Origin of the sequence: Bradyrhizobium sp. 139 (assembly GCF_023074175.1) — a bacterium.
Lineage (GTDB): Bacteria > Pseudomonadota > Alphaproteobacteria > Rhizobiales > Xanthobacteraceae > Bradyrhizobium.
Genome location: NZ_JADPKS010000176.1, coordinates 1 through 57671, shown reverse-complemented (window position 1 = coordinate 57671; position 57671 = coordinate 1). Strand labels below are relative to the sequence as shown.

Sequence of the window (57671 nt, the reverse complement as noted above, 5' to 3'; positions counted from 1 at the left end):
TGGTCGCGCTATGACAATGAGTGGGAAGGGCTTGCGACCCGCGAATTGCTGGCGGCCTGCCGGCCGCGCGAGGAGGTGCGCTTTGTGGTGCTGCATTCCTTTGACGGCTACACCACCAACCTAACGCTGGAAGACTTTGCCGCCGAAGACGCGCTGCTCGCCCATAGCTGGTCGGGCCAGCCGCTGACCGAAGAGCACGGCGGCCCGGTACGGCTCGTCGTGCCGCATCTGTATTTCTGGAAGAGCGCCAAATGGCTCCAGGCGATCGAATTCCTGACCGACGACGCTGCGGGATTCTGGGAAGTCCGCGGCTATCATAACCGCGGCGATCCCTGGGCCGAGCAGCGTTGTTCAGGCGATTAGGTCAATCAAGGACGGGGGACCCTCATGCCGACGGAACGCTTTCAATTCACGGGCGAAGGCGGTCATCAGCTAGCGGCCGCGCTGGAGCTGCCGGATGGCGAGCCCACGGCCTACGCGCTGTTCGCGCACTGCTTCACCTGCGGTAAGGACACCCTAGCCGCAAAGCGCATCTCGGTCGCGCTCGCAGCCAAAGGCGTCGCGGTGCTGCGCTTCGACTTCACCGGGCTCGGCTCCAGCGAAGGCGACTTTGCGAATTCGACTTTCTCCTCCAACGTCGCCGACCTCGTACGCGCAGCCGATCATCTGCGCGCGACCCGCAAGGCTCCGTCGATCCTGATCGGTCACAGCCTCGGCGGCGCAGCGATCCTCGCGGCAGCAGGGGAAATCCCGGAGGCCAAAGCGGTCGCGACTGTTGCAGCACCATCCGATCCCGCGCACGTCACCGGTCTGTTCAAGGAGCATGTCGACAACATCCGCGCACGGGGCGAGGTCGAAGTCTCGCTCGCGGGACGCCCGTTCCGGATCAAGCGCGAATTCCTTGACGACGTCGCCGAGCACGAGCTGATGCAGGACGTCACCGGCCTGCACAAGGCGCTACTGGTGATGCACTCGCCAGTCGACGATACCGTCGGCATCGACAACGCGACGAAGATCTTCGTTGCGGCGAAGCATTCCAAGAGCTTCGTCTCGCTCGACCACACCGATCATCTCCTGACCAAGCCGGCCGATGCGCTCTATGCGGCAGACGTGATCGCCGCCTGGGCGAGCCGATACGTCGATTCCGCAAAACCTGCGAAAGCGATGGATCTCGCCGAGCTGCCGCGCAAGGTCGTGGTGCAAGAAACTCGCAAGAGCAAGTTCGACCAGATCGTCACCGCCGGGCCGCATCATCTGGTAGCTGACGAGCCGGTCGCCGCCGGCGGCGAGGATGCCGGCCCCGGCCCTTACGATTTCCTGCTCGCCGGCCTCGGCGCCTGCACCTCCATGACCATGCGCCTTTATGCCGATCGCAAGTCGCTGCCGCTCGATCGCGTCACGGTCACGCTGAAGCATTCCAAGATCTACGCCAGGGATTGCGAGGAGTGCGAGACGCGCGAGGGGATGCTCGACCAGATCGAGCGCGACATCGCGATGGATGGCGCGCTCGATGCCGAGCAACGCAAGAAATTGATGGAGATCGCCGACAAATGCCCGGTGCACCGGACGCTGACCTCGGAGATCCGCATCGTGACCAAGGCCGTGGGCTAGCGCGCCTGGGTTAGAAGCACGACGCCATCGTCCGCAACGCCGCGCTGATCTCATTCTCGCGCCAGGCCGCGAAGCCGAGCAGCAGGCCGTGATCGGGTGGACGGCCGAGCGCCAGGCTGGACAAGGCCCGGGTTTCAACACCAGCCTCGACCAGCCGTTTCACTGCCGCTCGATCGGCGCGTCCGCGCTTGAGGCGGGCGACGAGCTGAATCCCGCCCGAGGGCACTTCGGTAGAGAGCACATCGCCCAGATGGCGCTCCAGTCCCTCTGCGAGGTGATCGCGCCGCGCGTGGTAGAGCCGGCGCATCCGGCGCAGATGTGCGAGAAAATGCCCGTCGCCGATGAACTCGGCCAGCGCTTCCTGGACGTGGCTGGAGGCGATCAGCCCGATGTGCCGCTGTGCGATCTCGAGGGTGCTGACCAGTACTGATGGCGCGACGAGATAGCCGAGCCGGATATCCGACGTCATCGCCTTCGAAAACGTTCCGACATAAAACACACGGCCATGGGCATCGAGCCCCTGCAAGGCCGGCACCGGCCGGCTGTCATAATGGAATTCTCCGTCGTAATCGTCTTCTACGATCCAGCTCCCGCCTGGCCTGCTCAGGCCGAGAAACTCGGTGCGCCGCGCGAGCGACATCAGCCGCCCGGTCGGGTGCTGGTGCGATGGCGTCATGAAGATGAGCTTAGGCGCGGCAAGTCCCGGCATCCGCTGCATGCCCTGCTCGTCCAGCTTCATACCTGTCACGCGCGCGCCGGACGCGCGGAAAGCGGCCGCAGCGCCGGGATAGCCGGGGTCCTCGACCCAGACCTCATCGCCGGGTGAGATGAGCACAGACGCAATCAAGGTCAGCGCGGCCTGCGCGCTCGGCAGGATCATGATCTGGTCTGCGGTGGCGCGGACGCCCCTGCTGGTCGCCAGATAATGCGCCAGCGCCTCACGCAGGCGCGTCCGGTTGACCGGGCCGGGCTCGCGCTTGGCCGCGCGCACCGCGCTGCGGCGCAGGCAGCGCGCCCAGATCTCGTTCGGAAACTCCCTGAAATCGCCATGCCCCGGACGCAACGGTCTTAGCGGCGCCTGATAGGACATCGGCCAGTCCGTCTGCCTGAGCTTCGAAGCCCAAGGCGAGAGCCGCGGCTTGCCGGAGCGGACGCTCGGTGCGACGGCGCCCGCCGCTTCGATGCGTTCGCCGCCATCGATTGCGACGACCGGACGGCGACCATTCGACGTCTCGAGATATCCCTCGGCGGCAAGTTGCTCGAACGCATAGGTGACGGTGTTGCGCGAGACGCCGAGATCGCCCGCAAGCCGGCGGCTCGACGGCAGCGCGCTGCCTTTACCGAGGCGACCGGTCGCGATCAGGTTTCTGAGTTGGCTCGTCAGTTGAACCGCCAGCCCCTCGTCATCGGCCCGCTTCAGGTCGATCAGGGCAAAGATCATGCCTTCCGAAACTGGCACCTTATTCCTTTCCGATCTGGCACTTTTTCAGGTGCCAACCGAATGCTATCCGCCGGCCTGGACTGCTTCAAGGACTTCCGAGATGAACGCCCTGTCACCCCGCGCCGCCGTCGGCCTGTTCCTCATCGTCGTGCTGGCCTGGGGTGTGAACTGGTCGGTGACGAAGCAGCTCGTGCAGTTCCTCCCGCCGCTATGGACTGCGGCGATCCGGAGCTGGATCGCGCTGGTCGGCCTGTTCCTGGTCCTCGGGCTGAGCAACAATCTGGTGATCCCGGAACGGCGCGACATCCCGGTGGTCCTCAGCGTCGCGCTGCTGCATATGACGCTGTTCTCGACGCTTGTCGCGGCCGGTCTGCGCTTCCTGCCCGCGAGCAAGGGCGTCGTGCTCGGCTATACCACGCCACTCTGGGTCGCGATCGCCGCACCCCTCCTGGCGAAGGACACACTGACCGCGCCAAAATTCGCCGGCGCGCTGCTCGGACTGATCGGCCTTGCCGTGATCCTGAACCCGGCATCGATCGACTGGACCAATGTCAACGTCGTGCTTGGCGCCGGCATGGTCATCCTTGCCGCGATCTCCTGGGCTGCGAACATCATCTATATCCGCGCGCACCGCTGGATTGCGTCGCCGCTTCAGCTCCTGATCTGGCAGGTCCTTGTAGCAACGATCGTGCTGACTGTCAGCGCGACAATCACGGATGGCCTGCCGCACGTGGAATGGTCGTGGCGGCTCTTGCTGCTGTTCCTGTATTCTGGCCTGATCGGGACGGCACTGGCCTATTGGGCGATGTCGATGGTGAACAAGAGCATCTCGGCGCTGACGACGTCGCTCGGCACCACGGCAACGCCGCTCGTCGGCATCGCCAGTGCTGCGATCCTGCTGGGTGAACCTATCGACGTAAGTCTTGCCGTCGCGGCCGCTCTGATCGTCACCGGCATTGGGTTTGCAACGCTGGGCGACCGGCTGCTGCGCCGTCAGGCTACCGCGAGCGGCTGAACGCGCAGTACACCGCGCAAGCCCGCTGCTGTGCCGAGCAGGATGCCGGCGAGTGCAACGAACGAGCCCAGCGCGAGCGTCGACACGCCGGTGAGCCCCTGTCCGATGGAGCATCCGAACGCCATCACGCCGCCGATCCCCATCAGCGCAGCGCCGCCGGCTGAACGCAGCATGTGACGCGGCGAGGAATAACCTTCGAAATGGAAGCGGCCCGTCGCGAGCGCGGTGACAAGGCTGCCGGCGAAAACCCCGGCAACGGTGGCGATGCCGAAGTTGAGCGTCAGCCCGGTCGAGAGCATGGCGTATTGCAGCGCATCCGCGATCGGCGCGATGAAGGTGAGCGACGTCACCGGGATAGGATTGAAATCGTCGGCGCCGAGATAGCCGGTGACGAGCCAGCCAGCGGCGACGAGAAGACCGACGATGACGCCCGTCGCAATCTGGCCCAGCGAGCGGCGAAACTCCGGATGCGCGAAAGCAAAGTGGGTCAGCGCAACGACAATTATGGCAGCGGCCAGCGCGCGCGAGACCGCTTCTCCGGAACCGAGCGTCGCCAGCATTGACGGTAGCGAATTCGGGCTCACAGTGGTTTGCGAAGCCTGGACCAATGCAATCCGCGCCGGCGCGATCAGGCCCTTGAGCGTCATCTGCGCCGCGATGGCGAGCACGATCACGACGACGAAGGAGCGTAGATTGCCGCGGCCGAGCAGCACCAGGGCGCGTGAACCGCAGCCGTTCGACAGCACCATGCCGTAGCCGAACAGCAGCCCACCGAGGAACAGCACCGGTGCCGAGAAAGATTGTTGCAGGTAGATCGACTTGCCGAGATCGACCATGCCGTTGCCGGCAAGAAACTGACTGGCGGCGATCGCGACCGCAATCGCCAGCGCGTAAGTCCGCACCAGCCGTCCGTCCCCCTCGGCCAGCCAGCCGCGCATGCTGCTCATCAGGCAAAAACCGCTGAGCAGGCCGATAGCGCCGTAAACCAGGCCAATGACGAGGCCGGCGAGGATGACGAGTTGGGTGGTGTCCATCAATGGCTCTCAGGTCTCCCGCCACTCTCCGTCAAGTTCACGGCCGCAGGATCACGCGGTCACGAGACGAACCGGCGACGGCGACATAGGCTTCTTTGGCGCGCTCCAGCGGATAGACGGCATTCGCATTGATCGGGAATGGCTTCAGGTGCCCGCTCGCAAAGCCCGGGCCGAGATCTCGCAGCACCGCGCCTGTTGCGGCCGAGGAGAGCCCTAGGGTGTCGATGCCGACATAGGTGTGCTGCCCGCGGTAGAATTCGAGGATGTTGAACTGCACGATGCGATCGATCGCGGCGATCAGGATCTGGCGGCCGCGCAATGCGAGCGACTTGTGCGCGGCCTGGAAATAGGGATCGCCGACGGTATTGAAGACGATGTCGGCGCCCTTGCCGCCGGTCGCCTCGCGCACGCGCGTGGCGACATCGGCTGAGGAGGCGTCGATCACCTCGATGGGTGCGTTGGCGTGACCTTCGTAGGCTTCCGGCTTGCGCACCACGCCGATGACGCGCGCGCCCTGCCACGTCGCAATCTGCACGGCGGCCTGCCCGACCTTGCCGTTGACGCCGAACACCAGCACCGTTTCGACAAGCTTTGGAATGCCGGCGCGGCGAAAGCCTTCCATCGCGGTCACGAAGGGGACGCCGATGCCGGCTGCCTCCTCCCAGGACACCGTCTCCGGCTTCTCCACCACGGCATCGGCCTCAACGACGAGATGCGTTGCGTGCGTGCCGTCGCGGCGGATGCCGAGATCGCCGGATGAGCCGAACACCTTGCGGCCGATCGTATCGGCAGGCCCGTCAATTACCACGCCGGCGTAATCGCGACCGGGCGTGCGCGGGAAGACGGAATAGGGCATCAGCCCGATCGCAGCCTTGACGTCGGACGGGTTGACGGCCGCAGCCTTCATCTCGATCAGGAGATCATTCGGACCGCGCGTGAGCAGATGACGCTCGACCAGCGGCGCAACCGCCGCAGCATTATCGGCCTTGGCATTGAGGCGGACGCAGCGCGCTTCGACCGTTTTGCTATCGGCTAATGACATCGAAGGACCCACGATTTCTCGCGGGCCTTGTCGCCTTTGGGGGCCGCCAAGTCAATCCTTCGGCCGCTTGTCGTAGAGGCGCTTGGCCTTGCCGAGCGATCGCTCCAGCGTAGCCGGCGCGACCACCCGCACCTGGGAACTGATGCCGATGGTGTTCTTGATGTGGGTCGAGATGCGGTCAGCATGATCGACGAGCCCCCGACCGTCCCAGCTTTCGGGCCGCGCCTCGGCAATGATGGTCAGCTCGTCCATGCGGCCTTCGCGCGTAAGCTCAAGGATGAAATGCCCGCCGCACCAGTCGGTCGCGAGCAGCACCTCCTCGATCTGAGTCGGGAAGAGATTGACGCCGCGCAGGATGATCATGTCGTCCGAACGGCCCGTCACCTTCTCCATGCGTCGCATGCCCGGCCGCGCCGTGCCCGGCAGCAGCCGCGTCAGGTCGCGGGTGCGATAGCGGATGACAGGGAAGGCTTCCTTGGTAAGCGAGGTAAAGACCAGTTCGCCCTTTTCTCCGTCAGGCAGCACCGCACCGGTCTCAGGATCAATCACTTCAGGATAGAAATGGTCCTCCCAGATGTGCAGACCGTCCTTGGTCTCGATGCATTCCTGCGCGACGCCGGGCCCAATCACTTCAGACAGTCCATAGATGTCGGTGGCATCCATGTCGAACGCATCCTCGATCTCCCGGCGCATCGCATTGGTCCAGGGCTCGGCCCCGAAGATGCCGACCTTGAGTGAGCACTGGCGCGGGTCGAGTTTTTGGCGCTTGAACTCGTCGAGGATCGCCAACATGTAGCTCGGCGTCACCGTGATGATGTCGGGCCGGAAATCGTTGATGAGCTGCGCCTGCCGCTCGGTCATACCGCCGGAGATCGGCACCACCGTGCAGCCGAGCTTTTCGGCGCCATAGTGCACGCCCAATCCGCCGGTAAACAGGCCGTAGCCATACGCATTGTGGATGATCATGCCGGTGCGGCCGCCGGCGGCGCGGATCGAGCGCGCCATCACCTCCGACCAGGTGTCGATGTCGCGTTGCGTATAGCCCACCACAATCGGCTTTCCCGTCGTGCCGGAGGAGGCATGCACGCGCACCAGCTTTTCACGCGGCACCGCGAACATGTTGAAGGGATAATTGTCGCGCAGATCCGCCTTCACCGTGAACGGAAATTTCGCGAGGTCGGACAGCTCGTGGAAATCGGACGGATGCACGCCGGCCTCGTCGAAAGCCTTGCGATAATGCGCGACGTTGTCGTAGGCGTGCTTCAGCGACAAGGCCAGCCGCTGCGTCTGCAGTGCCATGATCTCGTCGCGCGATGCGCGCTCGTGCGCATCCAGCTCGGGCCTATAGGTATGGCCGCCTTCCTTCAGCTTCGTCGAAGCCATTCTCGTTTCCCCACACTGATTTGTTCTTCTCTTATTGATCTTGCACCGGCAGCCACGTGCCGGGAATGACACGCGAATGCCCGCGGAATTCTGCGATGACGGTGTCGCCTGCTGTCACGCGCACGTCGTAGATGCCGGAGCGTCCGCCACGGCTGATCTCGCGCGCTTTTGCAAGGAGGCGGTCGCCAAGTTTGCCCGTTTTGATGAAGGTGATCTGGCCCTGTGCCGCCACGACACGTTCATTGTGCGAGTTGCAGGCAAAGGCAAACGCGGAATCGGCGAGCGTGAAGATGAAACCGCCATGGGCGATGCGCTGGCCGTTGACCATGTCCGGCCGCACATTCATCGCCAGCGTCGCAAAGCCCGGGCCGATCTCGACGATCTCCATGCCGAGACCCTTGGAGGCATCGTCCTCCGCCCACATCGCGTCGGCACAAGCGCGGGCAATATCCTCGGGCGACAGGGCCGCTTTGACGTTCACGCGCTTCTCCCAGACAAATGTCTATCCATAATGCTCTGCTGCTTGGCCATAACTGTCAAACGTGATCGTAATCGACCACGACCCGCTCCGACGATGGCTTTGCCTGGCAGGTCAGGACGAAGCCGGCCTTCAACTCCCAGGGCTCCAGCGAATAGTTGATGTCCATCGGCGCCTCACCCTCGACCAGCTTGGCGCGGCAGGTCGAGCACATGCCGCCCTTGCAGGCGAAAGGCAGGTCGACGCCGGCGCGCAACGCGGCATCGAGGATCGCCTCGTCCTCGGCGACCGGAACGTCGCGGCGCTTGCCGTCGATGATCAGCGAGGCGATTGCCTTTGGCGGCGCGTCGGGAGCAACAACCTTCTTCGGTCGCGGCTTGCCGCCGAATTCGGAGACGAACCGCTCCACGTGGATACGATCATCCGCGATGCCGAGCCCTCGGCAGGTCGCCTCGATCTCCTCGCTCATGCCAAGGGGCCCACAGATGAAGACATGATCGACACTTGCGGCCGGCACCAGCGAGCGAAGCAGCACCCTCACCTTGTCGCCGTCGAGCCGGCCATGCAGGATCGGGATGTCCTGCTCCTCGCCGGAGATGACGTGGAAGATCGAGAGGCGGTCGATGAAGCGATCCTTGAGCTCTTCGAGCGCCTCGACAAACATGATGTTGTCGGTTGCACGATTGCCGTAGAACAGGAAGAAGCGGCTGTCCGGCTCGCGCGCGAGCGTGCCCTTGACGATCGACAGGATCGGCGTGATGCCGGAGCCTGCGGCAAATCCGACATGGATGCGCCCGGCCTCGGCCGGCGGGACCATGCCAAAGCGTCCGGTCGGCGTCATCACGTCGAGCTCATCGCCGGCTTTCAGTTCGTCCGCCGCCCAGCTCGAGAATGCGCCGCCGTCGACCTTCTTCACGGCGATACGGATCTCCCCATCGTCAGGACCCGAGCAGATCGAATAGGAGCGGCGCACCTCCTCGCCATCCAGCATGGTGCGGAGCGTGAGGTATTGGCCGGGTGTGAAAGCGTAGTCGGTCGCAAGCTCCGTTGGGATGGCAAATGTCAGCGATACTGCGTCGGACGCCTCGCGGCGAAGATCGTTGACGGCCAGGCGATGGAAGCGCGGTGCGGCTGCTGACATGGTCAATGACACTTGAAATAGTCAAAGGGTTCGCGGCAGGCCTTGCAGCGCCACAGCGCCTTGCAGGAGGTCGAGCCGAATTCGGACAGCAGCTCGGTATTCGCCGAGCTGCATTGCGGGCACGCAACGGCCTGCTCGCCGAATAGCGCGCGGCGCGAATTCGAGGCTTGCGGCGGCGCGATGCCGTAGGCGTGAAGCTTCCGGCGGCCCTCCTCGCTCATCCAGTCGGTGGTCCAGGCCGGCGACAGCACCGTGCGTACCGTCGGGCGATGAAAGCCAGCGCGGGCCAACGCGACCTCGATTTCAAGCGCGATCATGTTCATCGCCGGACAACCCGAATAGGTCGGCGTGATCGCGACCTCGACGTGATCGCCGTCGAGAACGACGTCGCGGAGCACGCCGAGATCGGCGATGGTCAGCACGGGAATTTCCGGATCGACAACGCTGGCCGCGGCATCCCAGGCGCGCTGGCGCGGCTCGGTGTCGCGGTCGAGCACGGTCACCATGTCTGCCCCGGGAAGGTGCGCTGCATCGATTGCAGCTCGCTGAGGAGGTGGCCGAGATGCTCGCTGTGGCTACCTGCGCGGCCGCCCTGCTGCATCCAGTTGTTCTGCGGCAGCTCGAGCGTTGCTTCACTGAGGACATCGGAGAGCGTCGTCAGCCAACGACCACGCAGGCTCGCCGGGTCGACGAGGATATCGGCATGGATCAGGGCGCGTTCGCCCTCGTCGACGGCAAACATCTCACCGGTGAAGGCCCAGAGGTGATCGATCGCGGCCTGCGCGCGAGAGTGGCTCTCGTTCGTGCCGTCACCCAGCCGTATGATCCACTCCGACGCGTGGCGCAGATGATAGGCGCTCTCCTTCTCGGATTTGGCGGCAATCGCGGCGAGCGTCGTGTCGCGCGAGGTCATCATCGCACGCCAATAGAGGTCGGCGAAGGCGGAATAGAAGAACTGCCGCACCAGCGTCTGGGCAAAATCGCCATTCGGCTGCTCGACCAGCAGCAGGTTGCGGTACTGCCTGATGTCGCGCAGGTACGCGAGCTTGTCCTCGTCATTGTCCTTGCCTTCGGCCTTGGCGGCGTAGCTGTAGAGCTCGCGCGCCTGGCCGATGAGGTCGAGCGCGATGTTGGAGAGCGCCATGTCCTCTTCCAGCATCGGCGCATGCCCGCACCATTCCGACAGCCGATGCCCGAGAATCAGCGCATCGTCGGCGCGGCGAAGCGCGTAGAGCACCAGCGGCGTTTCGGCGACCTGGATGTTGGCGACGGACATCACATGTGCCCCACTTCCTCGGGCACCTCATAGAACGTCGGGTGCCGGTAGATCTTCGATTCCGCCGGCTCGAACATCATGCCCTTTTCGGCGGGATCGCTCGCGGTGATCGCGGTCGACGGCACGACCCAGATCGACAGGCCCTCGCCTCGGCGGGTATAGATGTCGCGCGCGGCTTGCAGTGCCATGGTGGCGTCGTTCGCATGCAGCGAGCCGACATGCTTGTGAGCGAGTCCGTTGCGGCTGCGAATGAAGACTTCCCACAGCGGCGTGTTCGGCGTGGCCATCGTGATCTCCTTATTCCGCGGCTCGCGCGGTCCGGCGATGCGCGCGCTTTGCGGCATAGGCGGCGGCCGCCTCACGCACCCAAGCGCCCTCGTCATGCGCCTTGCGGCGCGCGGCGATACGGTCGCGGTTGCACGGGCCGTTGCCGGCGAGCACCTGCTTGAATTCGGTCCAGTCGATCTCGCTGTAGCGCCAGTGCCCGTCGTCATCCTGAATCATGCCGGGATCGGGAATGGTGAGGCCGAGATATTGCGCCTGCGGCACGGTGGCATCGACGAATTTCTGACGCAGCTCGTCATTGGAGAAGCGCTTGATCTTCCACTTCGTCGAGGTGTCGCTGTGCTGGCTGGTCGCATCCGGCGGGCCGAACATCATCAGCACCGGCCACCACCAGCGGTTCAGCGCATCCTGCCCCATCGCCTTCTGCTCGTCCGAGCCGCGGCACAGCGTCAACATGATCTCGTAGCCCTGGCGCTGATGGAAGGACTCCTCCTTGCAGACGCGGATCATCGCGCGCGCATAAGGTCCATAGGAGCAGCGGCACAGCGGGATCTGGTTCATGATCGCAGCACCGTCGACCAGCCAGCCGATGGTGCCGATGTCGGCCCAGGTGAGCGTCGGATAGTTGAAGATCGAGGAGTACTTTGCCTTGCCGGCAAGCATGGCGTCGATCAGCTCTTCGCGCGACGTGCCGAGCGTCTCGGCGGCGGCATAGAGATAGAGCCCATGGCCGCATTCGTCCTGCACCTTGGCGAGCAGCGCGGCCTTGCGGCGCAGCGTCGGCGCGCGCGTGATCCAGTTGCCTTCCGGCAGCATGCCGACGATTTCGGAATGGGCGTGCTGGGAAATCTGGCGGGTGAGCGTCTTGCGGTAGGCCGCCGGCATCCAGTCGTTCGGCTCGATGCGTTCCTCAGCATCAATGCGGGCCTCAAACTGCGCAGCCCTGGCCGCGTCCTCGAGGCTGCGGTCATCCGCTTCGGCCGTGTTCAGCGCCTGGGTATACATGCGCGTCCTCCCGCTTTATTGGAAGGAAATATATATCAGAAATCACATCACGCAAGACATTTCTGTAACATATAGATCAGGCGTCGAACCTCCGCTCGAGGAGTTTCCGTGCCGGCGGCAATGGCCCCTTCTCACTGGTTCCATTGGCGTCAAGCCATTGTTCCGACGGCGCAAGCAGCGCGCGATAGATCTCGCCGCAGAGCTCGCGTGCTGCCCTGCCCGGCCAGTCCGCGGGCAGCAGGCTTTCGGGCAACAAGGGATCGCGCAACACGACGCGTCGGTAATAATGGATCAGCAGGATGCGCGCGGTGAAGGCGTCGGCCTCGGATAAACCCGAGCCGCGCGCGAGCGCGGTGCGGAGGGGCTCGAACGTCTTCATGAACTTCACATAAGCGTCCGCTGTGCGGTTCAGCGGCCAGCTCGCACTGAGCAGACGGCGGCCGCTGTCGTTCTCGGCCGAGACCTCAAGGCGAATGGCGCCAGCGGCCTCGTCCGGGACCGGGACGCCGGATGGCGCAACCCACACACCCGGCAGCGGACTGCCGAAGCCGGCGTTGCGGAGCGCCTCGCGCGAGACGTCGCGATCCTCGCCATTGCCGATCAGGAGCAGTTCGAAACGCCCGGTCCAATCTGACGGCGGCGGATCGTAGATATGGCGCGTGGCGGCTTCAAACGTTTGCCGGCCCTTTTCGGCGAGCCGATAGAAGCTGTTGCGGCCGACCTTTTCGCGGGTCAGCCAGCCGTCGGCGGCAAGCCGCGACATCGCGGTACGCACCACGCCGCTATCGATGTCCAGGCTCTCGAAGAATTCCAGCAGCGTGCCGAGCCACACCGAGCCGCCACGCGGCACGATGGCGTCGCCGAACACGGTGATGACGATGGAGCCGGTGCGCGATGGCTCGCGTTTGAGCTGATCGATGATGCGGGAAAGCGGATGCGCCATGCGCGAGGCATAGCGCGTTTGGTGCGGGCGCGACAATGGACAGGCACGACGTTGTTGCTTCTTCCTCTCCCCGTTCTTTGCAAGCGGGGAGAGAGGAAGTACTACCGATGCGGATCGGGATAGACCAGGCTGCGCCAGCCGCTGCGGTCGAACGGCCGCCACTGGCCTTCCTTCTGCGCGAGGCGATCGGCGACGGCATAGACCGCGGCGGGGTGATGGCCCATGCCGCAATGGCTGCTCTCGATCTCGATGCTCTCGGTCTGCGCGCCCGTCTTCTCCATGCAGCCCTGCCAGGCGCAGACGCCGTCGGTGCGGCTGAAGATCGCCGTGGTCGGCACCGGCGGCGAGACGGCAAGCTCGCCGCCAAACTGCGGATCGACCTCGTCGGACTTCCGCCCGCTCGCCCACTCGTACACGCGCCAGGCATTGGTCGAACGGGGGTCGCCCGCGAAGGGGCTGCCGAGCGTGATCACCTGGCGCACGCGCTCGGGCATCATCTTGGCGAGCTGGCGCGCATAGAGGCCGCCGAGGCTCCAGCCGACCAGGCTGATCTTGCGACCATGGGTGTCGCTGAGCTCCTGCACGAGATCGACCATCGCATGCTGCACGCCTTCGCGCAGGCCGTAGTTGCGGCCTTGGCGCCAGCCGCTTACCGCGTAGCCCTTGCTGGTCAGAAACGTGCGCAGCGCGCGCGTGGACGCGTCGGAGGCCACGAGGCCCGGCAACACCAGCACCGGATGCCCATCGCCACGCGGCGTGAGGCTCAGCAGCGGTAGCGCGCCGAGAAATGCGCCGAACTCGTGGATCGCGCGCCCTTCCAGGAACATCAAGGTGCGGGACGGCGGACGCAGCGTCTGGGCGGTAGCGGTCATCAATGGTCCCCTGGGAAGAATTGCTGAAAAGGCCGCGGTTTGCGACGCCGGCAAATGGGTATCAATTCCAACACGCCGGCTTCTCGAACGTTCCGCAGCGCAACATGAATCAGCTAGGCGGCCGACTCCAGACATTCAAGCGGGCGAAATCCAAAGCGACAATAGACCCGCGCTTGAATGCCAGCGTCCGTGACGCAAAAGTCACAACAATCGAAGCAGGAATTCTACGGAGTAGAGGGCAAGGCCAGCGAGCCCGCCGATCAACGAACCGTTGAAGCGGATGTATTGCAGGTCGCGGCCGATGTTGATTTCGATCAGCGAAATCAGCTGCGCCATATTCCACGCCTTGACCTGATCGGAGATGAAGGTCGAGACGCCGCTCTTCTGGTCGGCGACGAAGCTGTGCAGCACCGCGACCAGACCCTTGTTGATCTCGCCGCGCAGCTCGGAATCGCCGGCGAGCGCTTCGCCTGCGGCTACGCACATGCCGGCGAGATGATGTTGCAGCACCTGCGTCTCGCCGCTCGCGCTGCGTTCGATGAAGGAACGCGTGTTGGCCCAGACGGTGCGGGCGAGATCGGCAAGCTCGGGCCGGGCGAGCAGATCGCGCTTCAATCCCTCGATTCGGTCGATATAGGCCTGGTCGGTGCCGAGCCGGTCGACGAAGCTCAGCACCATGCGATCGAACTCGCCGCGGAACGGATGTTTGGGATCGCCGCGCACCTCCTCGAAGAAGGCGGTCGCAGACGCCACGATCTTATTCACCAGAAACTTGTCGGCGCGATAGAGCCTGAGCAGGGTCGGCAATTCCGCGCGCACCTTCTCGCGGATCATCGCCATCGTCTCCTTCTGGTTCAACGTCTCATGCATCACGCGCAGGAGATCGTCGAACAGTATCTGGTGCCGCCCCTCCGCCACGAAGCCGCCCAGCGTGCCGGCGGCGAGCGGGGCAAGGTCGATCGCCTGGAACTGCGAGGACATGCGGCGAATGATGAAGGTCATCAGGCCGGACGTCTCGGTTGCGGAGACAGCCTCCGGCAGCAGGCGCAGCGCGAAGCGCGCGAGGTCATCGCTGCGCTTGCGGTCGCGCAGCCAGTCGGCGACGAAGGAGCCGAAATCGATCTCCCTCAGCTTGGCCTCCACCGGGCCGGCCTCGAGGAAGTGCACCTGGATGAACTCGCCGAGCTTGTCGGCGATGCGGGCCTGATTGCTCTGGATGATCGCGGTGTGCGGGATTGGCAGGCCGAGCGGCCGCTTGAACAGCGCGACCACCGCGTACCAGTCGGCGAGCCCTCCGATGGTCGCGGCTTCCGCGAAGGCGGCGATGAAGCCGAACAGTGGATGCACGGGCAGCAGCCATTTCGCGACGACAAACAGCGCCAACGTCGAGACCAGCACCAGCGTCGCCGATGCTTTCACGCGGCGCAGCTCTGCCGCGCGTTCGGCGTCGCCGGGGGTGTCGAAGGAGAAGGTAGCCGGTGGAGTCATCACTGCATCACAGTACCCGTCATTGCGAGCGAAACGAAGCCACCCAGAATCTTTCTGCGGAAAGACTCTGGATTGCTTCCTCGCTTCGCTCCTCGCAATGACGATAGCGGCAAAAAATAAAGGCCCGCCGAAGCGGGCCTCAAATTCAGTTTCTCGTCTCTGGCGCCAGATCAGGCGGTCTTGTTGTAGACCTTGGCAAAGTTGTCCTGAGCGGACTTCGCACCGTTGGCGGCGAGCTTGCCGAGATAGTCGGTGGTCGCCTTGGCGCGCGCGACGAACACTTCGCCACGCGAGCGGAGCAGGCCCGACTGGATCTCGACGGCTTCGCTGATCGACTTGGCGGACGCGAGCTTGTCGATGCTCGAGAAGAACGCCTCGGCGTCCTCGTAGATCGCCTGCTGGATGTTGCGGCTGATCTTGCCGGCCTCGGTGACGGACTCGGTCACCGCGTTCTCGACGGCGGCGGTCACGCGCTCGGAGCCAGCGAACACCTCGGCAGCACGATCCTTCGCGGTGTTGGCAGACTTCTTGACGAACTCGCGGGCGGCCTCGGGAACTTCCAGGTTCTGGATGTTCTTGAAAGCGTCCTTGAAGCCCTCGAAAGCGGTGTTGGTCTCAGTGGTCATGGTTCTCTCCATCCTCATTGGTTGAGCTATGGGCTCACCCCGTCCGCATTGGCCCGGGGCACGGCTTATATGTCATAGTTAATTGTGCATCGCAATATCTTTGCTGCACTGCGATATCACAAATTCGTGAACAGCCTCAATGGACGCATTATGATGTCTCTGTAGCCATTAGAGGGCCCGGCGGTCCTCTCGCTCGCCCCTAATGCTGGACGGCGCTTGGCAGGCCATAGACCTCCATCTGGGCCTGGACCTGCGCGATGTTGTGCCCGAGCACGACGATGTCGTGGGTCTTGCCGTCGAGGTCCCGGACATGGTCCCGCAGCAGTGCCTCGGCCTTGAAGCCCAGACTTTCGAACAGCGCGATCGCCGCCTGCTGGTCGACCGTCATCTGGACCGAGAGCTTTTCGAGGCCCGCACCCAGCGCGAGCGCAAAGGTCTCCTGTGACAGCACCCGCCCCACGCCCTTCCCGCGCACGTCGAGCGAGACCACCATCCGGATCTCGCCGACATGGGGCGACCAGGAGTGAGGATCGCGCACCAGCGTGCCGCAGCCGACAACCTTGCCGTCCTTTACCGCAAGAAGGCTCGTGATCGCGCCACGCTCGATCTCCTTGACCCAGGCCGACAACACCTTCGGCTCACTGATGTTGCGCGGCAGGAACAACAGGTCGTGGGTCGGCAAGCCCTTGCCGAAGGCCAGCACCGCAGCCTCGTCCGCGGGCGACATCAGGCGGACCTCGATGTCACCGGCATCGGTCTTGACGTGACGCGGATAGGAACGCTGCTCACTCATGTTGATCTCTTTCCCAGCCAGGAGTCCAGTTTCGGCCACAGACGCTTCAGCGCGTTGGCGCCGGCGACGAGCGAGACGTGACCGCCCTTTAGCATCACCTCTTCCTTGTCCTCGGATCCGATCTTGGCGATCAGGTGCTTTGCGGCGTCGTAGGGCACGATGTGATCGTGCTCGGCCACTGCGTGCAGGAACGGCACCTTGATGTTCTCGAGCTTCGCGGCACGGCCGCCGACCGACATGGTGTCGTTGAAAAGCTTGTTGTCCCACATCAGGTCTTTGGTGATGGAACGGAAATACTCGCCCGCAAGCGGCAGCGTGTCGGTCGCCCAGCGGTCAAACATCCGGTACGACTTCACGAACTCGTCATTCCAGATGTTTTCCCAGAGCTGGATCTGGCTCACCGTACGCGAGGCCGGCCGCAACATCTCGAAAGACGACAAGATCATCTCCGGCGGCACGTTGCCGACGCTGTCGACGAGGCGATCGACGTCGAAATAGCGACGGTCGGAGAAATTCGAAAACAGCTTCATCTCGCGGAAGTCGATCGGCGTGGTGAAGCAGATCAAATTCTTCATTGGCCCGTCCTTGAAGATCGAGCCGTAGAGCAACGACAGCACGCCGCCGAAGCAATAGCCGATGATGGAGACGTCCTGCTCGCCGGAATCCTGCTGCACACGGCGGACGCAGTCCGGAATGAAGTCGAGGACGTAATCTTCCATCCGCAGGCTCTTTTCCTCCGGCCGCGGCGCGCTCCAGTCGAGCATGTAGACGTCATAGCCGCGCCTCAGCAGGAACTCGATGAAGCTCTGTCCGGGCACGAGATCGAGGATGTAGCCGCGGTTGGTGGTCGCCATCACGATCAAGATCGGCACGCGATAGATCTCGTCCGACGTCGGCCGGTAGTGATAGAGGCTCATGGTGCCGCGCGAATGCAGCACGTCCTTTGGCGTCGAGCCGAGCGAAGGGCCCGAGGTCGAGAAATATTCGACGCCCTTGATGCTGCGCTGGATGGCGCGCTGCACCTCGGACTGAATGCGCTCTGGGATAGATGCGAAATCGAGTCCCGTTGGCGCGTTCATTTTTGCTCTCCGCCCTCAGACGGCGGGCGCTTGGTGCGCGGCGGTCGCAATGCCGTATCGGAACCCTGAGACAGGCCGGAACTTGCCGCCATCCGGCTCAGCATCGACTTGATCTCACCGATCTGGCCTTCGATGGCTTGCAGCCTTTCGGCAAGGCCAGTGACCTGCTCCCGGCTCGGCAAGTTCACGCTGACGAGGTATTTCTCCATGAGCTCGCCGAGCTGCTTCTGAGCACCTGCAGCAACTTCGCCAGCCCGGTTCATGGCTTGCGAAAATTCCGGCGACGACATGGCCTGATTGGCGAAGGAGTTGAATCCCTTCTCCATCTCACCAACCATCTTCTGCCACATGGCGACCGGGTCGTTGATCTCGTTGGTCATTGCGTCCTCCACGTCGCGAGGGCTTTTTGGCGCCCTTCTTTTTTTCGCCATACCACACTGTTGCGCGGGGCCGGTCAACCGCCAAGCAGCGGGCGCGGTGTCGCGCACGCAGCTTCTTTGCAGCGGCAAACCGTGCCATACACAATCGATCAAAAGCCAAGAGAACGCGCCCGTGAACGCCCATCAGCCGCCCCAGACCATCCGCACCAATGGCATCGATATCTGCTACGAGATCTTCGGCAACGACAATGCCGAGCCGCTGCTGCTGATCATGGGGCTCGGGGCGCAGATGATCCACTGGGATGATGCGTTCTGCGAGCAGCTCGCCGTTCACGGCTTTCGCGTGATCCGCTTCGACAATCGCGACATCGGCAAGTCGAGCCACCTGACGGGCGGCAAACGCCTGACCCCGCTCGAACTGCTGAAGCTGCGCTTCCTTAGGATTCCGGTGGCCGCTACCTACAAGCTGATCGATATGGCGAAGGACACGGTCGGCCTCATGGATGCCCTCGGCATCAAGTCGGCGCATCTGGTTGGTGCCTCCATGGGCGGCATGATCGCGCAGGAGGTGACGCTGTCGTTTCCCGAGCGCGTGCGTTCGCTGACCTCGATCATGTCGACGACCGGCAATCCGCGCGTCCCGCCGCCGACGCGCGAGGCCGCCGCGATGCTGATGGCGCCGCCGCCGCGCAGCAAGGAGGAGTTCATCGTCCGCTTCGGCGAGACCTGGAAGGTGCTGCGCGCCGGGTCCTTTCCGGAAGAGGAAGCGCTCGATCCTGATCGTGCCGAGCGCGTCTTTGCGCGCGGGCTCAATCCGGCCGGCGTCGGCCGGCAGCTCCGCGCCGTGCTCGCCTCCGGCAGCCGCAAAGAGCGCCTTCATGGCGTGAAGACGCCGACGCTGGTGATACACGGCACCGTCGATCCCCTGGTCCACCCCGAAGGCGGCAAGGACACGGTAGAGTCAATTCCCGGCGCAAGGCTGTTGATGATCGAAGGCATGGGCCACGCCCTGCCGATGCGGTTCTGGCCTGAGATCATTGGTGCCATCGACAAGCACGCGCGTGGCGCGGCGGCGCAGGCGGCCTAGCTCTTCTTGGCGATCCAGATCACGTGGCGCGCGCCGCCGCCTCTGCCGGTGGCGCGGATGCTGACGTCGTTGACGTCGAACCCGGTGCGGGCAAGGCGCCTGGTGAATGCGGGGTCGGGCCCCGACGACCAGATAGTGAGCACGCCGTCCGGTCGCAACGCCGTCTTCGCCGCTTTCAATCCGCTCGCATTGTAGAGTGCGTCATTGCCCTCCCGGGTCAGCCCCTCCGGCCCGTTGTCGACGTCGAGGAGAATGGCGTCGAAGGCCGACCGCTTCGCCCGGATGATTTCGCCAACGTCCGTCTCCCTGATATGCACCCGAGGATCATCAAGACTGTCGCCGAATACCTCAGCCATCGGACCTCGAGCCCAGGTGACCACCGCCGGCACGAGCTCGGAGACCACGATCTTCGCCTTGCTCCCGAGCACGGCGAGCGCCGCACGCAGGGTAAAGCCCATGCCGAGGCCGCCGATGAGAACGACGGGTTTTGCGACCTTCTCGATCTGCTTCGCCGCAAGCGTTGCAAGCGCGGCTTCGGAACCTGACAGGCGGCTGTTCATCAGCTCGTTGGTGCCGAGCTTGATCGAAAACTCCTTGCCTCGCCGCATCAGGCGGAGCTCTTCGTCGGAGCCGGGGATCTTGGCGGTGTCGATTTTTTCCCAGGGAATCATGCGAGAGCTTTAGCACGATCGGACGAACAATCACCCACCCGCCCAGACATCGAGCACATAGCGGTTCTTTGCGCCCATCTCCTCGATCCAGCGCGCGCTGGCCGCGGCATCGCTGCCGCTCTTCTCGCGATGGATCGCGACGAGCGTTGCCTTGACGTCGGACTCCATCCTGCCGCCGTCGCCGCAGACATAGATGATTGCGCCGTGCTCGATCAGCGGCCAAACCTTGTCCTTTTGCGCGGCGAGCATGTGCTGCACATAGGTCTTCGGACCATCCGCACGCGAGAATGCCGTGAAGAGTTCGGTGATGCCGCTTGCCGCCAGCGCCTTCAGCTCGTCCGCGTAGAGAAAGTCCTGGTCGGGATGGCGACAGCCGAAGAACAACATGGCCGGACCGAGGGCGGCGCCTTTCGCCTTGCGCGCGGCGCGCTCCTGGAGGAAGCCGCGGAATGGCGCAAGTCCGGTGCCCGGGCCGATCATGATGATCGGCACGGATGAATCATCCGGGAGCCGGAAGCCGGCCTTGGTCTCACGCACCGTGGCGTAGATCGCATCGCCCGCACGCCGGTTGGCGAGATAGTTCGAGCAGATGCCTTTGTAGACGCCACGGCCGGAGGCGGAGGGACCTCCGACCACGCCGACGGTAGCGCTGCAACGCGCTGGGTCGACCGACGGCGAAGACGAGATCGAGTAATAGCGCGGCGCCAGCAGCGAGAGCATCTCCAGATAGACGTGGAACGGCAATTCGCAGGCCGGATATTCGAGCAGCATGTCGAATACCGATTTGCGCCGGGCCAGAATCTCCGTGCGATAACGCTCGAGCGGCTCGGTCTCCTCGCCAACGAAGGTCAGCAGCTTCGGCTTGGTGACCGGGCAGCGGGTGTGCTCGGCCATGACCTGGATCTGCTTCCTTGTCGCCACCTGCTGCAGCTCGACGAACTCGCTGAGCAGGCGGCCGACCGACACGGCCTCGCCAACCGGCAATTGCGCGCGGCGGCCTTCGGCGACCTGCAGCCTGATCTGGTCGCCCGGCAGGAAGCCGAAGCGGCGGGCGACCGAATCCACCAGCGTCGGATCGTTGCGCGGAACGACGCTCAGATGATCGCCGACGCGATAGGTGATGTTCGACGGCAGCTGCACCTCGATATGGCGCGTCGATCGCCCCGACGGATTGGCCCCGCTCTTGTTCTGCAATTCGTCATTGACCAGCACCTTCATTGCCACCGCACCGCCCTGGGCCACGATGGTGTTGACGGCGGTCACCGCCACCGGCTCGATCGCGTAGAGCGGAGCGTCCTCCGCGGTGCGGGTGAAATTCCAGTCGACCCCGAATTCCTTGGTCGCAACTTGGGCAGCCGCCGGGAACCATTTCTGGAATTGGCCGTCGAGATCGCTGCGCGCGTCGCCCTCGCCGCGCGGATAGACCGCGCGCGCACCATGGGCCGACAATTGCTCGTCGATGAAGCGCGGCACCGATTGATAGGTCGCGGCCCAGTCGCTGTTGCCGCAGCCGAACACGGCGTAGCGCACGTTTGCAAAGGCATCGTTCGGCAACTCGCCCCCGAGCCATTTGACGAATTGCGTCGCATTGTCCGGCGGCGCTCCGTTATAGGAGGCGCAGATGATCAGCACGCCGCCGTCGTGCGGCAGCTTGCCGACGTAATCGTCGAGCGGCCCCAGATGCACGGCAAAGCCGTTGATTTCCGCGAGGTCGGCCATGCGCGTCGCAAGCTCCTCGGCCGTGCCGAGATTTGAGCCGTAAAGCACCAGCATTGGCGTGTTATGGCCGGGCCGCGTCGTCGGCTGGCGCGGTGCTTTCGGCCCCGAGGCCTTCGCGACCGTGGGCCCGCCATAGGCGCCGCGCTCGCGATCGACGCGCGGACGTACCTTGATCTTGAAGCCTTCCGGCTTCATCGTCAGCGTTTCCTTCAGATGCATCTGGTAGCGCTGATGATCGATCAGCTTGAAGCGCTGGAGGATCATGCCGAGCGCGAGTGCGGCCTCGTGCATGGCGAAGCCGCGGCCGATGCAGGCGCGCTGGCCGTTGCCGAACGGCTTCCAGGCATTGATCGGCCGCTTGGCCTCCGCCTCGCGGCTGAAATTCTCGGGATCGAAGGCGTCGGGGTTAGGTCCCCAGACGGAGGGATCGCGATGCAGCGCCGTCACCAGGATGGTGGTGAAGGTGCCCTTCCTGAGCTTGTATTTGCCGCTGCCGATGGTCTCGTCGTTCAGCGGCGAGATGCCGTAGGCTGGCGCCGGCGGCCACAGCCGCAGCGCCTCTTTCAGGATCTGCGTGATGTAGGTGAGCTGCGTCACCTGCTGGTAGGTCGGCTTCGCATTGACATCAGGACCGAAGACGCGGTCGACCTCATCGTAGGCCTTCTTGAGAATCTCCGGATGCTTCAGGAGCGCATAGAGCGTGCAGGAGAGGAGGCCGCTGGTGGTCTCGTGGCCTGCGATCAGGAACGTGTTGATCTGGTAGCGGATGTTGACGTCGTCGAGCTGCTCGCCGGTCGAGCGATCGACGCCGGTCATCATCGCGGCGAGCATGTCCTTCTTGTCGTCGATCCCTTCCGCGCTCTTGCGGCGTTCGGCGATGATCTCGTCGACCATCTTGTTCATGAAAGCGACGTCTTCGGCCAAGGTCTTGCGCCGCTTCTGCATCCAGAGCTGCTCGAACGGCAGGCCGCGCGTCATCATGATGGTTTCGAGCGAGCGCACCAGCGACTCGACGAAGGGATGGTAGTCGCGCCGGTAGAACGAATTGAAGCGGTACTCGAAGCCGCACAGGCCGATCGTATCCAGCGTCAGCGCCGTCATGTCGTGAACGACATCGATCTCGTCGTCGGCGTTGAGCCGCTCCCATTTGTTGACAAGCTGTTCGGCGATATCGACCATGCTCGGGTGATAGGACTGCATGGCGCGGTTGCCGAAGGGCTGAAGCAGGATGTTGTGCGCCTTGCTCCAGTTCGGCTCCCTGGTGTCCGCCGTGAACAGGCCGTCGCCGCCGACCGCACGCACCCGACGCAGCGCGCCGCGCACCGTCTTGTCGAAACGCTTCTCGTCGGAGAGCTCGTCGACGAGATCGTGGCCGGAGACGACAACGATCGGCGAGCCCATCATGTCGAGCCAGAAGATCGGGCCCAATTCCTTCGCCAGCCGCGTCAGGTGCTGCACGGGTGCAGCCGAGTCCAGCGACAGCATGTTGCCCACCACCGGCTTGGTCGGCGGCTGCGGAATTGGGGCCAGACGGTTCTTGGATGACATTGAATGCGTTTCCCCTCAGTAACCCCCGTCATTGCGAGGCCCCCTAGCGACGAAGCGATCCAGACAGTCACCGCGGAGAGATTTCTGGATTGCTTCGTTTCGCCGTTTCGCTCGCAATGACGAGCTAGCCGAAGCGCCTTCTACGCCATTCGATCAGCTTGGCGCTGACCTCTTCCGGCTTCTCCTGCTGCGTCCAATGGCCGCTGTCGCGGACCAGATATTTCTCGAGATCGGGTATCAGCTTGTCCATGCCATCGGCGGAAGACGGCGGCAACACCGCGTCGTTCTCGGCCATGATCATCAGCGACGGCACCCGTACCGTATGATCGAGCCCTTCGGCACGCATCCAGTTGCGCGACATGTTGCGGTACCAGTTGATGCCGCCGGTAAAGCCGGTCCTGGTGAAATTGTCGACGAACACCTTCTTCTCTTCCGGCGACAGGATCGGCGTACGCGGATCGTGCTTCGCGTCATAGGCGGCAATCATCTGCGGAAACGCCAGATTGACCCGCGGCGAAGCGCCGACGCCGGCAACCACTTCCTCTGCGGGCGCGTCGGGCGGGCGCGGCGCCGGCTTGCGCATGAACGCATCGAAGGTTTGCTCGACGCGGCTGCCGAAGATCCTGTCGGGCTCACGCGTCGGGTCCTGGAACTGCACGATGTACATCTTGTCGCCGAAGCGCGTGCGCAGGAGCTCGATCGGATCGGCCCAGGCCCGGTTGGTATGAGGAGTGTTGATGCCGACCACCCCGGCAACCCGGTCGATGTGCCGCAACGGCATCTGCCAGACGATGAAACCGCCCCAATCGTGACCGACGAAGATCGCCTTGTCGACGTTGAGATGATCGAGCAGCCCGACAAGGTCGCCGGTCAGGTGCTCGATGTCGTAGGCCTCGACCGGCTCGGGCCGATCGGTCGCGCCATAGCCGCGCTGGTCCGGCGCGATCACGCGGATACCGGCCGCACTCAGCGCCTTGATCTGGTGGCGCCAGGAGAAGGCAAGCTCGGGCCAGCCGTGGCACAGCACCATCGGTGGTTTGTCGGTGACCGGGCCCGCCTCGTAATAGCCCATGCGGATTCCGTTCGTCTGCGCGAATTTGAGCGGCGGCATTTCGATCATCGGGACATTCCTATTCCGCGGCGCCCTTGAGGTCGGCCGCCGGCGGCGCGTAGGCGGCTTCCAGCGCGGCAAACTCCTCCGGCAGCATGTCGCACATCACCTGCACGTGCGGAATGATGTTGGCACCGACGATGAAGCCGAAATCGAGCTGATCGCGATAGCTCTGCACCGTGATGTTGAGCGCCTGTCCATGCGTCGAGATCGACACCGGGAAGATGTGCAGCAGCTCCGCGCCGGCGGCATAGAGCGTCTGCCGCGGCCCCGGCACGTTGGACACCGTGATGTTGGCCGCCGGCGGCAGCACATCCGACAGGTTCGAGCGGCTGTAGAGCAGCGCCAGAACCTGCACCATCATCGGCGCACCCAGCATCGAGATGTTGGAAATCTGCGGCATCAGGGCGCGCAACGGATGCGACATCTCCTTGGACTTGGTCGACTGCGCGATGATTGCCTCCAGCCGCGCCTTGGGATCGTCGATATTGGTCGCGATCGAGCAGATCATGCCGAACACCTGGTTGTTGGCCTCGATGTTGCCTTCTTCGCGCAGCGAGATCGGCACGGCGGCGGTCAGCGATTTCGCCGGGAGCGTGCCATATTGCTGGAGGTAGCGCCGGACCACGCCGGAGGCGAGCGCCAGCACCACGTCGTTGAGCTTGCCGCCGGCCTGCTTGGCGAGCGCCTTTGAACGCGACAACGAGATCGAGACGCCGGCAAAGCTGCGTTCCGAGGAAATCGTCTTGTTCAGCATGGTCGGCGGCGACACCATGCTGGCGAGGCTTTCCCGCGATTTCGGATCGGAGATTTTGCCGAGCACGTCGGAGACGCTCTTGACCATGGTCGGGATGTTGCCGGCGAAACGCACCGCGCTCTCGATCTGGTACATCGCGTTATCGAACAGGATCGAGCCGATATCGCTCTTGCCCGTGCGCGGCAGTTGCAGATTCTTCGCAGCGGCCGAAGCATCGAGCGGTTGGCTGAAGAGTAGCTGATAGGAATTGAGGAGGTTCGCCGCAATGTCGCGCGGCTCTTGTCCGGGCTTGCTGCCCGCCGCCGGCGGATCGACCTGCCGCGGGATCGGCGAGATGTCGTAGATCATGCTGGTCAGCGCCGCCCCGGCGCCGCCATCGATGGCGGCATGGTGCATCTTGGAATAAAGCCCGACCTCGTTGTTCTTCATGCCCTCGAACACATAGAACTCCCAGAGCGGGCGCGCGCGGTTCAAGAGCTTGGCGTGCATCCAGCCGACGATGCGCTCGAGCGTGGCGCGGTCGCGCGGCTGCGGCAGGCTGGCGCGGAAGATGTGGCGGTCGATGTCGAATTGGTCGTCCTCGACCCAGGAGGGATGATCGATATCGAGCGGCGCCTTCTCCAGCCGCGCCTTCAAGATCGGCGCGATGTGCAGGCGCGAGACGATCATCGCCTTGAAGTCTTCGAAGAAGTCGCCCTCGTAGTCGTCGGGCAGGCGAAAGATGGCCATGCTGCCGACATGCATCGGCATCTCCGGCGTTTCCAGATAAAGAAACGATGCGTCCAGCGACGACAGCTTCTTACCGTCAGCCATAGTTCCCTCCCGCGACGGGCGCCTTCAGCGCTTCTCGTCAGGCCGATATTGCCCGTTCCGGCGGGGCATATGCAATGGCAAACAGCCCTGCCCGGTCAAATGGCGAGAATTCTCCCTCCGGTTGCGCCAGACGGTCCGCCACGGCCCACAGCGCCGCCGGGTTCACGCCGAGCCCGATATGGCTCGCCAGGCGCACCTCGATATTTTCGGCGCGGTCGGAGGGACGCAACAAACAGGTTCGCCAGTTCACGACACCGTCGGCACGCGAATAGATCGAGCTGGTCGGCACCGGCAGGTCCCCGGCAATCGCCTCGCGCAGTTCGGAAGAGTCCTCGACACGCTCGCCGGACAGCGCCTCGTAGAGCCGCGTGGCATTGGTCGCCCGCACGTCTTTGGCAAAGGGGCTGCCGAGCGTGACGACGTAACGAACCATCTCGGGCGCCTGGAGCGCGAGATCGCGGGCATAGACGCCGCCGAGACTCCATCCGACCAGGCTGACCTTGCGCCCACTTGCGGCATGGATTTCGGCAAGGCGCGCGCGCAGCGAATCCCGCATCCGTCCGAGCCCGCCAAAATTGCGGCCCATCCGCCAGGCATGCGCCTCATAGCCGAGCTCACTGAGATAGCGCCGCATCGGCGCCATGGAGAGATCGCTGGCGAGAAAGCCCGGCAGCGCCAGCACCGGATGGCCGTCGCCTTTGGGCGCGCGCATCAGGACCGGCGACAGCAGCAGGCTGGTGTTGAATTCGAATAGACCACGGGCTTCGGCGAGCAGCAAACCGAGGCCCGGCGGACGAAGCCGGCCTGAGGTCTGCGGCCCGTCCGGCCCTGGCGGCATTATTTCTTCTTATCGTTGCTGCGCGTTCCGCCGAGACCGGCCATGGTGACGAACATGTCCTGAAACCGCTCCGCGATCTTGGGATCGAAGGTGAACCAGCTTTGGATCAGCGATTCCGGCGAGACTTTGTCGATGTTGCTCAAGACCTGCTGCTGCAGCTTGTCCATGACGGCGATCTGCATCGGCCCGACATCCGGCAGCCCGAAGAACTGGCGGGCCTCAAGGGGGGTGCAGTCGATTTCAATGTTAACTTTCATGTCCCCTCCAGATGAGATTCGAGCCGTCGGCCGCAGTATCGCCGCGAGTTGCGGTGCGACGCAAGCGACCTGATGCCAGCGCGACGTGTCCCGTCCCGCAATCGGCTCGCATGGTCAACCAAAGTCGAAAGTCGCAGTCCTCCATGCCAGGCAGCACGGTCAGCATTGCTGCACAGCGGTGCGACTTGGCGCGTTCCTTGCTGGAATGGCGCTTGCACGGACCGAGAACTCTGGGCAACATGGATTGATCGGCCGGCCGAACAAATCAAAAATCACCGGCACGGCGGTGTGGAGAGGGTTAAGTATGTCAGTTGGTCGAACTCTGTTTGCGGCGACGCTCGCCGGTATGCTTGCGTTGACGATGTCGCCGGCGTCGAGCCAGACGCTACGCTATGCCAACCAGGGTGACCTGAAGTCGCTCGATCCGTACTCGCTGAACGAGTCCACCACCCACGCCCATCTCGGCCATGTCTATCAGGGCCTGACCGCGCGGGACAAGGACCTGAAGATCATCCCGGCGCTGGCGGAGAGTTGGGAAACTCCGGAGCCGACCCGCTGGCGCTTCCATTTGCGCAAGGGCGTAAAATTCCACAACGGCGACCCCTTCACCGCCGACGACGTGCTGTTCTCCGCCGACCGTGTCCGCAACAAGAACTCCAACATGCAGACCCGCCTCGCACCGAACGTCAAGGTCGTCAAGGTCGACGACTATACCGTCGACTTCGTCCTGCCCTCGCCCAATCCGATCCTGCATTCGTCGTGGGACGTCTGGTACATCATGGACAAGAAATGGGCGGAGGAGAACAAGGCCGTCGAGCCGACGCCGGTGTCCGCGACATCACCGAGCTACGCCTCACTGCACGAGAACGGTACCGGTTCCTTCATCATCGAGAGCCATCAACCCGGCGTGAAGACCGTGTTCAAGGCCAATCCCAATTACTGGGGCAAGATGGAAGGCAACCTGAAGGAAATCATCTTCACCCCGATCGCGTCCGACGCCACCCGCGTGGCCGCGCTGCTCTCGGGCGAGGTCGATGTGATCGAGCCGGTGCCGATCCAGGACATCTCACGCGTCGATTCGAGCCCGAATGCGCAGGTGCTGAAGGCGCCCGAGCTGCGCACCATCTTCATCGGCTTCGACACGGTTCGCGACGAGCTGCTCTACTCCAACATCAAGGGCAAGAACCCGTTCAAGGACGTCAAGGTCCGGGAGGCCTTCTACAAGGCGATCGATATCGAACTGATCAAGACGCGCGTGATGCGGGGACTGTCGACACCGTCGGCACTGATGATCGCCCCCGAACTGTTCGCACTGTCCAAGGAGTTTACACGGCCCAAATTCGATCCGGACGGAGCCAAGAAGCTCCTGACCGAAGCCGGCTATCCCGACGGCTTCGAGGTCACCATGGATTGTCCGAACGATCGCTACGTCAATGACGCCGCGATCTGCCAGGCTGTGGTCGGCATGCTTGCCCGCATCGGCGTCAAGATCAATCTGCTGGCACAGCCGAAGGCGCAATACTTCGCCAAGGTGCTGAAGCAGGGTGGCTACCAGACCTCCTTCTTCATGCTCGGCTGGACGCCGAGCACGATGGATTCGCACAATGTGATGAATGACATCATGGGCTGCCGCGACGATGCGAAATCCTCCCGTGGCGAAGCCAACCTCGGGGGCTATTGCAACAAGGACTTCGACGCTCTCACCGATAAGGTGCTGGTCGAAACCGACACCAACAAGCGCAATCAGATGATCAAGCAGGCCTACGAGATCAGCATGAAAGACTGGGCCTACATCCCGTTGCACCAGCAGGCGCTGGCCTGGGGCGTGTCGAAGAAGGTGAACCTGCCGCAGCGCGCCGACAATCTGGTCATGTTCCACTGGGCAACCAAGAAGGAATAGCCTCTGTTCAACACGAGGTCCCGGCAGCGTCAGGCTTCCGGGACCTTTCCTTTTCCGGCTGACAACGACGTCGACCAGACGCACACCCAAGGATAGTGGAAGGCATGCTCGCTTTCACTCTTCGCCGCGCCCTTCAGGCCATCGGCGTCATGTTTGCCGTCGGCATCATCGCGTTCTCGATGTTCCGCTTCGCAGGCGATCCCGTCAACCAGATCGTCTCGATCGACACGCCGGCGGCCGAACGCGAGGCCGTGCGCAAGTCGCTCGGCCTCGACGATCCCGTCCCGGTGCAGTTCGTGCGCTATTTCGGCAATGCCGCGCAATTCAAGTTTGGCGTGTCCTATCAGTTCCGCCAACCGGTCTCGGCGCTGTTGATGGAGCGGATGCCCGCGACGCTCGAACTCGCGATCTGCGCGACCGTGTTTGCAATGGTGCTCGGCATCCTGATGGGCGTCTATTCGGCGCTCAGGCGCGACACCCTGCTCGCCAAATTATTCCAGGCGGTCTCGCTGATCGGCATCTCGCTGCCGACTTTCCTGATCGGCATCCTCCTGATCTATTTGTTCGCGGTGACTTTGGGCTGGCTGCCTTCGTTCGGCCGCGGCGAGGTGGTCAAGCTCGGCTGGTGGACGACAGGCCTTCTTACGCTATCGGGGCTGAAGGCCTTGATCATGCCCTCGATCACGCTCGGCCTGTTCCAGATGACCCTGATCATGCGGCTGGTGCGCGCGGAGATGCTGGAAGTGCTTCGGACCGACTATATTCGCTTCGCCCGCGCCCGCGGGCTGACGACCCGTGCCATCCATTTCGGCCACGCGCTGAAGAACACGCTCATTCCCGTGATCACGATGGCCGGATTGCAATTTGGCTCGGTTATTGCATTTTCGATCATCACCGAAACCGTGTTCCAATGGCCGGGCATGGGGATTCTGTTCGTGCAAGCCGTGCAAAACGTCGATATCCCCATCATGGCCGCCTATCTGCTGATGGTCTCGCTGATCTTCGTGACCATCAATCTGGTGGTCGACATCCTCTACACCGTGGTCGATCCGCGCCTGCGCTCGACCATCGGCCGCGCCGCATAAGGCAGCCTCTATGTCCGACGCAGTCGCCTCCAATTCCGACAAGCCGAGCATGTTGCCGAAGCATGCCGCTCGCAGCTGGTTCAGCCGCGCGCTCGACAGCGACATCTTCTATTCGTTTCTCCGTTCCAAGCTGACAATGGTGGCAGCGGCGATCACCGTGCTGTTCTTCCTGCTCGCGATCTTTGCATCCTGGCTCGCGGTACAGAACCCGTTCGATCCGGCGCAGCTCCAGTTGCTGAACTCGCGGATCTCGCCGATCTGGACCGCCGACGGCCAGAGCCCGTTCCTGCTCGGCACCGACGAGCAGGGCCGCGACGTGTTCTCCGCCATCCTCTATGGCTTGCGCATCTCGCTCGCCGTCGGCGTGGCCGGCGTGATCTTCGCCGGCGCGCTCGGCATCGCGCTCGGCCTGATCGCCGGCTATTTCGGGGGCACGGTCGACGGCGTGATCATGCGGATCGCCGACGTGCAACTCACCTTCCCCGCCATCCTGATCGCGCTGCTGGTCAATGGTATCGCGAAGTCGATCCTCGGCAACCGGCTGGACGCCAACAGCATGCTGGTGGTGCTGGTGATCTCGATCGGCCTGAGTTTCTGGGTGGGCTATGCCCGGACGGTGCGCGGTTCCGTGATGGTCGAGAAGAACAAGGACTACGTGGCGGCCGCGCAGCTGATCGGCTTGCCCGCACCAAAGATCATGCTGCGGCATGTGCTGCCGAACACGATGGGCCCGATCCTGGTCATCGCCACCATCAACCTCGCGCTCGCCATCATCACCGAGGCCACACTGTCCTTCCTCGGCGTCGGCCTGCCCGACACGATGCCGTCTCTCGGCACGCTGATCCGGATCGGCAACAACTATCTGTTCGCCGGCGAATGGTGGATCGTCGCCTTCCCGGGCATCGCGTTGGCCGGCCTGATCCTGTCCATCAACCTGCTCGGCGACTGGCTGCGCGACGCGCTGAATCCAAAGCTCCGATGAGTACGCCTGACCCATGACCGAACCCATCCTTTCCGTGCGGAATCTCCAGGTGGAATTCGCCTCACGCCGCGGCACGCTGCGGGCCATCGACGGTATCTCGTTCGACATCGCCAAGGGCGAGGTGCTGGGCGTGGTCGGCGAATCCGGCGCCGGCAAATCCGTCACCGGGCTTGCGGTGATCGGCCTGATCGATCCGCCCGGACGCATCGCCGGCGGCGAGATTCGCCTTGCGGGCCTCCGGATAGACAATCTGCCGCCGGAGGAGATGCGCCGTATCCGCGGAAAACGGATCGGCATGATCTTCCAGGATCCCCTCACCTCGCTCAATCCGCTCTACCGCGTCGGCGACCAGATCATCGAGACGATCAGAACCCATCTGAACCTATCCGAAACGGCCGCCCGCCGCCGTGCCATCGACCTGCTCGCCGAGGTCGGAATTCCCGCACCGGAAAAGCGCATCGACGGCTATCCCCACGAATTCTCCGGCGGCATGCGCCAGCGGGTGGTGATTGCGCTCGCGATCTGCGCCGAGCCCGAGCTGATCATCGCGGACGAGCCGACCACTGCACTCGACGTCTCCGTGCAGGCGCAGATCATCTCCCTGATCAAGCGTCTTGGCCGCGACCATGGCACCGCCGTGATGCTGGTGACCCACGACATGGGCGTGATCGCCGAGACCTCCGACCGCGTCGCGGTGATGTATGCCGGCCGCGTCGCCGAGATCGGTCCGGTGCAGGACGTCGTCAGGAATCCGTTGCATCCTTACGCCAAGGGCCTGATGGGCGCGATCCCGACGCTTGCGGGGGACGACAAGCGCCTGGTGCAGATTCCCGGCTCCATGCCGCGCCTGTCGGCGATCCCGCGCGGCTGCTCGTTCAATCCGCGCTGCGCATTCGCGTTCGATCGCTGCCGGGTCGAGCGGCCGGAGCCGCTGCCACGCGGCGCGCAATCCGTCGCCTGCCACCTCTATGACAATGTGCCGGCGGAGAGCGCGGCATGAGCCTTCCCTTCGTTCAGGCAACAAATCTGCGTCGCGTCTTCGACGTCTCGAAACCCTGGCTCAACCGTGTGCTCGAGGGCGGACATCTCGAATATCTGAAGGCCGTCGACGGTGTCACTTTCGACATCAGGAAGGGCGAGACTTTTGCGCTGGTCGGAGAATCCGGCTCGGGCAAGACCACGGTGGCGCGGATGGTCGTCGGCCTGCTGCCGCCGAGCTCCGGCAACGTCTTGATCGACGGCGTCTCGATGACCGATCCGCGGCAGGCGCCGGCACGCCGAAAGCTGCGCCGCCGCATCCAGATGATCTTCCAGGACCCCTATGCGAGCCTCAACCCGCGCTTCCGGGTCGATGCCATCATCTCCGAGCCGATCCGCGCCTTCGACCTGATCCAGGGCGAGCGCGACATCCAGGCCCGCGTCGGCGAGTTGCTCAGCCTCGTCGGCCTGCATCCCGACGACCGGCTGAAGTTTCCGCATGAATTCTCCGGCGGCCAGCGCCAGCGCATTGCGATTGCCCGGGCGCTCGCCTCCAACGCAGAATTCATCGTCTGCGACGAGCCGACCTCGGCGCTCGACGTCTCCGTGCAGGCGCAGATCCTGAACCTGATGCGCGACCTCCAGGACAAGTTCGGCCTGACCTACATGTTCATCAGCCACAACCTCGCCGTGGTCCGCCACATGGCGAGCCGCGTCGGCGTGATGTATCTCGGCCGCATCGTCGAGATCGCGGAGGGACGCGAGCTGTTTGCCCGTCCTCGCATGCCCTACACCAGGATGCTGCTGGGCGCCGTGCCTGATCTTGCCATGAGCGGCCGCCAGCGCATTCCGGTCAAAGGGGAGATCCCGAATCCGATCAATCCGCCGCCCGGCTGCGCTTTCAATCCGCGGTGCCCGCTGGCGTTCGATCTCTGCCGCAAGGAGGCCCCGGAACTGATCGACGGCGTCGCGTGTCACGCGGTCAACACCGCGCCGGTACCGGCGTGACGCGCGCGTGCCATGCTATCAGCGCATTGGCGGCCCGGCATCGCCTGTGATCAATTGCGCGCGTCGCAACTGAGGTAATCCATGGCCAGCAACGTCAATCCCGATCCCTTCACGACGCGCCCCGAGATCGAGGGTACATTCGGCGTCGTCGCCACCACGCACTGGATCGCGACCGCAGTCGGCATGGCCATGCTGGAAAAGGGCGGCAACGCCTTCGACGCTGGTGTCGCGGCCGCCTTCACGCTCCAGGTGGTCGAGCCGCATTTAAACGGCCCGGGCGGAGACGTGCCCATCATCGTGCATGACGTCAAGCGTGGGCGTACCGAGGTGATCTGCGGCCAAGGGCCGGCGCCGGCGCGCGCCACCATCGCGCATTACAAGAGCGAAGGCCTCGACATGGTGCCCGGCACCGGCCTGCTCGCGGCCTGCGTTCCTGGCACGTTCGAGTCCTGGATGATGCTGCTCCGCGATTACGGCACGATGCGGCTGCGCAACGTGCTGGAGCCCGCGATCTCCTATGCCCGCGACGGCCATCCGCTGGTCGAGCGCGCCTGCGCCACGATCCAGACCGTCGAGCAATTGTTCCGCAAGCATTGGCCGACTTCTGCCGCGGTCTACCTCCCCAACGGCGAAGTGCCGAAGCCCGGCACGCTCTTCACCAACAAGACGCTGGCCGCGACCTACGCACGAATCCTGAGCGAGGCCGAGAGCGGCGACGGCGGCCGCGACGCCGAGATCGAGCGCGCACGCAAGGCCTGGTCACAAGGCTTCGTCGCGGAAGCCATCGACAAATTCTGCCGCACCCAGGAAGTCATGGACGTCAGCGGCTCGCCGCATCGCGGCGTGCTCTCAGCCGACGACATGGCGCGCTGGCAGCCGACCGTCGAAGCCCCCCTCACCTACGACTATGGCCGCTACACCGTCTGCAAGGCCGGCGTCTGGAGCCAAGGGCCGGTGACGCTGCAACAGCTCGCGCTGCTGAAGGGCTTTGCGCTCGACGGGCTCGATCCAACCGGACCGGAGTTCATCCATCTCCAGATCGAATGCGCAAAGCTCGCCTTCGCCGACCGCGAAAAATTCTACGGTGATCCCAAGTTCAGCGAGATCCCGATCGCGACGCTGCTGTCGGACGCTTACAACGACGAACGTCGTAAGTTGGTGACCGAGAAAGCTTCACTCGATCTCCGGCCCGGCGCCGTCGAGGGCTTTGGTGGCGTGGTCAAGCTGCGCCGCGCTGAAGGCCAGCGCGAGGCTGTCGGCGCGCTCGGCGCCGGCGAACCAACGGTAGGGCGCTTCGGCGAGGTGCGCGGCGACACCGTGCATTTCGACATCATCGACAAGGCCGGCAACATGGTGTCCTCGACGCCGTCGGGCGGCTGGCTGCAATCCTCGCCTGTCATTCCCGAGCTGGGCTTCTGCCTCGGCAGCCGCGCACAAATGTTCGATTTGGAGGAGAACCAACCGAGTTCGCTGGCGCCGGGCAAGCGCCCGCGCACGACGCTGTCGCCGACCATGGCGCTGCGCGACGGCGAGCCGTATCTGGCCTGGGGCTCGCCCGGCGGCGACCAGCAGGACCAATGGATCACGCAGTTCTTCCTGCGCCACGTCCATTGCAATCTCAATCTCCAGGAGTCGATCGACGCACCGGCCTGGCACTCCGAGCATTTTCCGATCTCGTTCTGGCCGCGCACCGCGCGTCCCGGCGTGCTCGTGGTCGAGAACCGCGTGCCCAAAGCGACGATCGAGAACCTTCGCGAGCGCGGACATATCGTGGAGATCGGCCCCGACTGGTCCGAGGGCCGCCTCACCGCCGCCTCGCGCGTCGGGGTGCGCCGCCGCGCCGCCGCCAATCCGCGCGGAATGCAAGGCTACGCCGCAGGGCGCTGAGGGCAGCACATGACCTGGTCGATCATCGCGCGAGACCCTGTCACCGGCCAGTTCGGCATCGCCGTTGCGACCCGCTTCTTCGCCGTCGGCGCGCGCGTGCCGTATGTCGCGGCGGGCCTCGGCGCGATCGCGACACAGGCCTTCGTCAATCCCTATTATGGGATCGACGGCGTCAAGCTGCTGCGTGAAGGCCTGAACGCGCACGACGTTCTCGCTGCCCTGCTCGCGACCGACGATGGCCGTGAGAGCCGGCAGATCCACATCATGGACGCAAATGGCGCGATTGCCGCGCATATGGGCCGCGACTGCGTCGACTGGTGCGGGCACATCTCAGGCAGCGGCTTTTCGATCGCCGGCAACATGCTTGCCGGCGCCGACGTGCTCGACGAGACCGCGAAGACCTATATTGCCAATGACAGCCTGCCCTTCCCGCGCCGGCTGCTCGCCGCCATGCGCGCGGGCGAGGCCGCCGGTGGCGACAAGCGCGGCAAGCAGTCGGCGGCGCTCCTGATCCACGGCGAGGAGGAATGGCCGGCACTGGACGTGCGCGCCGACGATCATCCCGATCCGCTCGGCGAGCTCGAGCGGCTCGAACGGGTCAGCCACGAACTCTGGGTTCACTTCCGCAGCTCTATGCCAACTCGGCAGAATCCTGCCGGCAACACCGATCGCAGCGTCATTGACGCCAGCATCGCCGCGGCAAGTGCAAAACGATCATGAGCGCAAGCCCTCTCATCGAGATCAAAGACCTGCGCATCCGCTTCCACGGCGACGACGGCCGCATTACCTATGCGGTCGACAGCGTCGATCTCAGCGTCGCCAATGGCGCAACGCTCGGCCTTGTCGGCGAGTCCGGCTGCGGCAAGAGCGTGACGTCGCTGGCGATCATGGGATTGCTGCCGAAACAAAGTGCGGAGATATCGGGCGCGATCCGCTTCGACGGTTTTGACCTTCTGAAGACCTCGGACCAGACCCTGCGCGACCTCCGCGGCAACCGGCTGGCGATGATCTTCCAGGAGCCGATGACGTCGCTCAATCCGAGCCTCACCATTGGCGACCAGATCACCGAGACCATTCTGCGCCATCGCGGCGGCTCCCGGCGCAGCGCGCGCGAGCGGGCCATCGAGCTGCTGCGCCGCGTCCACATCCCCTCGCCCGAGCGGCGCATCGACGAATATCCGCACAAGCTCTCAGGCGGCATGCGCCAGCGCGTGATGATCGCGATGGCGCTTGCCTGCGATCCACGGCTTCTGATCGCCGACGAGCCGACCACCGCGCTCGACGTCACCTTGCAGGCGCAGATTTTGGAGCTGATGCGCGAATTGAAAGCGGCGAGCGGCGCCGCCATCATCCTGATCACCCATGATCTCGGCGTCGTCGCCGAGGTCTGCGACGAAGTCGCGGTGATGTATGCCGGCGAGATCGTCGAGCGCGCGCCGGTGGACGAATTGTTCTCCACGCCGCAGCACCCTTACACCGTCGGCCTGCTCGGCTCGATCCCGCGGCTGGACCACCGCGCGGAGCAGCTGGCCACGATTGAGGGCATGGTGCCGAACATGATGCGGCCCCCGGCGGGCTGCCGCTTCGCCGCACGCTGCCCGTTCATGCTGGACGCCTGCACCAAGGCGCCGCCGCCGCTCGTCGAGATCAGCCCCGGCCACCTCTCGCGCTGCATCCGCGCGCCGCTCGAACGTCTGGTGTCGTGATGGCGCTGCTCGAGGTCAAAGGCCTGGTCAAGCATTTCGTCGCCCAGCGCTCGCTGTTCGGCCGGGCGCTGGCGCATGTCAAAGCGGTCGATGGCGTCAGCTTCTCTCTCGAAGCCGGCAAGACGCTGGCCCTGGTCGGCGAATCCGGCTGCGGCAAATCCACCGTCAGCCGCCTGGTGCTGCGGCTGATCGAGCCCGATGCGGGCACGGTGCGTTTCGACGGCCGCGACCTGCTCTCGCTCGATGCCGCCGCGCTGCGAAAATTCCGCCGCGAGGCGCAAATCATCTTCCAGGACCCCTACGCCTCACTCAATCCGCGCATGACGGTCGGCCAGATCCTGACCGAGCCGCTGGCACTGCACGATCTCGTGCCGCCGTCGCAACGGCGAGAACGTGTCGCGGAAATATTGCGGTTAGTCGGGATGGAGCCGCGGCTGGAACGGCGTTATCCGCACGAATTCTCCGGCGGCCAGCGCCAGCGCATCGCGATCGCCCGTGCGCTCGCGGTCGAGCCGAAGCTGATCATTTGCGACGAGCCGGTCTCGGCACTCGACGTCTCGATCCGCTCGCAGATACTCAATCTCCTGCGCGAGCTCCAGGACCGGCTCGGGCTTGCGTACATTTTCGTCTCGCATGACCTCGCGGTGGTCAAGCACATCGCCGACCACGTGGCGGTGATGAATCTCGGCCAGATTGTCGAAACCGCGGAGGCGGACGCACTGTTCGCCGCGCCGCGCCATCCCTATAGCCGGGCGCTGCTGTCCGCGATTCCCGTGCCTAAACCGCGGGCAAAGCGCAGCCGGATTGTGCTCCAGGGAGAGATCCCCAGCGCGCTCACTCCGCCGCCGGGATGCCGCTTTCACACGCGCTGCCCCTATGTCGCCGAGCGCTGCCGCAGCGAAATGCCTCAGCTGCTGCCGGATGGCATCGGACATGCAACGGCCTGCCACCGAACGTCGGAACTGCCGTCCTCCGAGGCGATCGTCCCAGTGGACGGCGGCTTCTCGCCGGTTCTTGAAAAATTGGTCGCCGCCTTCAGCGGCGGCCCGGAAGCAGTACGCGGCAGCGGGGTTAGTTCATTGGGAACGGACCCGGCATAGCCGCAAAACAGAGGTTGAAAGCGATGAGTCCTATGCGTTTGGCAATCCTGGCGTCGGCATTGCTGACGTCGCTCGCGGGCGGCGCCCAAGCCCAGACCACCCTTCGCATCGGCATCGCCGAAGATCCCGACATCCTCGACCCCAGCATCGGCCGCACCTATGTCGGTCGCATCGTGTTCTCCGCTTTCTGCGACAAGCTGTTCGACATCGACGAGAAGCTCAACATCGTGCCGCAGCTCGCGCTGTCGCACGAAACTTCGGCTGACGGCAAGGAGATGACGATCAAGCTCCGGCCCAACGTCAAATTCCATGACGGCGAGCCACTGGATGCAGAAGCCGCAAAATTCTCGATCGAGCGTCACATGACGCTGCCGACCTCGTTCCGGAAGTCGGAGCTTGCCAGCGTCGACCATGTCGAGGTGGTCGATCCCCTGACCATCAAGCTGGTGCTCAAGACTCCCTACTCGCCACTGATCGCCCAGCTGACCGACCGCTCCGGCATGATGGTCTCGCCCAAGGCGGCGAAGGAGGCCGGTGACAAGTTCGGCCTACATCCGGTCTGCGCCGGTCCGTACAAGCTCGTCGAGCGCGTGCAGCAGGACCGCATGGTCTTCGAGAAATTCGCCGACTACTGGAACAAGGACAACATCCACATCGACCGTGTCGTGTTCCTGCCGATCGTCGATGCGACGGTGCGGCTCGCCAATCTGAAGTCCGGCGGGCTCGATTTGATCGAGCGCGTGCTCGCCACCGACATCAAGGACGTACGCGCTGACTCCCGGCTTGTGTTGTCAACCGCGCCTGAGCTCGGCTATCTCGGCCTGACCGTCAATATCGGCAACGACAAGGCCAAGGGGCCGCTGAGCCAATCGGCGAAAGTCCGCCAAGCGCTCGACCTTTCCATCGATCGCGAAGCCCTCAACCAGGTCGTTTTCAACGGCGAATTCACGCCCGGCAATCAATGGGTCAGCCCGACGCATCCCTATTACCAGAAGGCGTTCCCGGTTCGGGCGCGCGACGTCGCGAAGGCGAAGGCGCTGTTGAAGGAAGCGGGCGTCACCTCGCCGGTAACCGTCGACTACATGATCCCCAAGGGCGCGGAGAACGAAGCCGTGGCTCAGGTCATCCAGTCGATGGCCGCGGAAGCCGGCTTCGACATCAAGATCCGTGCGGTCGAATTTGCAACGACCTTCAAGCAGGCCCAAGCCGGCGAATTCCAGGTCTTCCAGATCAACTGGAGTGGCCGCATCGATCCCGACGGCAACTCCTACATCTTCATGCGCAGCAAGGCACCGCAGAACGATGGCGGATACGCCAACCCGGAAGCCGACAAGCTGATGGAAGACGGTCGGCTGACAGCCAACGTCGATGAGCGCAAGGCGATTTACGAAAAGCTGGCCAAGATCCTGCTCACCGACCTGCCGATCATCTACATCTATCACCGCACGCTCCTGATTGCGCATACGACCAAGCTCCAAGGCTACAGGCAGATGCCCGACGGGCTGGTTCGTGTGGTCGGACTGAAGTTCAAGTGAGCATGGTATTGCCTGAGACGCGGCCAGAACGATGCTGAACTTCCTCGCCCGCCGCATTGTGCAGATCGTGCCGACACTGTTCTTCGTGTCGGTGCTGATCTTCTCGCTGCAGCAATTGCTGCCGGGCGATCCGGCGCTTGTGATGGCCGGCGAGGAGCGCGATCCCGCCGTGATCGAGCAGATCCGCCAGCAATACCGGCTCGATCAGCCGATCCCCGTGCAGTACGTCTATTGGCTCAAGGGCGTCCTGACCGGCAATTTCGGGGAATCGCTGCGCAACAAGATGCCGGTGCGCGAGCTGATCGCGCAGAAGCTGCCGGTGACGCTCCAGCTCGGCTCGATGGCAATGTTGATCGCGCTCCTGATTGGCATTCCCGCCGGTATCGTCTCGGCGGTGAAGAAGGGCACGGTGTGGGACTACAGCGCCAATTTGTTCGCGCTATGGGGCATCTCGACCCCGAATTTCTGGCTCGGCATCATGCTGATCTTCCTGTTCTCGATCGAGCTCGGCTGGCTGCCGGCCTCCGGCTACGTGCCGCTGACTGAGAACTGGCGCGCGAGCCTGGCTGCCACCATCATGCCGGCCTTCGTGCTCGGCAATGCGATTTCCGCGGTTCTGATGCGGCACACCCGCAGCGCGATGCTTCAGGTGCTGGAGAGCGATTATGTTCGCACCGCGCGCGCGAAGGGCCTCTCCGAGCGCTCGGTGATCCTCAAACACGCCATGCGCAACGCGCTGACGCCGATCATCACGCTTGGCGCACTCGAGCTCGGCACGCTGTTGTCGGGCGCGGTGCTCACCGAACAGATCTTCTCCATTCCGGGCTTCGGCAAGCTGATCGTCGACGCCGTGTTCAACCGCGACTACGCGGTCGTGCAGGGCGTGGTGCTGGTGACGGCGACGGTCTACATCACGCTGAACCTTGTTGCCGACGTCGCCTATATTCTCGTCAATCCGCGGCTGCGGGGCTAGGCGATGACCGAGGCCGCGCTGCCATCCAGTCCCGCCACGCAAGGCTACGAGCTCGACAGCCCGGCGCGACGCGCGCGCCGGCGGCTGTTCAAGCGCAAGGCCGCGGTGTTCGGGCTTGTCGTGATCACGATGTTCATCGCTCTTGCAGTCCTTGCTCCGCTCGTCGTGCCCTACGATCCCATCGCGACGAGCTGGAGCCTGGTGCGCAAGTCCCCCACGGCGGCGCACTGGTTCGGTACCGACGAGCTCGGCCGCGACATCCTCAGCCGCGTCGTTTACGGTGCACGAGCCTCGCTGCTCGCAGGTCTCATCTCGGTTGCGATCGCGCTCGGCGTCGGCGTGCCGCTCGGCCTGCTCGCCGGCTATCGCGGCGGCTTTGTCGATGCGCTGATCAGCCGGATCACCGACGCCATGCTGGCCTGTCCGTTTTTGATCCTGGCGATCGCGCTGGCGGCGTTCCTCGGTCCCAGCCTCGGCAACGCCATGATCGCGATCGGCATCTCGGCAACGCCGATCTTCGTTCGGCTAACACGTGGGCAGGTGCTGAGCGTCAGGGCCGAAGACTATGTCGAAGCGGCGCGGGCGCTCGGCAATCCGCCGTGGCGGATCGCGTTCTCGCATATCCTGCCGAACATCCTGCCCGCGCTGCTGGTGCAGGCCACACTGTCGATCGCAGCTGCCATCATCGCCGAAGCGGCGCTGTCCTTCCTTGGCCTCGGCCAGCAGCCGCCGGCGCCGTCATGGGGCAGCATGCTCAATGCGGCACAACGCTTCCTGACCCAGGCGCCGTGGATGGCGATCTGGCCGGGATTTGCGATCTTCCTCGTGGTGCTGTCCCTGAACCTGCTCGGCGACGGCCTGCGTGACGCGCTCGACCCGCGCCAGCGTTAGCTGTTCCTCATGGTGAGAGCGCGCTCTTCGCGCGCGTCTCGAACCATGAAGGCCGGACTGTCACCCGTGGCCATCCTTCGAGACGCCCGCCCTTGGCGGCCCCTCAGGATGAGGACCTCAAATGACGGTCTCTCGCATCACGCGGCGGCAATCCATCTCGTATTCGAGATCGACCACAGGCGGGCGGGCAAAATGCCAAGTCAGGCCTGAGCGCAGCGCGCCGCGACGGACCAGTTCGTCGACCAGCGCGTGGTGAAAATCATGCACGGAATAAGCCTGCACGCCAGTCGTGTCCTTCCAGCCGAAGCCGAAGGCCGTCATGCGGCTCTCCATCTGCGACGTAGTCGTAAAGCGCACCTTCTCGCGCAGCCCTTCCGGACTGAGGTCGCGGTAACGCACCGTGCGCTCGACATAGGTCCCGCTGCCCTCGCGCGCCTCGGCGCCACCGGCAATCACGAAGCTTGGTGCCTGCGACGTTGTCGGACGCGTGAAGGAGAAGGCATAGAACGATGGCTCGGATGGCGGATCGATCTCGGGACAGACATTGCTGCGCGCCACCGGATTGGCGGTGCCATCGAAGATGCCCCATTCGGACAGCGTCTTCACATAATGCAGGTTGAACGCGCGAAAGCCGTCTTCGCTGAACGCCGCTGGTGAGCGCAGCTCGCAGGCACAGAACGCGGTCAGCGGCCGCCCCGCCTCCTGGATGAACTTCGCCGCCAACGCAAACCCTTCCGCAAGCGGCACCAAGCGACCGAAACGGACGCGCTCGATCTCATAACCGTCATCCGCCGCCGCACCGGCCGAATACTGGAACACAGAGGGAATGAAACGGTAATTGCCAGCAGAGAATTCGCGCGTCATGTCGGACTCCTATTCCAGTTGCATGCGAATGCCCTTGGCGCCGTTGAGGAGGCGCTTCAGGTGAAAGCCGGCCAAGGAATCGTCGGCGTGCATCCCGACCAGCGCGGCAAACGCCGGCATGGCGGCGACGTCGCCGGCCGCCATCTTGGCAAACGCCTCGGAATATTGCGCCGTCGTTGGCGCTTCGAATTTTTCCAGCGGCAACGGTTCGAACGCACGCAGCGGTTCGCTGCGTCCGCGCAGCATCAGATCACCCACGGGACGGCCTTGAAAATGCTCCGCCGCCTTGGCGACGCTGGCACTGACGCAAATGCGTGTTCCCAGATGTTTGTTGGCGGCCTCCAGCCGCGCCGCGATGTTGATGGTGTCGCCGTAGGCGGTGTAGTCGAAGAAGCGGTTGCCTCCGAAATTGCCGACCAACGCTGGCCCGGCATGGACCCCGATGCGGGTGGCCCCGAAACTGACGCCCCTCGCCTTCCACCGCGCGCAAAAATCCTGCGCCCAGGCGTCGAGATCGTGCGCGCAGGCCACCGCGCGTGTCGCATAGTCCGGCTGGTCGCCGGGTGCGTTGAAGAGCACCTGGATCGCATCGCCGATGATCTTGGCGACCGTCCCCTCATGCGCAAAAACGATCTCGGTCATGCCGCCCACATATTCGTTGAGGAGTTCGCCCAGCGTCTCGGGCGCTGCGCTCTCGACCAGCGACGTGAAGCCGGTGATATCAGTGAAGATGGTGGCGACATCGCGCCATTGCACCTCCATGTCGTCCCCCTCGACATTCGCCGCCAGACGCCTGGCGATCTCCGGCGAGAAGAAACGCGACAGCGAAGCGTGGGCGCGTTCGGCTTCCATCTGCCGCCGCCGCACCTCGCGCAGCATGTCGATATGGCGAATGGTCTTCTGGATCGTGGCTTCCAGATCGGCGAAATCAATGGGCTTGGTGAGGAAGTCGAACGCACCGCGATTCATGGCAGTGCGGATGTTGCTCATGTCGCCATAGGCCGAGACGATGATGGTCGACTTCTTCTCCTCCGCCTCCTGGAGCTTCGCCAGCAGCGACAGCCCATCCATGCGCGGCATGTTGATGTCGGAGACCACCATGTCGACATGCGGGTTCTGCTCGAGGGACTCGAGCGCCTCGACGCCGTCGCGCGCGAACATGATAGCGACGAGCCCGTCGCGGATCTGCCTGCGGAACTTTTGCAGGATCAGCGCCTCGAGGTCCGGCTCGTCATCAACGAAGAGGATGGTCGAGGTCATGCGGCTTGCTCGAGCCTGGCGTCGATCTCCTGCCGCAGCAGTGCAAAATCGATCGGCTTGGTGAGGAGCCCGACGGCGCCGCGCTCGATCGCCTTCCGGCGCGTCTCGGCGTCGCCATAGGCCGTGATCATAATGACGGGAACGTCCGGATGCGCGGCGCGCACCTTCGGCAGCATGTCGAGCCCGCTCATGCCGGGCATGTTGATATCTGACAGGATCAGGATCAGCGAGGGGTCGCGAACCTCGGCAGCGCGCTTGAGCGCATCAGGCGCAGAGGACGCAAATTCCATCTGGAAGCGTCCCGCGCGCAGCTCCCGCCGGAACTGCTGCCGGAAAAGCGCCTCGACGTCGGGCTCGTCATCGACGACCAGGATGTAAACGTTCAAGTCTTGTCTCCAGTAGTGTCGCCTGCCGCCATCGTGCGCGGCAGGGTGATGATGAATTCCGTGAATACACCGGGCTCGGTGTTCACGTCGATCGCGCCGCTATGCTGTTTCACGACGATGTCATGGCTCATGGACAGGCCGAGCCCGGTGCCCTCGCCGGCCGGCTTGGTCGTGAAGAAAGGATTGAACATCTTCTCCTTCACCTCGGGCGGAATCCCGGTGCCGTTGTCGCGGATCCGGATTTCGACCCTGCTGCCGAGATCTCTGGTCGTTGCGCGCAAGATCGGCTCGAAACCTTCCCCGGCGCTCTCCTTGCGCTTGGTCGCGGCGTAGAAGCCGTTCGAGATCAGGTTCAGGAAGACACGCGCGATCTCCTGCGGATAGATGTCGAGCATGCCGGCGGCCGGATCCAAATCGCGATCGAGCGTGACGTTGAAGCCGGGCCTTTCGGCGCGCGCGCCGTGATAAGCCAAGTTGAGGCTCTCCTCGACGACCGCATTGATGTCGGAAGCGCGGTGCTCGCCGGAGCCTTCGCGGGAATGCAGCAGCATGTTCTTGACGATGGAATCGGCGCGTTTGCCGTGCTGCACGACCTTCTCGAGATTGCCCTTGAGCATGCCGGTCAATTCGCCGACCTCTTCTCTCGTTTTGCCGGTAAGATCGGCCGATTGCAGGAGCCCGTTCAACTCGTCGATCAGTTCCGTCGATACCGAGGAGAAATTGTTGACGAAGTTGAGCGGGTTCTTGATTTCGTGCGCGATCCCGGCGGTGAGCTGGCCGAGCGACGCCAGCTTCTCGGTCTGGATCAGGCGGCCCTGGGCGGTGCGCAATTCGTCGAGCGACTGCGAGAGCTCTCTGGTGCGCTCCTGGACTTCATCAAACAGCCGGACATTCTCGATCGCGATCAGGGCCTGGTCGGCAAATGTCGTCGCAAGCTCGATCTGCAACGCGCTGAACGGCCGCACCATGTGGCGCGTCAACACGAATACGCCAATCGGCACACCGTCGCGCAATAGCGGCACGCCAAGCATGGTCCGCACGTTGGAAGGCCTTCGAGCCGCAGAGGACGCAAATTCCGGATCCGCCTGCACGTCGGGGACGTGGATCGTCTTGGCTTCCAGCAGGGTACGTCCGACCACGCTTCCTCTCTCAGGCACAGTCGTGAATGTCGCGAGGTGGTTCTTCTGCACGTCGCCTAGTCCATGGCTTGCCGCCAGGCGATAGCCGTCGTCCATCGGACGAAAAATCGTCCCCTCGTCTGCGTCGCATAAGCGAGCCGCCGATTCGACGAGGGTGTCCAGTACGGTTTGCAGGTCAAACGCCGAACGGCTAATGACTTTCAACACCTCTGCTGTTGCGGTCTGCTGTTGAAGGGATTCGCTCAATTCCGCGGTGCGCTGCTCGACCTTGTTCTCCAGGTCAGCATAGGATTCCTGCAAGCGCGCGCCCATATCGTTGAACTGGTCGGCGAGCCCTTCGAGCTCGTCGCCAGTCCTGATCGAGATGCGCTGGGAGAAGTCGCCGCCACCGATCCGTTCGGCGCCGCTGCGCAACGCCTGGATCGGACCGACCATGCGGCGCGCCAGAAAAACCCCCGCAAGCACCGCAAAGATCGACGCGGCAAGCAGCACGATCGCGAGCCGCTGCAGCGACGCGTAGAGCGAGGCGTAGGCTTCCTCGACCGGCAATTCCACGAACATGGTCCAGCCGAGCGGTGGGATAGGGGCGGACGCCGTCAGAACCTTCTGTCCCTGGATATTGGTCGCCTCCTGCAGCGCGTCCGGCATGGTGCCGCCGCCCGTCTGCGCGGCCCTCACCTGCGCGAGCCTGGACATGTCGGTGTTGCGCAAGACGAGGCTAATGTCGGGATGCGCAATCAAGCGGCCCTCCGGGCCGACCACGTAGGCGTGTCCGTGCTCGCCGACCTTGATCTGGGAGACGACGTCCCAGATCAACTTCAGATTGACCTCCGCGATGCTGACACCGGCATCCTTGCGCGCGCCGGCGAGCGCCAGCGTCATGTAGGGTTCGGATTCCCGGCGAAAGTAGACCGGCCCGTAATAGACCTTGTGCGCGACAGCCTCGGTGAATTTTGGATCGCCGGACAGGTCGATGCCGCTGTCGATCGCATCCATGGCGAGCCGCGAGACGCGCAACCGCTCCTTGCCGGTCGAATCCACCTGGGCAAGCTCGGTGATCCCGGGCACCTGACGCAGCAGCCGCAGCGCGTCGAACCGGTGCTGCTCGACCGAGCTTGCCGACCACGGCAATTGCGTGGTCCAGCCGAGCTGGCTCTCGATCTCTTTGACGAACTGGCCGATCTTGGCCGCGGCCGCCTCTGCCTGCTCATGCTGCACCCGGATCAGCGAGGCCTTGTGCTCGCGATAATAGAAGAAGACCTCGAACAGCCCGTTGGCCAGCAGCGCGATGGCGACGACGGCCACGAACAGCGCGACATATTTGGTGAACAGCCGGATCCTGATCCCGCGCCCCGCCGCCTCGCCGGGCACAACGCCCGCCGGGGCCGCGCTCGGCAGCGTCCTGGCTTGCGGGGTGTCGGGGTGGAGGGAGATGCTCATCCCGGCGAATCTAGCAAGAAGGCCGGAACTTGTCTCTCGCCAACGCAGAAAGGGCTTGCCATAAGCCTAACGGCAGCCGCAGGCTGCGGACAGACAAAAAGGGCGACAACGGATTGCCCGCTGCCGCCCTCCGATTCGCTTACGTGTGGCTCAGGTCGGCCGCAGCGCCTTCGAGCCAAGGTCGAGTTCGTTGACTTCCTTGTTCCGCTCGGAATCGGCCGCCGCGCGGTGGTCGGTCGCCAGCACGACATAGACCGCGGGCAGCACGAACAGCGTGAACAGCGTGCCGATCGACATGCCGGCGACGACCACAAGGCCGATCGAGAAGCGGCTGGCCGCGCCGGCGCCGGTCGCGGTCAGGAGCGGTATCAGGCCGGTGACCATCGCGGCCGTGGTCATCAGGATCGGCCGCAGACGGATGCGGGCCGACATTTCGATCGCCGAGCGGCGGTCGAGCCGCTCGTTAATCTGGAGCTCGTTAGCGAACTCCACCATCAGGATGCCGTGCTTGGTGATGAGGCCGACCAAGGTGAGCAAACCGACCTGGGTGTAGATGTTCATGGTCGCCATGCCGAAGAACAGCGGGATCAGCGCGCCGACGATCGCCATCGGCACCGAGATCATGATCACCAGAGGATCGCGAAGACTCTCGAACTGCGCCGCCAGCACCAGGAAGATGATGATCAACGCGAAACCGAAGGTGACCGCGAGCTGATTGCCTTCTTGCACGTACTGCCGGCTGTCAGCGAGATAGTCGTGGCTGAAACCCGCAGGCAGCTTCTTGGCTTCGCCTTCGAGGAAGTCGACCGCCGCACCGACGGTCACGCCAGGCATCGGCACGGCGGAGAAGGTCGCCGAGTTCAGCTGATTGTAGTGGGTCAGTGAATTCGGTTCGGTCTTGGTCTCGATCGACACCACCGTGGAGAGCGGAAGCTGCTGGCCGGTGTTGGTGGTCACATAGTAACCGCCCAGCGATTCCGGCGAGAGCCGCTGGCCGCGCGGCACCTGCGGAATCACTTGATAGGAACGGCCCTCCAGATTGAAGCGGTTGACGTAGTTGCCGCCGAGTAGAACCGCGAGCGTGCTGCCGAGGTTCTGCATGTTGACGCCGAGATCCTGCGCCTTGGTGCGGTTGATCGTCACCTTCACGTTGGGCTGGTTGTAGGCGAGGTCGCTGTCGGAGACGATGAACATGCCGCTCTTGCGGGCAGCGTCCTTCAGCTTCTCCATCTGCTCATAGACCGTCTGGAATCCTGCGGTGGAGTTGATCACCATCTGCACCGGCAGGCCGCCCGGTCCACCCGGCAGCGGCGGCAGGTTGAAGGCGAAGGCCTGCACACCCTCGATCTTGGACAGCTCGGCCTGCACCAGCGGCTTCAGCTGGATCGACGAGCGCTTGCGCTCTTCCCAGGACTTGAGCAGCATGCCGGCGATGCCGCCCTGCGGGCCGTTGATGCCGTTCAGCACGAAGCGCAGATCGGTCTCAGGGAACTTCTGGAATTTCTCGTCGAGCTTCTCGCCGTAGAAATCGACATAGTCGATATTGGCGTATTTCGGCGCTTTGGTCACCGCGAACACGATGCCCTGATCTTCCTCAGGCGCCAGCTCCTTGGACGTATGCATGTAGAGGAAGCCGACGAGCCCGAGGATCGTCACCGCGAACAGGCCGGTGATGGCCTTGTAGTCGAGCGAGCGGTCGAGCCTGCGGCCATACCAGCGCGTGAGCGCGCCAAACACCTTGTTGACCAGTTTTGCGAACCGGCCCTCTTCGGTGTTCTTCAGCAGCACCGAGCACATCATCGGCGACAGCGTCAGCGCGATGACGCCGGACACGATCACCGAACCCGCAAGCGTGAAGGCGAACTCACGGAACAGCGAGCCGGTGAGACCGCCGAGGAAGCCGATCGGCGCGTACACCGCGGCGAGCGTGATCGTCATCGACACGACGGGACCGACGATCTCGCGCGCGCCCTGTAGCGCCGCTTGTACAGGTGTCTTCCCCTCCTCCAGATGGCGATGGATGTTCTCCACCACAACGATGGCGTCGTCGACCACGAGGCCGATCGCAAGCACCATCGCGAGCAGGGTCAAGAGGTTGAAGCTGAAGCCCAGGGCCAGCATCAAGGTGCAGACGCCGATCATCGACAAGGGAATCGTGACGACAGGAATGATGACCGAGCGGAACGAAGCCAGGAACAGGAAGATGACCACGATCACGATGATCACGGCTTCGCCCAGCGTCTTCTCGACCTCGTCGATCGAGGACTGGATGAACTTGGTCGAGTCGTAGGCGACCTTCATCTTCATCGACGGCGGCAGATTGCGTTCGAGCTCGGGGAACAGCGCGCGCACGCCTTTGACCAACGTGAGCGGGTTGCCCTGCGGGGTTGCCTGCACGCCGATGAAGATCGCGTGCTCGCCGTTGAAGGCGACGCTCGCGTCCGTGCTTTGAGCCGCAAGCTCGACGGTGGCGATGTCCTCCATCCGCACGAAGCCGCCGTCCTTAGCCTTGACGATCATCTTCTTGAACTGGTTGACGTCGGTCAGGCCCGTATTCGTCGACACGTTCGAGACGATGAGATAACCCTTGGTCTGACCCGCCGCCGACTGGAAGTTGTTGGCGGCGATCGCGGCGGCGACGTCGGCCGGCGACACGTTGCGGCCAGCCATCTTCATGGGATCGAGCCATAACCGCATGGCAAAGGTCTGGCCGCCCAAAATATCGGCCGAGGCCACGCCGTCAACAGTCGACAGCACCGGCTGAACCACGCGCGTCAGATAGTCGGAGATCGCCGAGCCCGAGAGCTCCTCGGACGAGAAGCCGAGATACATCACGGCCGTGGTCTGGCCCGTGGTTTTGGTAACGATCGGGTCGTTGGATTCCTTCGGGATCAGGTATTTGACCGAGTTCGTCTTGGCCAGCACTTCGGTCAGCGCCTGGTTCGGATCGAAGTTCAGCTTGATGTAGACCTGGATCGTCGAGGTGCCGAGCACCGAGGACGAGGTGATGTAGTCGACACCCTCGGCGGAGGCGACCGCCTGTTCGATCGGCGTGGTGATGAAGCCCTGGATCAGGTCGGCGGAGGCGCCGGGATAGACGGTCGTGATGTTGATGACCGTGTTCGACAGCTTCGGATACTGCCGGATCGGCAGAACCATCGCCGCGCGCAGGCCGATCAGCAGAATCAGCAGACTGACGACGACCGACAGGACCGGGCGCTTGATGAAAATATCGGTAAAGGCCATCGCGGCGATCTCGATTTCTTTGTCTCAAGAAAAGTGATCCGGCCGGGCCGGATCACTCGCGTGTGGGGAATCAGTAGCGCGGTGGCTGCGCCGGGATCTGCGGAGCCGGGTCGGTCGAAATCGACACCGCCGCGCCCGATTGCAGCTTGAGCTGGCCGACGGCGACGACCTTGTCGCCCGGCTTCACGCCCTTGATGATTTCAACGCGACCCTCGACCCGGCTGCCGGTCTGCACGAAGGTGCGCACCGCGGAGAGGCTGGTCTTGCCGTCCTCTTCCTTCTTCTCGGTGATCACGAACACGGAGTCGCCGTACAGCGTGTAGTCGACCGCCGTCTCCGGCACGGTGATCACCGCTGGCTTGTCCGGCAGCACCACCGTGGTGGTCACGAACATGCCGGGCTTCAGGATCTTCTCCGGATTGGAGACGGTCGCCTGCACGCGGATGTTGCGGGTGTCGCTCGATATCTGCGGCTCGATCGTGGTGATCTTGGCGTCGAAGCTGCGGCCCGGATAGGCGTCGACCTTTAGCCGAACCGATTGGCCGACCTTAAGGTTGCCCGAGTCCTTTTCCGTCACGGTGAAGTTGGCCCACAGCTCCGACAGGTCGGTCAGCGAGACGATCGCGGTGCCGGCTGTCAGATACTGGCCGACCTCGACCTTGCGGACGCCGAGATCGCCGGAGAACGGTGCGCGCACCAGCTTCTGCGAGATCAGCGCCTCCGTCTTGGCGATTCCGGCCAGTGCCTGGTCGTACGCAGCCTGCGCCTGATCGACGGTCGCCTGCGGACCGAACTGGCGCGACGCCAGCTGCTTGGCGCGGTCGAGCGACAACTGCGCGACGGTCGCCTGTGCCTTGAAGCTCGCGAGATCGCCCTGCTCCGCCGCGTCGAACAATTGCACCAGCGGCGTGCCGGCCTCGATATGCGCGCCCGGCTCGAACTTGATCTCGGTGACACGGCCGTTGACGTCGGCGCTGACGTCGACCTGGTGCACGGCGGAGAGCCCGCCTACGGCGGTGAGCAGGTTCGGCACCACCTCGGACTTCGCTTCGGCCGCGCTGACCGCCGTCGGCGGCGGCTTGTTGCTGGCGAAGAACTGCTTGATCATCTGGCCGCGGAAATAATTGAACCAGACAAGGCCACCCACGAGCACGCCGAGCAGCGTGCCGACGATGATGAACCACAGCACCGGCCGAACCGGTCGTTTGGGAGCCTTGTTGTCGATCGGTTCGCCCGAAATCTTGTGTTCGGTCACGATGTTCATGTCATGCACTTTCTGCAATCGCCGTCTTGCCCGCACAAGCGGCCTGATCGCGGCCCAAATGCGAAGCAATTGCGGCGTCGTTAAGTCCGATACCCCTCAGGAGAAACTCACAAAGCTGCCGCTCCAGATCGTTGGCCTTGCCGTAAGCGAGACAGGGCGTGGCCGGCAGCCTGGTCAGCGCAGCGGTCATCACCGTGTGATGCGCAAACCAGAACAGGTTGAGCGGATCGCCGCTGAATGGCCGCGCGTCCCCGGCGGCAACCGCTCGCTCGAGCGAGGCGAGGAACACCGCCCCGATCAGCTTCGCGATCTTGGCATATAGCAAACGCGCGAACTCGCCATCATCCAAATGGCTCGTGGCCATCAGTCGCAGCCGCTGCGCCTCTTCCTGATCGGGACCGTCGGCGATGTGAAGGAAATGCTCGACCATGCCGCGGATCACTTCGACCAGGGTGGCCGTCGAAGGCTCCCGCTCGAGCAGCTCGGTGAGCGCCGGATCCGCCTCGCATTCGTCGCTGAGGATCTCCGCGTACAGTGCCGCCTTGGACGGGAAATGCTTGAACAGCAGCGCCTCGGAAATGGCAGCCGCGGCCGCCACGCTCTTCGTCGTGGTGCCGGTATAACCGTGTCGGGCAAAGCAGCGCTTTGCGGCGCCGAGGATCAATTGACGCCTCAGGTCGCTCGTCATTCGCAGTGAACTCATGCTAGTGAGTAAGCACTCACCCACGCAAAAGTCAAGCTAAATGGTGCAATGCAACCTGCAGGAAAATATCTCAAAAGTATCTGTGGGTTCTAAATCGGCTGAAACCCGAGGTCGCCGCGGATCCGGTTGACGATGTAAGTCCCGTCGCGGATCGGCAGAATTCGCTCCAGATTGGCGCTGTCGATCTTCACATTGGCAAATCGCGGCCCCGCCGAAACGTCGTGGACGGCTTTGGCGAAAGCTTCGACCTCGGCCATCGTCGTGACAGCCCGGCTATCCCCGATGCCGCAGGCCCTGGCAACGCCGACGAGGTCGGCGGCCGCCGAGGTGTGGCTGGTCTGGCCGCCGGTCTCGCCATAGGCCTCGTTGTCGAGCACCACGATTGAGAGGTTGGGCGGCTTCTGAAGGCCGATGGTGGCAAGGCTGCCCATGCCCATCAGCATCTCGCCGTCGCCGGTGATGACCAGCACCGGCAGTTTTGGTTGCGCCAGCGCCAGGCCAAGCCCGATCATCGCCGCGCCGCCCATGCCGCCCCAGAGGTAAAAGTTGCGCGCGTGGTCGCCGGCGGCACAGATGTCGTTGGTGGAGGCCCCGAGACCGCCGATCGCAACCACGTCCTTGCGGTTCGCAAGCAGGGTGGAGACAACCTTGCGGCGGTCGAGGAGATTGGCCTTGCTCATTTGGCGAAAACCTTGGCGCCGATCAGGCGCTGCGACAGCAGGACGGCGGTGGGCGTGAGCGCGTTGTAGGCTTGCGCTGCGGCCGCCTCCAGCACGGTCGGCACCTCGGCCGCATTGGACGCGCGCAGCACCTGGACGCCCGAGAGCTCGAACACGCCCTGCGTGGTCGATCCCATCGGCACCTGCCATGGATTGAACTCGCCCCATTCGCCGCGCATGGTCACCAGCGTCAAGAATGGAAAGCGCAGGATCGGGATCAGCGACAGCATGTTGATGCAATTACCGATCCCGCTCGATTGCATCAGCAGCACACCGCGCTGCCCGCCGGTCCAGGCGCCGGCAAGGAGCGCTACGCCCTCCTCCTCCGTCGTCAGCGGAATGCCGCGCATGGTGGATGAATCCAACACGCGGTTGATCAGCTTCGAATGACCGGCATCCGGCACGTAAGGCACCTGCCGGACGTCGAAGCGTTGCAATGTCGCGAAAATCTCGTCGGGCCAATTCGAGGCCGTGTCGGCAGCGTCAGCGCGGGCGTGCATTTTCCTGTCCGGTCGGCTAGCAAATCACGGCACGACTGTAGACGGTGATCCCAGCGGCTCGAAAGAGCGAATACGACATATCGGTCTCAACCGGCGAGTATGGCGGCATGAACGCAGATGCGAAAGAACTGGCGGCCAATTTCGATCTGGAGCAGCTGACGCCCCAATTCTACGACAACCCCTACCCGACTTATCGTGCACTGCGGGAGAACGAACCGGTCAAGCGCCTGCCAAACGGCACCGTGTTCCTGACCCGCTATGACGACCTCGTCACCACCTACAAGAACACGAAGTCGTTCAGCTCGGACAAGAAGCGCGAGTTCGCGCCGAAATACGGCGACACCCCGCTCTACGAGCACCACACCACGAGCCTCGTCTTCAACGACCCGCCCGCCCACACCCGCGTGCGCCGCCTGATCATGGGCGCGCTGTCGCCGCGCGCGATCGCGGGGATGGAGCCTGATATCATCAGGCTGGTCGACGGCCTGCTCGACACCATCGCCGCCAAGGGCAGCTGCGAGCTGATCGAGGATTTTGCCGCGTCGATTCCCATCGAGGTCATCGGCAATCTGCTCGACGTTCCTCATGACGAACGCGAGCCGCTGCGCGACTGGTCGTTGGCGATCTTGGGTGCCCTCGAACCCGTGGTGTCGCCCGAAGTGGCTGCGCGCGGCAACATCGCGGTGAAGGACTTCCTCGCCTATCTCTCGACCCTGGTCGCACGCCGGCGCAAGACGCCCGGCAATCCCGAGCGCGACGTGCTGACGCGCCTGATCCAAGGAGAAGGCAACGGCGAGGAGAACGGCGAACGGCTGACCGAGAAGGAGCTGCTGCACAATTGCATCTTCCTGCTCAATGCCGGTCACGAGACCACCACCAATCTGATCGGCAATGGCCTGGTGGCGCTGGACCGGAATCCGGATCAGAAGCAGCGGCTGATCGACAATCCGGACCTGATCAAGACCGCCGTGGAGGAGATGCTGCGTTACGAAAGCTCGAACCAGCTCGGCAACCGTATGACCACCGAGCGCGTCGAGCTCGGCGGCGTCACGCTCGATGCCGGCACCTCGATCACGCTGTGCATCGGTGCGGCGAACCGCGATCCGGCGCAGTTTCCGACCCCTGAAAGCTTCGACATCGAGCGCACGCCGAACCGGCATCTCGCCTTCGCCACCGGCGCGCATCAATGCGCCGGCATGGCGCTGGCGCGGCTGGAAGGCGCCATCGCAGTCTCGCGCTTCCTGGCGCGCTTCCCGAGCTATGCCGTGAACGGCAAGCCGGTACGCGGCGGACGGGTGCGCTTCCGCGGCTTTTTGAGCGTGCCCTGCGCGATCGGATGAGGCCTCGAAACAAAAATGTCGAAAACAACCCCATGCACAGTAGAGGGTGGGTCGGCGAACGATGACCTGTGGTTCCGCAGAACCACCTGACATTTCGGGCAAATCAGGCCGTACCGCGCCATCGGGGCGCATGAAGGCTTCCAAGGAGGCAGGCTGATACCCAGATCAATTTCAGCGCGGCCGGTGCAGCCGGTTGACGCCGGCGTGCGTAGCACTGGAGAGACGAAAGATGAGCTCGTCGGTCATTGATTTTCTCGCAGCGGAAGCACGCTTTGGCGCCCATAATTACGAGCCGGTCGGGGTGGTTCTGTCGCGCGGTGAAGGTGTCTGGGTCTGGGATACCGAAGGCAACCGTTATCTCGATTGCCTCTCCGCCTATTCGGCGGTCAGCCAGGGCCACTGCCACCCCAAGATCCTGGCGGCAATGGTGGAACAGGCGCACAGGCTGACGCTCACCTCGCGCGCCTTCCACAACGACCAGCTCGCCCCCTTCTACGAAGAGATCGCGGCGCTGACAGGCTCCCACAAGGTGCTGCCGATGAACAGCGGCGCCGAGGCGGTCGAAAGCGCGATCAAGTCGGTGCGCAAATGGGGCTATGAGGTGAAAGGCGTGCCGGACGGCAAGGCCGAAATCGTCGTCTGCGCCAACAATTTCCACGGACGCACGCTGGGCGTCGTCGGCTTTTCAACCGATCCTGAGACCCGCACACACTTCGGGCCGTTCGCGCCGGGCTTCAAGATCATCCCGTTCGGCGACGCCGCGGCGCTGGAGGACGCGATCGCGCCGAATACCGTCGCCTTCCTGGTCGAGCCGATCCAGGGCGAAGCCGGCGTCATCATTCCTCCCGCCGGCTATTTCACCAAGGTGCGGGAGCTATGCACGGCCAACAACGTCATGCTGGTGCTCGACGAGATCCAGACCGGGCTTGGACGCACCGGCAAGCTGCTCGCCGAACAGCACGAGGGTATAGAGGCGGACGTGACGCTGCTCGGCAAGGCCTTGTCCGGCGGCTTCTATCCGGTGTCGGCCGTGCTCTCGAACAACGAGGTGCTCGGGACATTGAGACCCGGGCAGCATGGCTCGACCTTCGGCGGCAATCCGCTTGCCTGCGCGGTGGCGCGCGCGGCGATGCGCGTGCTGGTCGAGGAAGGCATGATCGAGAACGCCGCCCGGCAGGGCGCGCGCTTTCTCGAAGGCTTGAAAGACATCCGCGCCAACACCATCCGCGAGGTGCGCGGGCGCGGCTTGATGCTGGCGGTCGAGCTGCATCCTGAGGCCGGCCGCGCACGCCGCTACTGCGAGGCGCTCCAGGGCAAGGGCATTCTCGCCAAGGATACTCACGAGCACACGATCCGCATCGCCCCGCCGCTGGTGATCACCAGCGACCAGGTCGAGTGGGCGCTGGAGCGGTTCGCCACCACCCTGACGCAGGATCTCTCTTGAGGTGCCTGCGTCGGAAGATCGCAATGCCGGCCGGGGCCAACAACGAACGATTCCGCCACCTGTGCGTTGCAAGTTGTGGGCAGTTACTGGCTGGGAGCTTCAATCATGCTTCCGCGTGGCGTGTGCCTGACGGCTTTCTTGGTCGGTGTCTCGATGCTGGCGGCGAGCGTCGGCGCATTCGCCCAGGGACCCCAGGGACACGGAAGGGGTGGACTACCGGGGCCAGCGCCGGCAGCTCGGCCAGCAGCACCACCTGCCATGGCGCGTCCGGCCGCGCCGGCATTCCATCCACCTTCCATGCCGCAGCGTCCGGCCATGGCACCGCATCCGGCGCCGCACATCGCCTCGCCGCCGCGTCCGGCCCCCCACTTCGCTGCACCGCCACCGCGGGCCGCCCCGCACGTGGCCGCGCCGCGGCCTGACTTTCATCGGGCGCCGGCGGCGCCGCAACGTCCGGCCATGGCGCCGCGGCCGACGCCGCATATCGCCGCCCCCTCGCGCCCAAGCGCACCGCCGGCCGTGAGCGAGCGGCCGGAACGGCCGCGCGAGATGCTTTCGCGCCAATCCACGGAACGCCAAGGCCGCATCGACCGCTTGCAGCAGCGCGTGCAGCAATTGCAGTCGCAAAAGCCAGAAGGCGCAAGGGCGCAACACGAGCAGCAGCGGGCGCTGCAGTCGCAGAGCCGCATGCTTGAGCGCGAGCAACGTGTCCAACAGCGCGAGCAGCACGTCGAGCAGCGCCAGCAGATGCTGCAGCAGCGGCAACGCGAGATGCTGTCGCGCCAGACCGCGGACCGCCAGACCCGTATCGATCGCCTGCAGCAGCGCGTGCAGCAATTGCAATCGCAAAAGCTGGAAGGCGCGCGGGCGCAACGCGAGCAGCAACGGATGCTCCAGACGCAAAACCGCTTGCTTGGCCGTGAGCAACGTGCGCAGCAAAGCGACCTGGCACGCCAGCAGCGGCTTGGATTACAGGCTCCGGCCGGGCGCACCCCAGCTACTGCGGCTGCCCTGCAGGCCGCCGCGCGCGGACGGTTTGCCGCGCGCTTCCGCGAGCAGGCTACTGCGCAAACCCAAGCGGCCCTCGTCGCCCGCCAGAGCGGCTGGGCTCCCCGGCAGGCCTGGCGACACCGCCATCCCGCGGTGTTCGTGGCGTGGCGTGGCCCGGTGTTCTGGCCGTACGCCTATTCCGACATTTTTGACTACACGTTCTGGCCCTATGCCTACGAGCCCGGCTATTGGGCCTACGCCTATGACGACTTCGTCGACACCGTGTTCTGGGGCGGTGACAGCCCCTATTCCGCCTATGCCAGCACCAACCCGTCTGACTATCCGCAAGCCGGCGGCGGCTACCGCGCGCGCCAGCGCGCCAGCGTGAGCTCGCAAACGCTCCAGCAATTGTGCGGCACTCCGGACAAAGGCGTCACGGCGTGGCCGCTCGCCGATATCGCGCGGGCGGTGCGGCCGACACCGGAGCAGCGCGCACTGCTCGACGAGTTGAAGGCTGCGGCGGCAAGGGCCGCAGATGTCTTCAAGGACTCCTGCGCGGAGACCTATGCGTTGACGCCGCCCGGCCGCTTGCGGGCAATGATGAACCGCGTCAGTGCGACCTTGGAAGCGGTCAAGATCGTGCGACCGGCACTGGAGAATCTCTACAACTCGCTCAATGACGAGCAGCAGGCCCGCTTCAACGCGCTCGGCCCCAATGTCGGCGAACGATCGCCGCAGCAGCAGCAGCAAGCCAGTGCCCAGGAAGCCCGTGCCGACGGCTGCGGCGATCCGAAGTCCGGCCTGACCCAGCTGCCGATTCAAAGACTCGAGGCCGTGCTCCACCCCGCGGGCAAGCAGAAGGAATCGCTCGACCGCCTGAGCGAAGCGACGGCAAAGGGCGTTGAGAGCCTACAGGCGGCCTGTCCGAATGATGTGCCGCTGACGCCGGTTGGACGGCTGGAGGCGATGCAGCACCGGCTCGAGGCCATGCTGACAGCCGCCAAGCTGGTCGAACCCGCCCTGGACGAGTTCTATGCCACGCTGAGCAGCGAGCAGAAGGCGCGCTTCAACACGCTGCAACAGGTCGCAAGCCCGTGAGGGCGGCGTCGCATTCTCTCGTTGCAATTGCGCAGCGGCCGAACGAACTGGGTGACGTAATCGCCTGCCTCAAAGCTCGACAGAACATGCCCGTGGTCGCGGCGCCCTTGAGAAGTGTGGTCGTACGGAATGCAAACGACAGCCTCGCTCCGTCCTCACGCGGCGGAAATCGTCTCCCGTCGAGCGTCGTTCGCGTTTGGGATCGCTTGAGGCCGCTCTACCTCATTTGAGCTAATGGCGCTGCATCGTTGGAAGTAAGAAGGCAGCTCAAGATCGGCCAAGTGATCCCAGTATTCTGCTTCTGCGAGCAGCTTCCATTTGTTCATGCTGTTGTACGCGGCCTGTTGCCGGCAGCGGCCCTTCCTGGATGTTGGTTAGCTTGCGATCAGAACGGGCCGGACAAACTTTTCGCCGGCCCGCCCGGGCGGCGAGCACGTAACGGTCCGGTGAGGGCCGCGGGATAACCGCGTTGGCGCGGTGGCCCGATCAGGCCGCGGACTGAACAGGGGTTTTCTTCCAGTCCCAAGGCAGCAGCTCGTT

At 64.1% G+C, this 57671-nt stretch carries 51 protein-coding genes (1 of these 51 running past the window's edge); 19 read left to right on the top strand and 32 right to left on the bottom strand.

The annotated features are described in order from the left end of the window. Positions 1 to 363, top strand: the 3' portion of a protein-coding gene (locus IVA80_RS37935) for a sulfite oxidase-like oxidoreductase (protein ID WP_247440225.1). 300 nt of this gene lie to the left of the window's left edge; the window shows 363 of its 663 coding nt (coding positions 301–663); its start codon lies beyond the left edge, outside the window; its stop codon occupies positions 361 to 363. A gap of 24 nt (positions 364 to 387) precedes the next feature. Next, positions 388 to 1611: a bifunctional alpha/beta hydrolase/OsmC family protein gene (locus tag IVA80_RS37930; protein WP_247440224.1), complete on the top strand. Its 1224-nt coding sequence runs from the start codon at positions 388 to 390 to the stop codon at positions 1609 to 1611. Positions 1612 to 1621: 10 nt separating this feature from the next. On the opposite strand, the gene IVA80_RS37925 is transcribed toward IVA80_RS37930, so the two are convergent. Beyond that, positions 1622 to 3052: a PLP-dependent aminotransferase family protein gene (locus IVA80_RS37925; RefSeq protein ID WP_247440288.1), complete on the bottom strand. Its 1431-nt coding sequence runs from the start codon at positions 3050 to 3052 to the stop codon at positions 1622 to 1624. Positions 3053 to 3152: 100 nt separating this feature from the next. Here IVA80_RS37925 and IVA80_RS37920 point away from each other — a divergent pair, with 100 nt between their 5' ends. Then, positions 3153 to 4067, top strand: a complete 915-nt coding sequence (locus IVA80_RS37920; RefSeq protein WP_247440223.1) for a DMT family transporter — start codon at positions 3153 to 3155, stop codon at positions 4065 to 4067. Here IVA80_RS37920 and IVA80_RS37915 read toward each other — a convergent pair. From IVA80_RS37915 to IVA80_RS37840, 16 genes are all read right to left on the bottom strand, one after another. Next, the gene (locus IVA80_RS37915) at positions 4046 to 5101 is read right to left on the bottom strand and encodes a YeeE/YedE family protein (protein WP_247440222.1); all 1056 of its coding nucleotides are present in this window, start codon (positions 5099 to 5101) and stop codon (positions 4046 to 4048) included. The genes IVA80_RS37920 and IVA80_RS37915 overlap by 22 nt on opposite strands. A 37-nt stretch (positions 5102 to 5138) precedes the next feature. Continuing rightward, positions 5139 to 6143 (bottom strand): zinc-binding dehydrogenase, encoded by a 1005-nt coding sequence (locus IVA80_RS37910; RefSeq protein ID WP_247440221.1) that lies wholly within the window; start codon positions 6141 to 6143, stop codon positions 5139 to 5141. A gap of 51 nt (positions 6144 to 6194) precedes the next feature. Beyond that, positions 6195 to 7526, bottom strand: coding sequence for a phenylacetate--CoA ligase PaaK (gene paaK / locus IVA80_RS37905; RefSeq protein WP_247440220.1), 1332 nt, complete (start codon positions 7524 to 7526; stop codon positions 6195 to 6197). Positions 7527 to 7557: 31 nt separating this feature from the next. Continuing rightward, positions 7558 to 8007: a hydroxyphenylacetyl-CoA thioesterase PaaI gene (paaI, locus tag IVA80_RS37900; protein ID WP_247440219.1), complete on the bottom strand. Its 450-nt coding sequence runs from the start codon at positions 8005 to 8007 to the stop codon at positions 7558 to 7560. Positions 8008 to 8062: 55 nt separating this feature from the next. Further along, positions 8063 to 9145, bottom strand: coding sequence for a 1,2-phenylacetyl-CoA epoxidase subunit PaaE (gene paaE, locus IVA80_RS37895; protein ID WP_247440218.1), 1083 nt, complete (start codon positions 9143 to 9145; stop codon positions 8063 to 8065). Between the two features lie 2 nt (positions 9146 to 9147). Next, positions 9148 to 9651 carry a 1,2-phenylacetyl-CoA epoxidase subunit PaaD gene (gene paaD / locus IVA80_RS37890; RefSeq protein WP_247440217.1) on the bottom strand — a complete coding sequence of 168 codons (504 nt, stop codon included), beginning with the start codon at positions 9649 to 9651 and terminating at the stop codon, positions 9148 to 9150. After that, complete coding sequence (gene paaC / locus IVA80_RS37885; RefSeq protein ID WP_247440216.1) at positions 9645 to 10421, bottom strand: 1,2-phenylacetyl-CoA epoxidase subunit PaaC; 777 nt, start codon at positions 10419 to 10421, stop codon at positions 9645 to 9647. Before paaC ends, paaD begins: the two co-directional genes overlap by 7 nt. Then, positions 10421 to 10708: a 1,2-phenylacetyl-CoA epoxidase subunit PaaB gene (gene paaB, locus IVA80_RS37880; protein WP_014496929.1), complete on the bottom strand. Its 288-nt coding sequence runs from the start codon at positions 10706 to 10708 to the stop codon at positions 10421 to 10423. Before paaB ends, paaC begins: the two co-directional genes overlap by 1 nt. A 10-nt stretch (positions 10709 to 10718) precedes the next feature. Beyond that, the gene (paaA, locus tag IVA80_RS37875) at positions 10719 to 11711 is read right to left on the bottom strand and encodes a 1,2-phenylacetyl-CoA epoxidase subunit PaaA (RefSeq protein WP_247440215.1); all 993 of its coding nucleotides are present in this window, start codon (positions 11709 to 11711) and stop codon (positions 10719 to 10721) included. A gap of 76 nt (positions 11712 to 11787) precedes the next feature. Next, entirely contained in the window at positions 11788 to 12654 is an 867-nt protein-coding gene (gene paaX / locus IVA80_RS37870) for a phenylacetic acid degradation operon negative regulatory protein PaaX (protein ID WP_247440214.1), read from the bottom strand. Positions 12655 to 12755: 101 nt separating this feature from the next. Continuing rightward, positions 12756 to 13526, bottom strand: a complete 771-nt coding sequence (locus tag IVA80_RS37865) for an alpha/beta hydrolase (protein ID WP_247440213.1) — start codon at positions 13524 to 13526, stop codon at positions 12756 to 12758. 201 nt (positions 13527 to 13727) lie between these two features. Beyond that, positions 13728 to 15014, bottom strand: coding sequence for a DUF445 domain-containing protein (locus tag IVA80_RS37860; protein ID WP_247440212.1), 1287 nt, complete (start codon positions 15012 to 15014; stop codon positions 13728 to 13730). Between the two features lie 170 nt (positions 15015 to 15184). After that, a complete protein-coding gene (locus tag IVA80_RS37855; protein ID WP_247440211.1) occupies positions 15185 to 15640 on the bottom strand; it encodes a phasin in 456 nt (151 codons plus the stop codon). Positions 15641 to 15839: 199 nt separating this feature from the next. Beyond that, positions 15840 to 16433 (bottom strand): GNAT family N-acetyltransferase, encoded by a 594-nt coding sequence (locus IVA80_RS37850; protein ID WP_247440210.1) that lies wholly within the window; start codon positions 16431 to 16433, stop codon positions 15840 to 15842. Then, positions 16430 to 17512, bottom strand: a complete 1083-nt coding sequence (locus IVA80_RS37845) for an alpha/beta fold hydrolase (RefSeq protein WP_247440209.1) — start codon at positions 17510 to 17512, stop codon at positions 16430 to 16432. The genes IVA80_RS37850 and IVA80_RS37845 overlap by 4 nt, the downstream gene beginning before the upstream one ends. Continuing rightward, on the bottom strand, positions 17509 to 17892 hold the full coding sequence (locus IVA80_RS37840) for a hypothetical protein (RefSeq protein ID WP_247440208.1): 384 nt from the start codon (positions 17890 to 17892) through the stop codon (positions 17509 to 17511). The genes IVA80_RS37845 and IVA80_RS37840 overlap by 4 nt, the downstream gene beginning before the upstream one ends. A 172-nt stretch (positions 17893 to 18064) precedes the next feature. Between IVA80_RS37840 and IVA80_RS37835 the strand changes: the two genes are divergently transcribed. Then, positions 18065 to 18979, top strand: coding sequence for an alpha/beta hydrolase (locus IVA80_RS37835; RefSeq protein WP_247440207.1), 915 nt, complete (start codon positions 18065 to 18067; stop codon positions 18977 to 18979). Here the strand turns inward: IVA80_RS37835 and IVA80_RS37830 are convergent. The 6 genes from IVA80_RS37830 to IVA80_RS37805 form a co-directional block, all read right to left on the bottom strand. Beyond that, a complete protein-coding gene (locus IVA80_RS37830) occupies positions 18976 to 19650 on the bottom strand; it encodes a spermidine synthase (RefSeq protein WP_247440206.1) in 675 nt (224 codons plus the stop codon). The genes IVA80_RS37835 and IVA80_RS37830 overlap by 4 nt on opposite strands. Before the next feature lie 30 nt (positions 19651 to 19680). Then, on the bottom strand, positions 19681 to 22917 hold the full coding sequence (locus tag IVA80_RS37825) for a cytochrome P450 (RefSeq protein ID WP_247440205.1): 3237 nt from the start codon (positions 22915 to 22917) through the stop codon (positions 19681 to 19683). Between the two features lie 124 nt (positions 22918 to 23041). Then, positions 23042 to 24037, bottom strand: coding sequence for an alpha/beta hydrolase (locus IVA80_RS37820; RefSeq protein WP_247440204.1), 996 nt, complete (start codon positions 24035 to 24037; stop codon positions 23042 to 23044). Positions 24038 to 24047: 10 nt separating this feature from the next. After that, positions 24048 to 25598 (bottom strand): wax ester/triacylglycerol synthase family O-acyltransferase, encoded by a 1551-nt coding sequence (locus IVA80_RS37815; protein ID WP_247440203.1) that lies wholly within the window; start codon positions 25596 to 25598, stop codon positions 24048 to 24050. A 37-nt stretch (positions 25599 to 25635) separates the two neighbouring features. Continuing rightward, complete coding sequence (locus tag IVA80_RS37810; RefSeq protein ID WP_247440202.1) at positions 25636 to 26436, bottom strand: alpha/beta hydrolase; 801 nt, start codon at positions 26434 to 26436, stop codon at positions 25636 to 25638. Next, positions 26436 to 26693, bottom strand: a complete 258-nt coding sequence (locus IVA80_RS37805; RefSeq protein WP_247440201.1) for a DUF6489 family protein — start codon at positions 26691 to 26693, stop codon at positions 26436 to 26438. The genes IVA80_RS37810 and IVA80_RS37805 overlap by 1 nt, the downstream gene beginning before the upstream one ends. 304 nt (positions 26694 to 26997) lie before the next feature. Here IVA80_RS37805 and IVA80_RS37800 point away from each other — a divergent pair, with 304 nt between their 5' ends. The 12 genes from IVA80_RS37800 (at position 26998) to IVA80_RS37745 (ending at position 40738) form a co-directional block, all read left to right on the top strand. After that, on the top strand, positions 26998 to 28593 hold the full coding sequence (locus IVA80_RS37800; protein WP_247440200.1) for an ABC transporter substrate-binding protein: 1596 nt from the start codon (positions 26998 to 27000) through the stop codon (positions 28591 to 28593). Positions 28594 to 28697: 104 nt separating this feature from the next. Continuing rightward, positions 28698 to 29678, top strand: a complete 981-nt coding sequence (locus IVA80_RS37795; RefSeq protein WP_247440199.1) for an ABC transporter permease — start codon at positions 28698 to 28700, stop codon at positions 29676 to 29678. 49 nt (positions 29679 to 29727) lie between these two features. Continuing rightward, complete coding sequence (locus IVA80_RS37790) at positions 29728 to 30660, top strand: ABC transporter permease (RefSeq protein ID WP_247440279.1); 933 nt, start codon at positions 29728 to 29730, stop codon at positions 30658 to 30660. A 13-nt stretch (positions 30661 to 30673) separates the two neighbouring features. Beyond that, positions 30674 to 31660 (top strand): ABC transporter ATP-binding protein, encoded by a 987-nt coding sequence (locus IVA80_RS37785; RefSeq protein ID WP_247440198.1) that lies wholly within the window; start codon positions 30674 to 30676, stop codon positions 31658 to 31660. Next, positions 31657 to 32646: an oligopeptide/dipeptide ABC transporter ATP-binding protein gene (locus tag IVA80_RS37780; protein ID WP_247440197.1), complete on the top strand. Its 990-nt coding sequence runs from the start codon at positions 31657 to 31659 to the stop codon at positions 32644 to 32646. Before IVA80_RS37785 ends, IVA80_RS37780 begins: the two co-directional genes overlap by 4 nt. Before the next feature lie 81 nt (positions 32647 to 32727). Further along, complete coding sequence (locus IVA80_RS37775) at positions 32728 to 34533, top strand: gamma-glutamyltransferase family protein (RefSeq protein WP_247440196.1); 1806 nt, start codon at positions 32728 to 32730, stop codon at positions 34531 to 34533. A 9-nt stretch (positions 34534 to 34542) separates the two neighbouring features. Then, complete coding sequence (locus tag IVA80_RS37770; RefSeq protein ID WP_247440195.1) at positions 34543 to 35253, top strand: DUF1028 domain-containing protein; 711 nt, start codon at positions 34543 to 34545, stop codon at positions 35251 to 35253. Further along, positions 35250 to 36239 carry an ABC transporter ATP-binding protein gene (locus IVA80_RS37765; protein WP_247440194.1) on the top strand — a complete coding sequence of 330 codons (990 nt, stop codon included), beginning with the start codon at positions 35250 to 35252 and terminating at the stop codon, positions 36237 to 36239. Before IVA80_RS37770 ends, IVA80_RS37765 begins: the two co-directional genes overlap by 4 nt. Beyond that, positions 36239 to 37339: a dipeptide ABC transporter ATP-binding protein gene (locus tag IVA80_RS37760; RefSeq protein ID WP_247440193.1), complete on the top strand. Its 1101-nt coding sequence runs from the start codon at positions 36239 to 36241 to the stop codon at positions 37337 to 37339. The genes IVA80_RS37765 and IVA80_RS37760 overlap by 1 nt, the downstream gene beginning before the upstream one ends. 23 nt (positions 37340 to 37362) lie before the next feature. After that, positions 37363 to 38874 (top strand): ABC transporter substrate-binding protein, encoded by a 1512-nt coding sequence (locus IVA80_RS37755; protein WP_247440192.1) that lies wholly within the window; start codon positions 37363 to 37365, stop codon positions 38872 to 38874. Positions 38875 to 38905: 31 nt separating this feature from the next. Further along, complete coding sequence (locus IVA80_RS37750; protein WP_247440191.1) at positions 38906 to 39847, top strand: ABC transporter permease; 942 nt, start codon at positions 38906 to 38908, stop codon at positions 39845 to 39847. A gap of 3 nt (positions 39848 to 39850) precedes the next feature. Continuing rightward, on the top strand, positions 39851 to 40738 hold the full coding sequence (locus tag IVA80_RS37745) for an ABC transporter permease (RefSeq protein WP_247440190.1): 888 nt from the start codon (positions 39851 to 39853) through the stop codon (positions 40736 to 40738). A gap of 117 nt (positions 40739 to 40855) precedes the next feature. On the opposite strand, the gene IVA80_RS37740 is transcribed toward IVA80_RS37745, so the two are convergent. The 9 genes from IVA80_RS37740 to IVA80_RS37700 form a co-directional block, all read right to left on the bottom strand. Then, complete coding sequence (locus IVA80_RS37740) at positions 40856 to 41602, bottom strand: hypothetical protein (RefSeq protein ID WP_247440189.1); 747 nt, start codon at positions 41600 to 41602, stop codon at positions 40856 to 40858. Positions 41603 to 41611: 9 nt separating this feature from the next. Continuing rightward, entirely contained in the window at positions 41612 to 42862 is a 1251-nt protein-coding gene (locus IVA80_RS37735) for an adenylate/guanylate cyclase domain-containing protein (protein ID WP_247440188.1), read from the bottom strand. After that, positions 42859 to 43248, bottom strand: coding sequence for a response regulator (locus tag IVA80_RS37730; RefSeq protein ID WP_247440187.1), 390 nt, complete (start codon positions 43246 to 43248; stop codon positions 42859 to 42861). Before IVA80_RS37730 ends, IVA80_RS37735 begins: the two co-directional genes overlap by 4 nt. Beyond that, positions 43245 to 45827, bottom strand: a complete 2583-nt coding sequence (locus tag IVA80_RS37725; RefSeq protein ID WP_247440186.1) for a cache domain-containing protein — start codon at positions 45825 to 45827, stop codon at positions 43245 to 43247. Before IVA80_RS37725 ends, IVA80_RS37730 begins: the two co-directional genes overlap by 4 nt. A gap of 150 nt (positions 45828 to 45977) precedes the next feature. Beyond that, on the bottom strand, positions 45978 to 49073 hold the full coding sequence (locus IVA80_RS37720; RefSeq protein ID WP_247440185.1) for a MexW/MexI family multidrug efflux RND transporter permease subunit: 3096 nt from the start codon (positions 49071 to 49073) through the stop codon (positions 45978 to 45980). Between the two features lie 70 nt (positions 49074 to 49143). Further along, entirely contained in the window at positions 49144 to 50337 is a 1194-nt protein-coding gene (locus tag IVA80_RS37715; RefSeq protein WP_247440184.1) for an efflux RND transporter periplasmic adaptor subunit, read from the bottom strand. Between the two features lies 1 nt (position 50338). After that, the gene (locus IVA80_RS37710) at positions 50339 to 51040 is read right to left on the bottom strand and encodes a TetR/AcrR family transcriptional regulator (protein WP_247440183.1); all 702 of its coding nucleotides are present in this window, start codon (positions 51038 to 51040) and stop codon (positions 50339 to 50341) included. A gap of 89 nt (positions 51041 to 51129) precedes the next feature. After that, positions 51130 to 51720, bottom strand: coding sequence for a thiamine pyrophosphate-dependent enzyme (locus IVA80_RS37705; RefSeq protein WP_247440182.1), 591 nt, complete (start codon positions 51718 to 51720; stop codon positions 51130 to 51132). Beyond that, the gene (locus IVA80_RS37700) at positions 51717 to 52259 is read right to left on the bottom strand and encodes a phosphonopyruvate decarboxylase (RefSeq protein ID WP_247440181.1); all 543 of its coding nucleotides are present in this window, start codon (positions 52257 to 52259) and stop codon (positions 51717 to 51719) included. Before IVA80_RS37700 ends, IVA80_RS37705 begins: the two co-directional genes overlap by 4 nt. Before the next feature lie 107 nt (positions 52260 to 52366). On the opposite strand from IVA80_RS37700, the gene IVA80_RS37695 reads away from it, so the two are divergent. From IVA80_RS37695 to IVA80_RS37685, 3 genes are all read left to right on the top strand, one after another. Further along, positions 52367 to 53599 (top strand): cytochrome P450, encoded by a 1233-nt coding sequence (locus tag IVA80_RS37695; RefSeq protein WP_247440180.1) that lies wholly within the window; start codon positions 52367 to 52369, stop codon positions 53597 to 53599. A gap of 229 nt (positions 53600 to 53828) precedes the next feature. Further along, positions 53829 to 55043 carry an ornithine--oxo-acid transaminase gene (rocD, locus tag IVA80_RS37690; protein WP_247440179.1) on the top strand — a complete coding sequence of 405 codons (1215 nt, stop codon included), beginning with the start codon at positions 53829 to 53831 and terminating at the stop codon, positions 55041 to 55043. 315 nt (positions 55044 to 55358) lie between these two features. Then, positions 55359 to 57131 carry a Spy/CpxP family protein refolding chaperone gene (locus IVA80_RS37685; RefSeq protein WP_247440178.1) on the top strand — a complete coding sequence of 591 codons (1773 nt, stop codon included), beginning with the start codon at positions 55359 to 55361 and terminating at the stop codon, positions 57129 to 57131. Positions 57132 to 57671: the final 540 nt, after the last annotated feature.

Bases quoted from the DNA above. Each gene is read 5' to 3' on its own strand.
- IVA80_RS37910 (WP_247440221.1), bottom strand. From the start codon at position 6,143: ATGTCATTAGCCGATAGCAAAACGGTCGAAGCGCGCTGCGTCCGCCTC.
- IVA80_RS37695 (WP_247440180.1), top strand. From the start codon at position 52,367: ATGAACGCAGATGCGAAAGAACTGGCGGCCAATTTCGATCTGGAGCAG.
- IVA80_RS37770 (WP_247440195.1), top strand. From the start codon at position 34,543: ATGACCTGGTCGATCATCGCGCGAGACCCTGTCACCGGCCAGTTCGGC.
- IVA80_RS37840 (WP_247440208.1), bottom strand. From the start codon at position 17,892: ATGACCAACGAGATCAACGACCCGGTCGCCATGTGGCAGAAGATGGTT.
- IVA80_RS37800 (WP_247440200.1), top strand. From the start codon at position 26,998: ATGTCAGTTGGTCGAACTCTGTTTGCGGCGACGCTCGCCGGTATGCTT.
- IVA80_RS37685 (WP_247440178.1), top strand. From the start codon at position 55,359: ATGGCACCGCATCCGGCGCCGCACATCGCCTCGCCGCCGCGTCCGGCC.
- IVA80_RS37915 (WP_247440222.1), bottom strand. From the start codon at position 5,101: ATGGACACCACCCAACTCGTCATCCTCGCCGGCCTCGTCATTGGCCTG.
- IVA80_RS37750 (WP_247440191.1), top strand. From the start codon at position 38,906: ATGCTGAACTTCCTCGCCCGCCGCATTGTGCAGATCGTGCCGACACTG.
- IVA80_RS37815 (WP_247440203.1), bottom strand. From the start codon at position 25,598: ATGGCTGACGGTAAGAAGCTGTCGTCGCTGGACGCATCGTTTCTTTAT.
- IVA80_RS37705 (WP_247440182.1), bottom strand. From the start codon at position 51,720: ATGAGCAAGGCCAATCTCCTCGACCGCCGCAAGGTTGTCTCCACCCTG.
- IVA80_RS37710 (WP_247440183.1), bottom strand. From the start codon at position 51,040: ATGAGTTCACTGCGAATGACGAGCGACCTGAGGCGTCAATTGATCCTC.
- IVA80_RS37860 (WP_247440212.1), bottom strand. From the start codon at position 15,014: ATGACTCCACCGGCTACCTTCTCCTTCGACACCCCCGGCGACGCCGAA.
- IVA80_RS37830 (WP_247440206.1), bottom strand. From the start codon at position 19,650: ATGATTCCCTGGGAAAAAATCGACACCGCCAAGATCCCCGGCTCCGAC.
- IVA80_RS37930 (WP_247440224.1), top strand. From the start codon at position 388: ATGCCGACGGAACGCTTTCAATTCACGGGCGAAGGCGGTCATCAGCTA.
- IVA80_RS37845 (WP_247440209.1), bottom strand. From the start codon at position 17,512: ATGAACGCGCCAACGGGACTCGATTTCGCATCTATCCCAGAGCGCATT.
- paaC (WP_247440216.1), bottom strand. From the start codon at position 10,421: ATGTCCGTCGCCAACATCCAGGTCGCCGAAACGCCGCTGGTGCTCTAC.
- IVA80_RS37755 (WP_247440192.1), top strand. From the start codon at position 37,363: ATGAGTCCTATGCGTTTGGCAATCCTGGCGTCGGCATTGCTGACGTCG.
- IVA80_RS37810 (WP_247440202.1), bottom strand. From the start codon at position 26,436: ATGCCGCCAGGGCCGGACGGGCCGCAGACCTCAGGCCGGCTTCGTCCG.
- IVA80_RS37765 (WP_247440194.1), top strand. From the start codon at position 35,250: ATGAGCGCAAGCCCTCTCATCGAGATCAAAGACCTGCGCATCCGCTTC.
- IVA80_RS37805 (WP_247440201.1), bottom strand. From the start codon at position 26,693: ATGAAAGTTAACATTGAAATCGACTGCACCCCCCTTGAGGCCCGCCAG.
- IVA80_RS37735 (WP_247440188.1), bottom strand. From the start codon at position 42,862: ATGACCTCGACCATCCTCTTCGTTGATGACGAGCCGGACCTCGAGGCG.
- IVA80_RS37725 (WP_247440186.1), bottom strand. From the start codon at position 45,827: ATGAGCATCTCCCTCCACCCCGACACCCCGCAAGCCAGGACGCTGCCG.
- IVA80_RS37865 (WP_247440213.1), bottom strand. From the start codon at position 13,526: ATGACCGCTACCGCCCAGACGCTGCGTCCGCCGTCCCGCACCTTGATG.
- IVA80_RS37720 (WP_247440185.1), bottom strand. From the start codon at position 49,073: ATGGCCTTTACCGATATTTTCATCAAGCGCCCGGTCCTGTCGGTCGTC.
- IVA80_RS37745 (WP_247440190.1), top strand. From the start codon at position 39,851: ATGACCGAGGCCGCGCTGCCATCCAGTCCCGCCACGCAAGGCTACGAG.
- IVA80_RS37790 (WP_247440279.1), top strand. From the start codon at position 29,728: ATGTTGCCGAAGCATGCCGCTCGCAGCTGGTTCAGCCGCGCGCTCGAC.
- IVA80_RS37780 (WP_247440197.1), top strand. From the start codon at position 31,657: ATGAGCCTTCCCTTCGTTCAGGCAACAAATCTGCGTCGCGTCTTCGAC.
- paaK (WP_247440220.1), bottom strand. From the start codon at position 7,526: ATGGCTTCGACGAAGCTGAAGGAAGGCGGCCATACCTATAGGCCCGAG.
- paaE (WP_247440218.1), bottom strand. From the start codon at position 9,145: ATGTCAGCAGCCGCACCGCGCTTCCATCGCCTGGCCGTCAACGATCTT.
- IVA80_RS37820 (WP_247440204.1), bottom strand. From the start codon at position 24,037: ATGATCGAAATGCCGCCGCTCAAATTCGCGCAGACGAACGGAATCCGC.
- IVA80_RS37760 (WP_247440193.1), top strand. From the start codon at position 36,239: ATGGCGCTGCTCGAGGTCAAAGGCCTGGTCAAGCATTTCGTCGCCCAG.
- paaX (WP_247440214.1), bottom strand. From the start codon at position 12,654: ATGGCGCATCCGCTTTCCCGCATCATCGATCAGCTCAAACGCGAGCCA.
- IVA80_RS37825 (WP_247440205.1), bottom strand. From the start codon at position 22,917: ATGTCATCCAAGAACCGTCTGGCCCCAATTCCGCAGCCGCCGACCAAG.
- IVA80_RS37785 (WP_247440198.1), top strand. From the start codon at position 30,674: ATGACCGAACCCATCCTTTCCGTGCGGAATCTCCAGGTGGAATTCGCC.
- IVA80_RS37855 (WP_247440211.1), bottom strand. From the start codon at position 15,640: ATGACCACTGAGACCAACACCGCTTTCGAGGGCTTCAAGGACGCTTTC.
- IVA80_RS37700 (WP_247440181.1), bottom strand. From the start codon at position 52,259: ATGCACGCCCGCGCTGACGCTGCCGACACGGCCTCGAATTGGCCCGAC.
- paaD (WP_247440217.1), bottom strand. From the start codon at position 9,651: ATGGTGACCGTGCTCGACCGCGACACCGAGCCGCGCCAGCGCGCCTGG.
- IVA80_RS37925 (WP_247440288.1), bottom strand. From the start codon at position 3,052: ATGATCTTTGCCCTGATCGACCTGAAGCGGGCCGATGACGAGGGGCTG.
- paaB (WP_014496929.1), bottom strand. From the start codon at position 10,708: ATGGCCACGCCGAACACGCCGCTGTGGGAAGTCTTCATTCGCAGCCGC.
- IVA80_RS37775 (WP_247440196.1), top strand. From the start codon at position 32,728: ATGGCCAGCAACGTCAATCCCGATCCCTTCACGACGCGCCCCGAGATC.
- IVA80_RS37920 (WP_247440223.1), top strand. From the start codon at position 3,153: ATGAACGCCCTGTCACCCCGCGCCGCCGTCGGCCTGTTCCTCATCGTC.
- IVA80_RS37795 (WP_247440199.1), top strand. From the start codon at position 28,698: ATGCTCGCTTTCACTCTTCGCCGCGCCCTTCAGGCCATCGGCGTCATG.
- rocD (WP_247440179.1), top strand. From the start codon at position 53,829: ATGAGCTCGTCGGTCATTGATTTTCTCGCAGCGGAAGCACGCTTTGGC.
- IVA80_RS37850 (WP_247440210.1), bottom strand. From the start codon at position 16,433: ATGAGTGAGCAGCGTTCCTATCCGCGTCACGTCAAGACCGATGCCGGT.
- IVA80_RS37740 (WP_247440189.1), bottom strand. From the start codon at position 41,602: ATGACGCGCGAATTCTCTGCTGGCAATTACCGTTTCATTCCCTCTGTG.
- paaA (WP_247440215.1), bottom strand. From the start codon at position 11,711: ATGTATACCCAGGCGCTGAACACGGCCGAAGCGGATGACCGCAGCCTC.
- IVA80_RS37715 (WP_247440184.1), bottom strand. From the start codon at position 50,337: ATGAACATCGTGACCGAACACAAGATTTCGGGCGAACCGATCGACAAC.